Genomic DNA, 57,671 nt, shown 5'->3' on the forward strand with positions numbered 1-57,671 from the left:
GGATGCCACCCGGATTCACCGACGAGGGCGTGCGGGCGGCCCTGATGATCCGCCAACAGAGCCCGGACACCGCCGTGTTGCTGCTCTCCCAGTACGTGGAGGAGCGGTACGCCGCCGACCTCCTGGCCGCACAGAGCGGCGCGGGCATCGGCTACCTCCTCAAGCAGCGGGTCGCGGACGTGGAGGACTTCATCGACGCCCTGCGGCGCGTGGCTGCCGGCGGCACCGCCCTCGACCCGCAGGTCGTCGCCCAGCTCCTGCTGCGCCGCGGCGGCGGCCCGGACCCCCTCGAACGCCTCACTCCGCGCGAGCGCGAAGTGCTGGCGCTGATGGCGGAGGGCCGCTCCAACGCCGGGATCGCCGCCGAACTCGTCGTGAGCGAGAGCGCGGTGGCCAAGCACATCAACAGCATCTTCGCCAAGCTCGACCTGCCCCAGGCCGAGGGGGACCACCGCCGGGTCCTCGCGGTCCTGCGTTTCCTGGACGGCACGCCGTGACGCCGCCCGCCGCGCATGCCGCGCCGGCACCGGCCGCCCCGGCCCGGCCGGTGCAGCGGGCGGCGTGGATCACCGCGGCCGTCCTGAGCGCGCTCCTCGTCGTGGCGCCGGTCGGCTGGCAGGCGTGGTCGTACACGACCTCCCAGACCCGCACCGTCAACGGCGGCAGCGACGGCCGCCCCGTCACGGCGCTGGAGATCGTGGGTGGCGCCGCGAACGTGATCGTCACCCCGCGGGCCGACCACGAGGTCGGCTACCGCGCCGAGTTGAGCTGGTCGCTGAAGGCACCCGCCATCGAGGAGAGCTGGCTCGGCGACACCCTGAGGGTGACCCCGCACTGCCCCGGCGCGGGCAACTGGCTGATCGCGGGGGCCGGCTGCTCGGTCCGGCTGTGGGTCACCGTGCCCGTCGACGTCCCGGTGAGGGTGACGGCCGGATCGGGGCAGGTGTACCTCAGCGGCCTCGGCGGCGCCGTAGACGCGGACATCGGCTCCGGCCGCATCAACCTCACGGCGGTACGCGGGCCCCTGCGGGCCAAGGTGGGCTCGGGCAGCCTGGTGGCCACCGGCCTCACCGCCACCGACGCCGACATCCGCGTCGGCTCCGGCCGGGCCGCCGCGACCTTCCTCACCCCGCCGGACCACGTGACCGCCCGGGCCGACTCGGGCCGCGTGGCCCTCGTCGTCCCCGAGGCCACCCGGTTCCGCGTCACCTGCGAGACGAGCGGCGGCCGCTGCGAGTTCCCGCCGACCCTCCACGACGCGTCCTCCCCCCGCACCCTGGACATGCGGTCGGCCTTCGGCCGCGCCAACGCCTCCTACCCGGAGGGCTTCTAGGCGCGCCGGGCCGGGCGTCAGCGTTCCGACAGTTCCGACGGCGCCTCCTGGACCAGCCAGCCGTTGCCGTCCGGGTCCTCGAAGGTGAGGAAGGAGTTCCAGGTGTCGCCCTTGCCGTCCTCCCAGCCCTTCGGGCCGAGGTGGCGGACCGGGGAGGCGTCCACGCCCCGGGACACCAGCTCCTCGCGGGCCGCCTCGATGTCCGTGACGCAGAGCTGGAGTCCGTGCAGGGTGCCGGGGGGAGTCCGCTTCGCGCCCGGGGCCGGGGGCATGCCGTGTTCCAGGGCGATCGAACACCGCGAGCCGGGCGGGGTCAGCTGGATGATGCGGACGCCCGGGGCGACCTCGTCGTCCAGGTCGACGGCGAAGCCCACCTTGTCGGCGTAGAACTCCTTCGACCGGTCCAGGTCGGTGACGGGGACCAGAACGACTTCGAGCGTCCAGTTCACGGCAGGTCTCCTAGGCAACGAGAAACGCGAAACGCCAGGGCAGGCAGGTCCACGGTCGCCCAGGAGGGGCCGCCGCGCACGCCGAAACGCCCGTCGGAAGGGGCGCGGCGAAAAAACAATTGGCCCCGCCGCGAGGGATCTTGTTACGGTGGATCCGTTCCCGCCGATCGGCCGGAGGACGTCGGTACGTGCATGACCAGGAGGTGAGTTCATTGATGACTGTCGTTGCGCAGGGCGCTGCCCGCACTCACAAGACCATCAATGTCATCTCCGTGGTCTCCGGCTGACCTCACCTCACGCCTTTCCGCGCGTCGCCGCCGAGCGAGCGCGCGTGCCGCCGGGACCACCCTGTGAAGGGTTCCCCTTGTCTCACACCTCTGCTTTCCCGCAGGCCCCGCTCTCGCACGCCCTCACCCCTTACGGCTGGGACGACGCGTGGGCGGCCGAGTTCATCCCGTACGCCGAGCAGGGCCTCGTGCCCGGCCGGGTCGTACGCGTCGACCGCGGTCAGTGCGACGTCATGACCGCCGACGGCACCGTCCGCGCCGACACCGCCTTCGTCACCCCGCACGACCCGCTCCGGGTCATCTGCACCGGCGACTGGGCGGCCGTGGAGGCGTCCGGAAACCCGCGGTACGTGAAGGCGTACCTGCCGCGCCGGACCGCCTTCGTACGGTCGACCTCCTCGCAGCGGTCCGAGGGACAGATCCTCGCCGCCAACGTCGACCACGCGATCATCGCCGTCTCCCTCGCCGTCGAGCTGGACCTGGGGCGCATCGAGCGTTTCCTGGCGCTGGCGTGGGAGTCCGGGGCGCAGCCGCTGGTCGTCCTCACCAAGGCCGACCTGGTGCCGGACCCGGTGACCCTGGGCCACCTGGTCCAGGACGTGGAGACCACCGCCCCCGGGGTTCAGGTCCTCACCGTCTCCTCCCTCACCGGGGAGGGCACGGACATCCTCGCCGCCGTCGTCGGGGGCGGTACGAGCGTGCTGCTCGGCATCTCGGGCGCCGGGAAGTCCACGCTGGCCAACACGCTGCTCGGGGTCGACGTCATGGAGGTCCAGGAGGCCCGCGAGGTCGACGGCAAGGGCCGCCACACCACGACGACCCGCAACCTGCTCGCCCTGCCGGGCGGCGGCGTCCTTATCGACACCCCCGGGCTGCGGGGCGTGGGGCTGTGGGACGCCGAGGCCGGGGTCGGCCAGGTGTTCTCGGAGATCGAGGAGTACGCGGAGCAGTGCCGCTTCCACGACTGCGCGCACGTGGCGGAGCCGGGGTGCGCGGTGCTCGGCGCCGTGGAGTCGGGGGCGCTCCCGGAGCGCCGGCTGGAGAGCTACCGCAAGCTGCTGCGGGAGAACCAGCGGATCGTGGCGAAGACGGATGCGAGGCTCCGGTCGGAGATCCGGCGCGACTGGCGTCTCAAGTCGGCGGAGGGCCGCGCCAATTACGCCGCGAAGCGCAACGGCCGCGCCTGACCCGAAGCCCCTGCCCCCGGGGCCCGCCCCCGGCCCCCCGCGCCTCAAGCGCCGGCGGGGCTGGATGCGGCTCCGCCGTCCCGCGGGTGCGGCGCCGTTGCGGGGGCTCCGCCCCCGGGCCCCCGCGCCTCAAGCGCCGGCGGGGCTGGTTTGCCTCCGGCGGCGCCTCAAACGCCGGCGGGGTTGGATTTGGCTGATGCCGCCCGCTGGGTGCTTCAGCGCATCCAACCCCGCTGGCACAGCCAGTCCCCTCCGGCACCCCTCCAGTCCCTCTGGCGTATCCACCGGCGCCGGGACATACAGCCCCTCCGGCGTTTGAGGAGCGGGGTCCGGGGCGGAGCCCCAGCAGCGGCGCCGCACCCGGCACCTTCGGCCTCGCCGGCGGCGGGGTCCGGGGCGGGGGCCGGGTCAGATGCCCGACGCGACCGAGCCGAGCCACGCCCCCACCACCAGCAGGCACGCGAGCAGCTCCACCAGCACGCTCGTCCCCACCGCCCGCATCACCGCCCGTACCGAGGCCCACGCCTCGCCGTGCGTCCCCAGCCGGAGCCGCTCGCACAGGTAGATGCCGCCCATGAACCCCGGGACCGCCCCCACCACCGGGACCAGTACGAAGCCCAGCACCGCCCCGGCGCCCGCGAACACCGCCATCCGGCGGGTGACCCCCACCCCCCGCAGCCGCCGGGGCGGCAGCTGCCACTTCACCACCTGCACCACCAGCAGCAGAGCCGTCGCCGCGACGAGCAGGGACCACGCCGGCGCGGACCGCTCGTGCAGCGCCCACCACATCAGACCCGCCCACACCAGCCAGGTGCCCGGCACACCCGGGACCAGCACCCCGACCACCCCGAGCAGCAGCACCAGCCCCACCAGGAGCAGCTGAGGCAGATCCATCTGCATCTGTTCAGCCTGACCGACCAGGGCTTATCGGGCCACCCAGCCCCGCTCGTACGCGTGCCAGCCCAGCTGGAGCCGCGTCGTGACCCCGGACAGCTCCATCAGCCCCTTCACCCGCCGCTGCACCGTCCGCAACCCCAGCTCCAGGTGCTTCGCCACGCTCGCGTCCGTCATCCCCGCCAGCAACAGCGTCAGGATCTCCAGGTCCGTGGCGTCGGGGCCGCCGTCGGACTCCTCCGGCGCGCCGGTCGCACCCAGCCGCAGCGGCAGCGACTCCCGCCACACCGCCTCGAACAGGCCCATCAGGGATTCCAGCAGCCCCGAGGCGTGCACCACCAGCGCCGCGGGCTCCGCGCCGCGCTTCGTCAGCGGGACCATCGCCAGGGTCCGGTCCGCGATCACCAGCTTCGTCGGGACCTCGCCCGTCACCCGCACCCGTTCCCCCCGGGCCAGCGCCGTCGACGCCTCCCGGATGCCGCTCTGCCCGGCCAGCACCTCCCGCTCGATCACCACCCGGTAGTCGACGCCCCGCACCGAGGCCCGGTCCTCCGCCTCGTTGTCCGTGCCCGTCACCACCTGCGGGCGGCCGGTGACCAGCGCGCACACCTCCTCCGCCGCGCCCAGCTGGAGCTGGTGGAAGCGGTGCGCCACCGCACTCGCGCCCGTCACCACCTCCACCAGGTCGTGCACGGCCGGCTCGGCGGCCTCCGCCCGGTACTCCTCGGCCAGCAGCGCCGCCGCCAGCTCGGCCTGCTCCAGCTCGTGCCGCTGCTGCGTGAGCAGGGCGCCCAGGGCGACCCCGGGCGGCGCCGCCACCCAGCGCCCCGGCCGCGCCGACGACTGGGCCGCCAGCCCCTGCCGCTCCAGGTGCCGCAGCGCCCGCTCCGTCTGCGGCACCGGCAGCGTCAGCCGGTGCGCGAGATCGGGCACTTCCGCCGCCCCCAGCGCCACCAGAGCCCGGTAGGCCGACTCCTGGCCCTCGTCCAGGCCTATCGCACCCAGCAACGCGTCCCCCCACCCTTGTCGCAGCGCCTGGCGGGAAGCGGCCACGGCGCAAACCCGCCGCCGACATCATCGCCGCACCCCCCGCCTCTCTGCCAGGGTGACGCCACCGCAGCACCAACATCCGCCGGCCAGAGGCCATTTACGCGGCGGCTTTGCCGCGCAATGCCGTAATTGGTCTCAATCAGCCGGAATTCACCTGGGGAGAGCGATGCGCCCGATATCGCGTACGGCAGTGGGAGCGGCCACCGCGGCCGTCCTGGCCGTGACCGCCGTGGGCCCGTCCACGGCACAGCCGAGCGGCGGAGCGCCGGACAGGAGACCCGTCGTCGGGAGCGGGGCCGCCGGACAGCAGCCCGCCGCGCCCGTCACCGTGACCCTGGTCACCGGAGACCGGATCCTCGTCTCCACCGACGCCGCCGGCCGCACCGCCGCCACCGCCATGCCGCGTCCGGACGGCTCGCAGCCGATCGTGCAGACCCGCCAGAACGGCAAGGACCTCTACGTCTACCCCGAAAGCGCCGTCAAGGCGCTCGCCGCGGGCCGGGCCGACCACGAACTCTTCAACGTCACCGGTCTCATCCGTCAGGGCTACGACGACGCCCACACCAGGAAGCTCCCCCTGATCGCGGTCTACGACGGCTCCGTCAACGTGGCGCGCAGCGCCCCGCCCGCACCCCGCGGCGCCGCCCGCACCCTCGTCCTCGGCTCCATCGGCGGCGTCGCGCTCGCCGCCGACAAGGAGCAGGCAGCCGCCTTCTGGGCCGAGGTCACCGCCGACGCGTCCGCCGCGGACGCCCGCGCGCGCTCCGTCTCCGGCGGGCTGAAGAAGCTGTGGCTGGACGGCAAGGTCCGGGCGAACCTGGAGCGCTCCACCAAGCAGGTGAACGCCACCGCCGCCTGGGCCGCGGGCTACGACGGCAAGGGCACCAAGGTCGCCGTCCTCGACACCGGCACCGACCTGGAACACCCCGACCTCAAGGGCCGCGTCGCCCGGTCGAAGAACTTCACCGACTCCGACACCGACACAGACCGGCAGGGCCACGGCACCCACACCATCTCCACCGTCGGCGGCTCCGGAGCCGAGAGCGGCGGCGCCAAGAAGGGCGTCGCCCCCGGCGCCGAGCTGCTCAGCGGCAAGGTCCTCGACGACCAGGGCTACGGCCTCGACTCGTGGATCATCGCCGGCATGGAGTGGGCCGTCGAAAGCAAGGCCGACGTGGTCTCCATGAGCCTCGGCGACCCCTCCCAGACCGCCTGCGACGACCCCCTCGCCACGGCCGCCGAACGGCTCTCGCAGCAGGGCCCCCTCTTCGTGATCGCCGCCGGCAACTCCGGCCCCGGCAACAACACCGTCTCCTCGCCCGGTTGCGCGCCGAGCGTGCTGACCGTCGGCGCCGTCGACCGCGACGACAGGACGGCCGCCTTCTCCAGCCGCGGCCCGGCCGGACTCCGGCACACCCTCAAGCCCGAGATCGCCGCCCCCGGCGTCGGCATCTCCGCGGCCGCCATGGGCGGCCGCGGGGTCTACGCCTACCAGTCCATGTCCGGCACCTCGATGGCCACCCCGCACGTCGCGGGCGCCGCCGCCATCGTCAGGCAGCGTCACCCCGACTGGACCGCGCAGCAGGTCAAGGCCGCCCTCGTCGGATCCGCCGACACGGCCGTCCCCGGGGACGTACGGGAGACCGGCGGCGGCCGCCTCGACGTGAAGGCCGCCGTCGACACCACCGTCACCGGCGCCCCCGCCGTGCAGGGCGGCGCGTACAACTGGCCGCAGGACCGCAGCGACCGCACGAGCGTCGACGTCCCGTACACCAACACCGGCGGCAAGCCCGTCACCCTGAACCTCGCCGTCGAGAAGGTCACCGGCAACGACGGCTCCGCCGTCCGCAGCCAGGTCGCCCGCCTCGACAGCCGCACGGTCACCGTCCCGGCCGGCGCCACCGTCAAGGTGCCGCTCGCCCTCGACCCGGCGGCGAAGCTGGAGCGCTCCCAGTACGGGGACGTCACCGGCCGCGTCGTCGCCACCGCCGCCGGCGTGCGCGTCTCCACCCCCTTCTCCCTCTACGTCGAGCCCGAGACGGTGACCCTGCGCGTCAAGCTCCTCGACCGCGCGGGCCGCCCGGCCGCCGGACCGTCCTCCCTGGACGTGATCGGCACCGACGACGCCACCGGCGAGCGCCGCTTCAACGACGGCTCCGCCGACCAGGTCTACCGGGTCCGCCCGGGCGCGTACTTCCTCTCCGCCTTCGTCGGCACCCCCGACGCCGGGGCGGGCGAGGGCGGGCTGATCGACTCCCTCACCTACCTCGGCCGCCCCCAGGTCGAGTTGAAGAAGGACACGACCGTCGTGCTCGACGCCCGCAAGGCCGGGCGCCTGGCCATCGAGGCCGACAAGCCGGTCGAGTCCCGCAACACCACCCTCGGCTTCGCCCGCAGCTGGGGCGACGCCTGGCTGCACGCGGGCACCGCCATGGGCGGCCGCACGATCCGCGGCTTCTACGCCTCGGTCGAAGGCCGCGCCGCGGACGGCGACTTCGAGTTCGGCAGCTACTGGCGGGCGGCCGCGCCGCTGGTCTCCGAGCTGAAGGCCGCCGGCGGTCCCGTCCTGCACCCGATCACCGCCTCCACCGGCAGCGACAACCTCGACGGAACCGGCACCGCGCCGCTCGTCGACGCGGGCACCGGCACCCCCGAGGAGCTCGCCACCGCCGGCGCCAAGGACGCGATCGTGCTGGTCAAGGCCGCGGACGCAGCCCTGTACGAGGTGGCGCAGAACGCGCGGGCGGCCGGAGCCAAGGCCGTGCTCGCCTACCGCGACGCCCCCGGCCGCTGGGTCGCCTTCACCGGCTACGCGGGCGGTGCGCTGCCCGCCCTGTCCATCGAGGCCGCCGAGGGGCAGGCCCTGCTGGCCAAGCTGAAGGCGGGCGAGGTCACGCTGTCCTGGAAGGGCACGGCGAAGAGCCCGTACGTCTACTCCCTCGCCTTCCCCGAGAAGGGGCAGCTCCAGGCGGGCCACACCTACCGGGTGCGCGACCGCGACCTCGGCCAGGTCGAGTCCACCTACAACTCCATGGGCGTGGCCGCCGACTTCATCGACCTGGCCGGCGCCTACCGGCCGATCGGCAGCGCCGTGTTCTTCGGCGGCATCGAGACCGTCGCGGCGCCCGGCAGGCGGACCGAGTACTACTCGGCCGGGGACACGGCCTGGGACCAGCTGCTCTCCAGCAGCTTCCCGTGGGGCGAGTTCATGGCCGGCGCGCAGCGCACCTACACCAAGGGCCAGAAGACCAGGGAGGCCTGGTACGACGGGATCACCGGCCCCGTCGCCCCGCGGGACGCGTCGGGCAGGGAGACCCTCGCCGCGGAGCGCCAGGGCAACCTGATCGGCTTCGCCCCCGCCATGTGGGGCGACAGCGCCCACGCCGCGCAGCCGGGCTCCTTCGGTGACGTCGGCGGCCTCGTCCTCAAGCGGAACGGGGAGGTCGTCGGGGAGAGCTGGTACCCGTTCGGGGTCTTCGAGGTCCCGGCCGGGGAAGGCCGCTACGAACTGACCCAGAGCATCGAGAAGATCGGCCCGCCCGCCCGGGTCTGGCAGCGCTCCGGCGCCGTCAGCACGACGTGGGGCTTCACCTCGAAGCTCGACGCCTCCGCGTACTCGCAGGGCCTGCCGATCCTCTTCCCGAGGTACGCGGCCCCGCTGGACGGCCTCAAGACGGTTCCGGCGGCCGACGGCCAGAGCATCGGGCTGAGCGTCACCGGGCACGCCGGTTACGCGCCGGGCGCGCTGAAGTCGGCGAAGCTCTCCTACTCCTACGACGGGGAGAACTGGACGGAGGCGAAAATGAGCGAGCGCGGCGGCAGGTGGACCGCTGTCGTGGACCACGCCGGTGCCTCCGGCAAGCCGGTGTCGCTGAAGGTCGAACTGACCGACGCGAACGGCGCCCAGGTCACCCAGACGGTCGCGCGGGCGTACGACGTTCGCTAGTCCGTACGGGAAGGGCGGACGGGGTCCACCGGGCGGCGGCCCGGTGGGCCCTTTTCGTGCATTCGACGTTTTCCGGCCGGGCCGGAGGCCCAGAATGAGGGCATGAGTCAGCAGGGCGCGGGCGCGGACGACTGGTGGCAGAAGCTCTACGAGGACCCGGACGCGGGCCCGGAACCCGACCCGGGGGACACCCTGGACAACCGGTTCCGCTCGGCGTCGGTCCTGACCACGGACCCACCCGCCGACCCACCACCCCCCGCCGTCCCACCCCCGGCCCGCCCGCCGGGGCCCGCCGAGGTGCGCGGCTCGGCCGTGCCCGGGCCGTACGGGCCAGGCCCGGCAGAGGCCCGGGGGGCCGCCCCGCCGGAGCCCCCGCAGGACGCCGCCCGTCCGCCGGGGCCCGCCGAGGTGCGCGGCTCGGCCGTGCCCGGGCCGTACGCGGCGGGGCCGGAGGAGGCGCGGGACCCCGTCGTGCCGCCGCCTCCACCGCCGCCGCACGCCGCCGTCCCACCGCAGGCTCCGGCGCCGCCGGTGCCGCCCGTGCCCCCGCCCGCGCCGCCGGGGCCGGTTCCGCACCAGGGGCCGGCGGTGCCGGCGCCGCCGCCGGCCCCGCCGTGGGGGGACGTTCCGGCCGGGCTGGTGCCGGGGCCGCGGACGGCTCCGGATCCGGGGCCCGCCGTACCGCCACCGCCACCGCCACCGCGGGATCCGCGGGCCGGGGGTGCCACCGGGTACGCGCTCGGGGACGTGGACGTGCCTCCGGCGGAGCCCGCCGGGCGGTGGGAGGCGCCGCACGAGGAGGACCTGACCCGGCAGCTGCCGCCCCCGCCCCCACCGCCGGCCCCCGTACCGCAGCCGGCGCCCGCGGAGCGGCGGCCCGAGGTGAGCCACCTCGGCGACCGGGCACCGACCTACGCCGCCGAGCCCGGCGCGCTGCCCGCCGCCGACCCGGCCGCCCTGGACGGGCTGACCCCCGACACCGTCCTGGAGGGCGCCCGCTACGGCACCTACACCCTGCGCGCCGCCTCCCTGCGCGGGGACTCCGCCCGCTTCCGCGGCGAGACCCGCCGGGACTTCCTGCTCACGGCCCGCTTCGGCAGCGGCGAGGGAGCCCTCGTCCTGGTGGCCCTCGCCGGCGGCGACCGGGCCGCCCCCGGGGCCGCCGCGGCCGCCGCCGAGCTCTGCCGCACCGTGGCGGCCGCCGTCGGCCGCAGCCAGGAGCGGCTGGCCGACGACATCCTGGCCGGGCGCCGCGACGCCCTGCGCTCCGGGCTCCAGCGCCTCACCGACCGCGGCTACGGCCGGCTGCGGGCCCGCGCCGCCGAGCTCGGCCTCGCCGAGGAGGCGTACACCGCAGGACTGCGCGGGCTGCTGCTCCCCGTGGACCCGCGGTGCCGCACCCGCGTGAGCTTCGGCTCGGGCGCGGGCGGCCTCTTCCGGCTCCGCGACGGCCACTGGCAGGACCTGGAGCCCGCCCGGACGGCAACCGCGGCAGAGCCCGCACCGCCCGAGACGGCCGAGCCGCCCGCCGAGGGCAACGGCTTCCGGTTCCGCGCCTCGGTGGCCCGCCCCGGCGACACCCTGCTGCTCTGTTCCGGCGGCCTCGCGGACCCGATGCGCGAGGAGGGCCTGCTCCCGGCCGAGCTCGCCGCCCGCTGGTCGCAGGCCGAACCGCCCGGCCTGGCAGCCTTCCTCGCGGACACCCAGCTCCGCCTCAAGGGCTACGCCGACGACCGGACGGCCGCCGCGGTCTGGGAGGGCCGGGAGGCGTAACCGCGCGGAACGTGCATGGATGGGAGGCGCACCCGGCAGAGCCGAACCGGAAAGGGCGCCCCCTTCATGGCCAAGCAGAACGTGGCGGAGCAGTTCGTGGACATCCTCGTGCGCGCGGGCGTGCGGCGGATGTACGGAGTCGTCGGCGACAGCCTGAACCCGATCGTCGACGCCATCCGCCGAACGGGTGAGATCGAATGGATCCAGGTCCGCCACGAGGAGACGGCGGCCTTCGCCGCCGGCGCCGAGGCCCAGATCACCGGCCGCCTCGCCGCCTGCGCCGGCTCCTGCGGCCCCGGGAACCTGCACCTGATCAACGGCCTCTACGACGCCCAGCGCTCCATGGCCCCCGTCCTCGCCCTCGCCTCGCACATCCCCTCCAGCGAGATCGGCCTCGGCTACTTCCAGGAGACCCACCCCGACCAGCTGTTCCGCGAGTGCAGCCACTACAGCGAGCTGATCTCCAACCCCCGCCAGATGCCCCGCCTGCTCCAGACCGCCGTCCAGCACGCCATCGGCCGCAGCGGCGTCAGCGTGGTCGCCCTGCCCGGGGACATCGCCTCGCTGCCCGCCCCGGAGAAGGCCGTCGAGCACGCCCTCGTCACCGCCCGGCCGACCGTGCGCCCCGGCGACGGGGAGATCGAGAAGCTGGTCCGGCTCGTCGACGAGGCGGACAAGGTCACCCTCTTCTGCGGCAGCGGCACCGCCGGTGCGCACGCCGAGGTGATGGAGTTCGCCGGCCGGGTCAAGGCGCCCGTCGGGCACGCCCTGCGCGGCAAGGAGTGGATCCAGTACGAGAACCCGTACGACGTCGGCATGAGCGGACTGCTGGGCTACGGAGCCGCCTACGAGGCCACCCACGAGTGCGACCTGCTGATCCTGCTCGGCACGGACTTCCCCTACAACGCCTTCCTCCCCGACGACGTGAAGATCGTCCAGGTGGACATCCGACCCGAACACCTCGGCCGCCGCTCGCAGTTGGACCTCGCCGTCTGGGGAGACGTACGGGAGACGCTTCGCGCCCTGAACACGCGCGTGAAGGCCAAGTCCGACCGCCGCTTCCTGGACCGGATGCTGAAGAAGCACGCGGACGCACTGGAGGGGGTGGTCAAGGCCTACACGCGCAAGGTGGAGAAGCACACGCCGATCCACCCCGAGTACGTGGCGTCGGTGCTCGACGAACTGGCCGACGACGACGCGGTGTTCACCGTCGACACGGGGATGTGCAATGTGTGGGCGGCGCGCTACCTTTCCCCGAACGGCAAGCGGCGCATCATCGGCTCCTTCAGTCACGGCTCGATGGCCAACGCCCTCCCGCAGGCCATCGGCGCACAGTTCACCGACCGGAACCGTCAAGTGGTGTCGATGTCGGGCGACGGCGGTTTCTCGATGCTGATGGGAGATTTCCTCACCCTGGTGCAGTACGACCTGCCCGTCAAAGTGGTCCTCTTCAACAACTCATCCCTCGGAATGGTCGAGTTGGAGATGCTGGTTTCCGGCCTGCCCTCCTACGGGACGGCCAACAAGAACCCGGACTTCGCCGCGATCGCCCGCGCGGCGGGCGCCTACGGGGTCCGCGTGGAGAAGCCCAAGCAGCTCACAGGGGCTTTGAAGGACGCTTTCCGGCACAAGGGGCCCGCTCTGGTGGACGTGGTCACCGACCCCAACGCGCTGTCGATTCCACCGAGGATCAGTGCCGAGATGGTGACCGGTTTCGCACTTTCCGCCAGCAAGATCGTGCTTGACGGCGGAGTGGGCCGGATGATCCAGATGGCTCGATCCAACCTCCGCAACGTACCGAGGCCGTAAGCCCGCAGGAGTGCGGAACGGCCCGGAGGGCATGCATCCCGTAGACCAGTTCGAGAGTCGTGGACGCGGGGGAGGTACATCGCCGTGCGGGTGGGGGCGAAGACGGGGAAGCCGTGGAGGAGAGGGAGGCCGGTGCCGCGTGAGCCATCGGCCGGGGACACGCTGGAGATCACGCGGAGCGTACGCCGGGCGGATCTCAAGGCGGTGGGTGAAATCCGCAGGGCGCTGCGGGAGTTGATGCGCCACCGGTGCAAACCGGACGCCACCGAGGTGGCGGAGCTGCTGATCACCGAACTCGTCACCAACGCCCTCGTCCACACCGAGCAGGGCGCGGAGGTGTCCGCCAGCATCGACGCCACCCGGTTACGGGTCGAGGTCCGCGACTTCGCCGCCCGCCTGCCCCGGCCGTACGTACCGACCGCCGACGACGGTACGCACGGCAGGGGACTGGTGCTGGTGCAGACGCTCGCCGACGACTGGGGCGTGGACGCGTGCGCGCCCGGCCGCGGCAAGGTGGTCTGGTTCGAGCTGGACGGAGGGCCCGCCTGAGCAGGCGGGCCCTCCGGGGTGCGCGGGGCGGGGGACCGGTCAGCCGAACTGCTGCTCCAGGTCCTTCAGCTTGCGCTCCAGCGAGTCGAGCCGCGGGATGGTCTGGGTGTCGTCCTCGGCGGTGAGGTCCACCGTCCGGGGCCCGGTCACCTCAGCGGACCCGGTGCGGGTCACGGCCTGCAGGGAGGGCCTTCTGCGCGGTGGCAGCTGTCCCGATTCCGGTATGGCCGGCTCCGCGCCGACCGGCGCGGAGCCCGCTCCCTGCGTGAGCTCGGGGAGGTCGACCTGGCGGGCGCGGGCCCGCCCGAACGCGCGGTGCTGGCGGCCCAGCGCCTTGATGTGCGCGCGGTCCAGGCGGTGCTGCTCCCGCCTGCGGTGCCGGTCGTTCTCCTTCTCCTTCTTGTCCTCGCGCACCTCGTCCACGGCCTCGTCGAGGGTGCGCACCCCCTCCAGCAGCATGAGGGACCAGGCGCCGAAGGTCTCCCGGGGGGCCCGCATCCAGCGGACCATCCGGATCTGCGGCAACGGCCGCGGGATCAGGCCCTGTTCGCGCAGTGCCGCCCGGCGGGTCTGCTTGAGGGCGCGGTCGAAGAGGACGGCCGCCGAGAGGGACATCCCCGCGAAGAACTGCGGGGCCCCGTCGTGGCCCATGCCGCGCGGCGCGTGCACCCAGTTGAACCAGGCGGCCGCCCCCGCGAACAGCCAGACCAGCATGCGCGAGCCGAGGGCCGCGTCGCCGTGGCTGGCCTCGCGCACGGCGAGCACCGAGCAGAACATGGCGGCGCCGTCGAGGCCGAAGGGGACCAGGTACTCCCAGCCCCCGGAGAGGTTGAGGTTCTGCCGGCCGAAGCCGACCAGTCCGTGGAAGGAGAGCGCGGCGGCCACCGCCGCGCAGCAGAAGAGCAGGACGTAGGAGGCGGTCCCGTAGACGGCCTCCTTGCGCCGCCGGCGCTCCTCGCTGCGCTCCCAGCTGTCGTCGGCCGCGGCCTTCTCGCTCTCGCGCCTGCCCCGGGCCAGTACCGCAACTGCCGCAAGTACGCCCAGGATCAACAGGCTGCCGGGCAGCAGCCAGTCCAGCGATATGTCGGTCAGTCTCATGCGGATGTCCTTGCCTCGCGTCTGGCGGCTGTGCGGCTTTCCGGGCGCCATAGTGGCCCAGCCGGTCGGCCGTACACGCGGGTTTCGGGGCAAGTGGACGCCATCGGGGGGCGGGGCCCGCCGGATAGGGTGTTGTGGCTCGAACTGACGCCCGCACGAACGGGGTTGGGTTCGATTACTGCCACCCCTGGGGGTGGGTTCAGTCGGCGGCGGCCGCCGTGAGCCGGGCGACGCGGTCCGCGTCGCAGGTGCGGGGGCAGGTGACGCAGGTGTCCTCGGGCCGGACCGTGTAGAAGAGGCAGCAGGCGGCCCGGTCCCGGGTGGGCAGCTCCGTGCCGTCGGGGCCGGAGAGGGTACGGAATCCGGCGCCGCCGGTGTACGGGGCGGTCGAGCCGGGCAGCAGCGCCTCCAGCCCGGCCATGGCCCGCTGCTCCTCCCCGAGCAGGTGTCCGGCGTACCAGAGGCTCTCGACCACCTCGTCGGTCACCATGCCCCACAGGGCGCGGCGGCCGCGCCGCATCCGCGGGCCGAAGCCCTCCAGTACGGGGCCGAGGTGCTCGGCCACCGCAGCCCGCACCTCCTCGCGCAGCGCCTCCTCGTCGGGCACGACCCGGGCCCCGGGGAGGGCGGCCGCCGGGTCGTCCGGCAGGCAGGCGAATTCCGCGACGTGGACGGTCATCCGGCCCAGCGTCCGGTGGAAGGCCACGCCGGCGGCAGGGAGCCGGGGGACGCGCCGGTGCAGGAACCACGGCAGGGTGATCAGCAGGCAGGCCGGCCAGGCGTACCGGTGCAGCCCGAAGCTCGCCACCACGTCGGGGCGGGCCCGGCGCCCGTAGTCCCTGAGCACCTGGGCGTCGTCCCAGGCGAGGAAGGCCTCCAGGGCGGCCCCGCCCGCCGCGAGCTCGTCCGCGCCGACCCACCCCGCACCGCGAGGGGAGGGTTCGTGCGCGGCCCGCTCGGTGACCCGCAGCCCGCCGTACACCTCGGCCAGGCGGGCGTACGCCTCCGCCACCGGAGAGCCGGCCGGGGCGGGGGAGGGGGAGGGGGCCGTGGAGCCAGGGAAGGCCGTGACGGTCATGCGGGACCACCGAATCACACGATCGTTAACAGGTTAGCCTTACCTTACCCGATCTCGGTCAGGCCGTATCCTCAGGTCAGGCCGAGACCCCGTAGGAGGACCGAGTGCACGACACGGCCCGAGCGGGGATTCCGGAACCGCGGAAGGTGCTGCGCCATTCGGTGCGCGGGCAGGTGCTCGACGCGCTGCGCGCCGCGCTGGTCGAGGGGGAGCTGGTGCCGGGGGAGATCTACTCGGGCCCGGCCCTGGGGGAGCGCTTCGGGGTCTCCGCGACGCCGGTGCGCGAGGCGATGCAGCAGCTGGCCCTGGAGGGGGCGGTGGAATGCCTGCCGAACCGGGGCTTCCGGGTGCTGTCGCGCACGCCGCGCGAGCTGGCCGAGCTGGCGGAGGTACGGGCCCTGCTGGAGGTCCCCGTGATGCTGAGGCTGGCCCGGGCGGTGCCGGCGGCCGCGTGGGAGGCGCTGCGGCCGGCGGCGGCCGCCACGGCCGAGGCGGCGGCGGAGGGCGACCTGCCGGGCTATGCGGAGGCCGACCGGGCCTTCCACCGGGAGGTCCTCGCCCTGGCGGGCAACGCGCAGCTCGTGACGGTGGCCGAGGAACTCCACCGGCGGGCGCAGTGGCCCCTCCCGGGCGCCCCGCGCATCCGCCGGGCCGACCTGGTCGCCGACGCGGCGGAACACTCGGCCCTCCTGGAAGCCCTGATCGCGGGCGACCTCCCGGTGGTCGAATCCCTGGTCCGCGAACACTTCGCGGGCGCCCCCGCCTAGCCGCCGCCGCTGGGCTCCGCCGCCCCGCCCCCGCCCGAGCACGCCCGTGCCGGCACAGGCGCGGGGCTCCGCCCCGTACCCCGCGCCTCAAGCGCCGGCGAGGCTGGATTTGCCCCGCCCGAGTGCACCCGCGCGGGCACAGGCGCGGGGCTCCGCCCCGTACCCCGCTCCTCAAACGCCGGAGGGGCTGGATTTGCCCCGCGCGAGTGCGCTTGTGCGGGCACGCGCACGGGGCTTCGCCTCGCGCCTCGGGGGCAATCTCAGCCCCTCCGGCGTTTGAGGAGCGGGGTCTGGGGCGGAGCCCCAGCGGCGGCGGCGCCGCCGGTGTCCTCCGGCCCCGCCCGCGCAGCGGTTACGCGGGGGTCGGGGACAGCTGGTCCGCCAGCCAGGTGGGGATGCCCCCGAGGAGGTGGAAGAGGCGGCGGGCCTCCGCGCGTAGACGGGCGGCCTCGGGCTCCGGCTCGGCCTCCGCGAGCGCGGCCAGCGCCGGAGCCGTGCCGATCAGGAAACCCAGGTCCTCCCGGATGCGGAGGGACTCCGCGAAGCCCTTGCGGGCCTCCGCCACCTCCCCGTCCCGCAGGGCCAGCGCGGCCAGGTGCCGCCACGTGAACGACAGCAGCAGCGTGTCCCCGTGGGCCAGCGCCCCCTCATGGGCCCGGAGGTACGCCGGACGGGCCGACTGCGGGGCGTCCGTCAGGTGCTCGGCGACCAGGCCCCGGCGGAAGTCCAGCAGCGGGCGGGTCCGCGAGGAGGGGGACAGCAGGGCCGCCGCCCGGCCCAGCGCCGAGCGGGCCTCGTCGGCCCGGTCCCGGACCCCGAGCACGGTCGCCGCGTACGCCAGCTGCCCCCGCTCACACGCGGCCGCGCCCCGGTCGTCGTCGTCCTGCGCGACCGCCTCGGCGACCCGCAGCGCGTCCTCGGCCTCGGCCCAGCCCTGCCCGGTGAACAGGCACCGTTCGACCAGCAGCGCGGTCCGCTGCACGGCCGCCCCGGCCGGTGCGCTGCGGCCGGCGTGCGGTGTCAGCAGAGCCGCGGCGTCGGTCCAACAGCCGCGCGAGCGCAGCCGCCATATCGCCCGCTGGAGGGGGTCGTCTCCCCCGGTAGTTCCGGCACTCGACATGGCGGTATCCGCCACATTGCCCTCCCCAAAGCAACCAAGCAGCACGTCGTTGAGCCCTGGGGCGAAATGAGAGCACGGATCTGCGGCTTCGGCCAAGGGGTCGGGTGAACTCTTTCACAAAGTCCGGACCCTTCGTCAGGCACCCCCCTGGGCCGTCCCCGCCCCACCCGGGCGGATCTCCTCAGCTCATGCGCAGTGCCAGGAAGAAGTCGAGCTTGTCCTCCAGCCGGGAAAGGTCACGCGCCGTCAACTGCTCGATTCGCCCGACCCGGTAGCGCAGCGTGTTGACGTGCAGGTGGAGCCGCGTCGCACACCGGGTCCACGAACCGTCGCAGTCCAGGAAGGCCTCCAGCGTCGGGATGAGCTCCGCGCGGTGGCGCCGGTCGTAGTCCCGCAGCGGGTCCAGCAGCCGGGCCGTGAAGGCGCGGCGGACGTCGTCCGGGACGAACGGCAGCAGGAGCACGTGCGAGGCCAGCTCGTGGTGGCCCGCGGCGCACACCCGGCCCGGACGGGCCGCGGCGACCCGGCGGGCGTGCCGGGCCTCCTCCAGCGCCCCGCGCAGCCCCTCGGCGGAGTGCACGGCCGCGCTGACGCCCAGCGTGAGCCGGCCGTCGTCGGCCAGACCGGCCTGGAGGGGGTCCCGTACGGCCGCGAGCAGCGCGTCGGCGTGCAGGGCCGAGTCGGGGCCCTTCTCCTCCCCGCCCTCACCGGTCGGCGAGGGCAGCGGTACGAGGGCGATGGCCTCGTCCCCGGCGTGCGCGACGGCGATCCGGTCCGAGGGCTCCGGCCCCGACACGGATGGGTCGACGAGGATCTCCTCCAGCAGCGACTGGGCCACCGGGCCGCCGGGGATGTCCCCGCCGTCCCAGTCCACCCGCGCCACGACGACCTGCCAGTGCGGCGCCGTGCCCAGCCCGGGCAGCAGCACCGGCGCCGCCACCCGCAGGCGGGCGGCGATCTCGGCCGGCGGTGCACCCGTCTGGACCAGTTCCAGGACTTCCTGTGCCAGGCGCCGGCGCACCGTGCGGGCCGCGTCGCGCCGGTCCCGCTCGACGGCGATCAGCTGGGTGACGCCCTGGAGCAGGTCCAGGCGCTCGGCGGGCCAGTCGCCCGCGTCCGCCTCCACCGCCAGCAGCCAGTCCGACAGCACGCTCTCGCGCACGTCACGGGCGGCGGGGCCGGCCGCGCCGCGGCCGTGTCCCCTGATCGGGAAGAGCGAGTAGGTAATACCCTGGATGGAGATCCGGTGCGGTCCCCTGCGGCCCGTCCGGACCGCCGCGAGGTGCTCGCTCGCCAGTGCTGCGCACACGCCCGGCGCCAGCGGCTCGCCCGCCCCGGCGATCTGTCGGCCCGTGGGGGACAGCACCCAGGCCCGGAGATCGAGGTCGGTGGTGAGCAGATCCAGCACCACGTCGGGACCGCCGCCGGCAGGCCCCGAGGTCATCAGACGGCGGTGTCGGTCCACGACGGCCGCGAGGTCCCCGGCGCGCTCTCCCGAGACCTGCCGAACCACGTACTCCGTGATCGTGGCGAATGCAACGTCTTCGTTCACAGCGAACAGCGGCAGACGATTGCGGATACAGGCCGAGACCAGATCATCGGGGATGTCCCCGAGCTCCGCCTCGCCGGCCGCGAGGCCCGCCACGCCCGCGCTCGCGAGGATTCGTACGAACGGCTCTGAGTCGGCTGAATTTCTTCGCCAGGCCAGGCCAGTGAGGACGAGCTCGCCCCCGGTGAGGTATCGGCTGGGATCCCTCAGGTCGGTTGTCATGACCCCGCGGACCGTCCGGTCGAGTTCTTCCTCGCCGCCCAGCAGCCGCAGCCCCAGCGCCTCGGTTTCCAGCAGTGCGCGCAGCCGCATGATGTCGCCGCCGATCTGTCTCGAATGTTGCCGTTGGAAATCGGGCAGGTCGTCGCATCCTGCCTTTCATACGAATCTACAAGACGAGGGAGGTCGTCAGCCAACTCCTTCATGGTTTCGGTGACTGCACCCGGGGGACGCGGGGCTTGTGTACTGGCTCCACACCGCGTTAACAGCACGTGAACGACCAGTCGAGGGCCTCAAGGCCTCCTGGCTTGAAGTGAACGACCCGATTAAGAAGAAGAGAGCCGCACATGGACTTCCTTCGCCCCGCCAGCTGGGAGGAGGCGCTCGCCGCTAAGGCCGAGTTCCCCACAGCTGTGCCGATTGCGGGTGGCACCGACATCATGGTCGAGATCAACTTCGACCACCGCCGTCCGGAGTACCTCCTTGACCTCAACCGCATCGAGCTGCTGCGGGAGTGGGAGGTAGGCGAGGAGGTCACCAAGCTCGGCGCCTCCGTCCCGTACACCCAGATCATGGAGAACCTGCGCGGCACGCTGCCGGGTCTCGCGCTCGCCTCGCACACGGTCGCGTCCCCGCAGATCCGCAACCGCGGCGGTGTCGGCGGCAACCTCGGTTGCGCCTCGCCGGCCGGTGACTCCCACCCCGCCCTGCTCGCCGCCGACTGCCACGTCGAGGTCGAGTCGGTACGCGGCTCGCGTCTGATCCCGATCGACGAGTTCTACACCGGCGTCAAGCGCAACGCGCTCGCCGCCGACGAGCTCATCAAGACGGTGCACATCAAGAACGCCACGGGCCCGCAGCAGTACTCCAAGGTCGGCACCCGCAACGCGATGGTCATCGCGGTCTGCGGCTTCGGCCTGGCGCTGCACACCGACACCCGCACCGTGCGTACGGGTATCGCCTCGGCCGCCCCGACCCCGATCCGGGCCAAGGCCGCCGAGGAGTTCCTGAACGCCGCGCTCGAAGAGGGCGGTTTCTGGGACAACGGCAAGGTCATCACCCCGTCGATCGCCAAGCAGTTCGGTGAGCTCGCCTCCGCCGCGTGCAACCCGATCGACGACGTCCGTGGCACGGCGAAGTACCGCCGTCACGCGGTCGGCATCCTTGCTCGCCGCCAGCTCGTCTGGACCTGGGAGCAGTACCGCGGCACGAACGGCCGCTCGCTTGAAGGGGCTGCGTAATCATGCGCGTCAATTTCACTGTCAACGGTCGTCCGCAGGAAGCCGACGACGTCTGGGAGGGCGAGTCCCTTCTCTACGTGCTGCGTGAGCGCCTGGGCCTGCCCGGCTCCAAGAACGCCTGCGAGCAGGGCGAGTGCGGTTCCTGCACCGTCCGCCTCGACGGCGTGCCGGTCTGTTCCTGTCTGGTAGCGGCCGGTCAGGTCGAGGGTCGCGACGTCGTGACCGTCGAGGGCCTGGCCGACTTCGCCAAGCAGCGCGACGAGCACGGCCACGGCGGTGCCTGCGGCACCGGCGGCGGCTGCGGCAGCAAGGGCGTCTCCACCGACGAGGCGAAGCAGTGGGCCGCCAAGCCCGGCGACTCGCAGACCGGTGAGGGCATCGAGCTCTCCAACATCCAGCAGGCGTTCATCGACGCCGGCGCCGTCCAGTGCGGTTTCTGCACCCCGGGTCTGCTGGTCCAGGCCGACGCGCTCCTGGAGCAGAACTCCGACCCGTCCGACCAGGACATCCGTGAGGCCCTGTCCGGCAACCTCTGCCGCTGCACGGGCTACGAGAAGATCCTCGACGCGGTCCGCCTCGCGGCCGCCCGTCAGGGAGAGGCGGTCTGACCATGGCGCAGAACACCCGCACCGTCGGCGCGCCGACGGACGTCACCCAGAAGCACAACAAGGGTGGCATCGGCGAGTCCACGCTCCGCCCGGACGGCACCCTCAAGGTCACCGGTGAGTTCGCGTACTCCTCGGACATGTGGCACGAGGACATGCTGTGGGGCCAGACCCTGCGCAGCACCGTCGCCCACGCCGAGATCGTCTCCATCGACATCTCCGAGGCGCTGGCCATGCCGGGCGTCTACTCGGTCCTGACGTACGACGACCTGCCGGCCGAGATGAAGAACTACGGCCTCGAGATCCAGGACACCCCGGTTCTCGCCAACGGCCGGGTACGTCACCACGGTGAGCCGGTCGCCCTCGTGGCCGCCGACCACCCGGAGACCGCCCGCCGCGCGGCCGCCAAGATCAAGATCGACTACAAGGAGCTGCCGCTCGTCACGGACGAGGCCTCCGCCCTCGCCGCCGACGCGCCGCTGATCCACGAGGGCCGCGACGACCACCACTCCGGTCACGTCCCGCACCCGAACATCGTGCACCGCCAGCCGATCATCCGCGGCAACGTGGAAGAGGCCCGCAAGCGCGCCGACGTGATCGTCGAGGGCGAGTACACCTTCGGCATGCAGGACCAGGCCTTCCTCGGCCCGGAGTCCGGCCTGGCCGTGCCGTCCGAGGACGGCGGTGTCGACCTCTACGTCGCCACCCAGTGGCTGCACTCGGACCTCAAGCAGATCGCCCCCGTCCTCGGCCTGCCCGAGGAGAAGGTGCGCATGACGCTCTCCGGCGTCGGCGGTGCCTTCGGTGGTCGCGAGGACATCTCGATGCAGATCCACGCGTGCCTCCTGGCCCTGGCCACGAACAAGCCGGTCAAGATCGTCTACAACCGGTTCGAGTCCTTCTTCGGCCACGTGCACCGCCACCCGGCGAAGCTCTGGTACGAGCACGGCGCCACCAAGGACGGCAAGATCACGCACATGAAGTGCAAGATCGTGCTCGACGGCGGTGCCTACGCCTCGGCCTCCCCGGCCGTCGTCGGCAACGCGTCCTCCCTCTCCGTCGGCCCGTACGTCATCGACGACGTCGACATCGAGGCGATCGCGCTCTACACGAACAACCCGCCCTGCGGCGCGATGCGCGGCTTCGGCGCCGTCCAGGCCTGCTTCGCGTACGAGGCCCAGATGGACAAGCTCGCGGCGAAGCTGGGCATGGACCCGGTCGAGTTCCGCCAGCTGAACGCCATGGAGATGGGCACGATCATGCCCACCGGCCAGGTCGTGGACTCCCCGGCGCCCGTCGCCGAGCTGCTGCGCCGGGTCAAGGCCCGCCCGCTGCCGCCGGAGCGCCAGTGGGAGAGCGCCGGCGAGGGTGCGGACGTCCGCGCGCTGCCGGGTGGTCTCTCCAACACCACCCACGGTGAGGGCGTCGTCCGCGGCGTCGGCTACGCGGTCGGCATCAAGAACGTCGGCTTCTCCGAGGGCTTCGACGACTACTCCACCGCCCGCGTGCGCCTGGAGGTCATCAACGGCGAGCCCGTCGCCATGGTCCACACGGCCATGGCGGAGGTCGGCCAGGGCGGTGTCACCGTCCACGCGCAGATCGCCCGTACGGAGCTGGGTGTCACGCAGGTGACCATCCACCCGGCCGACACGCAGGTCGGCTCCGCCGGTTCCACGTCCGCCTCGCGGCAGACGTACATGACCGGTGGCGCCGTGAAGAACACCTGTGAGGCCGTCCGCGAGGCCCTGCTGGAGATCGGCCGCCGCAAGAACGGCTCGTACCACCCGGCCTGGGCCCACGCCGAGCTCCTCCTGGAGGGCGGCAAGGTCGTCACCGACGGCGGCGAGGTCCTCGCGGACATCGCCGACATCCTCGAGGGCGAGGCGATCGACCTCGAGCTCGAGTTCCGTCACCGTCCGACGGTCGCCTTCGACCTGAAGACCGGCCAGGGCGACGGCCACGTCCAGTACACCTTCGCCGCGCACCGCGCGGTCGTCGAGGTGGACACCGAGCTCGGCCTGGTCAAGGTCGTCGAGCTGGCGACCGCCCAGGACGTCGGCAAGGCGCTGAACATGCTCTCCGTGGTCGGCCAGATCCAGGGTGGTACCACCCAGGGTCTCGGCGTGGCGGTCATGGAGGAGATCATCGTGGACCCGAAGACCGCGAAGGTGCGCAACCCCTCCTTCACGGACTACCTGATCCCGACGATCCTCGACACCCCGACCATCCCGGTCGACGTCCTGGAGCTCGCCGACCCGAACGCGCCGTACGGCCTTCGCGGTCTGGGCGAGGCCCCGACCCTGTCGTCCACCCCGGCCGTCCTCGCGGCGATCCGGAACGCGACGGGCCTGGAGCTCAACAAGACGCCGATCCGTCCGGAAGCCCTCACCGGGACCCTCTAGGACGGCGTGGTCCGGGGGCCGCGAGGCCCCCGGACCCCCAAAGACTCTCCGGGCGGTGTGACATTCGGGAACGTCACACTTCCAGTCGCACCGCCCGGAGTACACGAAGTACCGCACCGCTCGCGGTCCTTTACCCGGCTGTAGTCGGCAATACCTGGCAGTACCCCTGCAAGAACCCCCGTAGTACCAGCGGTCACCCCCGCACTACCCGCAGTACACGCAGTGCACATTCGCGTCGCCTCGGGCCGTCACCCCGGGTCGTGCAGCCAACGCAGTTTCCCAAATCCCGCGTCTCCAATCTCCATGCGGGTGCCCCTTTGAACCTTGGGAGTTAGGCACCATGACCCAGTCGTCAGTGGAGCCCAAGACCACCGCGGAAGAGGCCGGCGACGGCACTCTCAACCCCGCTGGGCGTTCTTGGCTCGACCGGTACTTTCACATAACCCACAGAGGATCCAACGTCGGCAATGAAATTCGTGGCGGTGTCACGACGTTCATGGCCATGGCGTACATCCTCCTGCTCAACCCGCTGATCCTCTCCGGCAAGGACGTCGCCGGAAACACGATGGCTCCGGCGGCCCTGATCACGGCCACGGCCTTCGCCGCGGCCCTGACCACGCTCCTGATGGGCTTCATCGGCAAGGTGCCCCTGGTCCTCGCCGCCGGCCTGTCCGTCTCCGGCGTACTGGCCTCGCAGGTGGCCCCGCAGATGACCTGGCCGCAGGCCATGGGCATGTGCGTGATGTACGGCGTCGTGATCTGTCTCCTGGTCGTCACCGGCCTCCGAGAGATGATCATGAACGCGATCCCGCTCGCGCTCAAGCACGCGATCACCATGGGCATCGGCATGTTCGTCGCCCTGATCGGTCTCGTGAAGGCCGGCTTCGTCGGCAAGGGCCCCGAGTTCGGTCCGCCGGTCCAGCTCGGTTCGGTCGGCGAGCTCGCCGGCTGGCCCGTCCTGCTCTTCTGCGTCACCCTGCTGACGATCTTCATGCTGCAGGCCCGCAAGGTCCCCGGCGCCATCCTGATCGGCATCGTGGGCGGCACCGTCCTCGCGGCCATCCTGAACGCCGTCGCGGACATCGACCCGAAGGCCTGGAAGAACGGTCCGCCGGTCCTCGAGGGCTCCGCGGTCTCCATGCCCGACTTCTCGCTCTTCGGTGACGTCTCCTTCGGCGGCTGGGGCGACGTCGGTGTCATGACCGTCGGCATGATCGTCTTCACCCTGGTGCTCGCCGGCTTCTTCGACGCCATGGCCACCATCATCGGCGTCGGCACCGAGGCCAAGCTGGCCGACGAGCAGGGCCGCATGCCGGGTCTGTCGAAGGCCCTGTTCATCGACGGTGCCGGTGGCGCCATCGGTGGCATCGCGGGTGGCTCCGGCCAGACCGTCTTCGTTGAGTCCGCCACCGGCGTCGGTGAGGGTGCCCGCACAGGTCTCGCCTCCGTCGTCAGCGGTCTGCTCTTCGCCGCCTGCCTCTTCTTCACCCCGATCACGCAGATCGTCCCGGGTGAGGTCGCCTCCGCGGCCCTGGTCGTCATCGGCGCCATGATGATGCAGAACGCCCGCCACGTGGACTGGGCCGACACCGCGACCGCCATCCCGGTCTTCCTGACCGTGGTGATCATGCCCTTCACCTACTCGATCACCCCCGGTGTCGCCGCCGGTGTGCTCTCCTACGTGGCCATCAAGGTCGCGCAGGGCAAGGCCCGCGAGATCGGCGCCTTCATGTGGGTGCTGACCGGTGTCTTCCTGGTCTTCTTCGCCCTCCACCCCATCGAGGCGTGGCTCGGCGTGAAGTAACGGGACGGACCGTGTCACCCGTCTGACCCTCCACGCATCCGATACTGGAACCCGAACCCCTCCGAGGAGGCCGCAATGCTGGACATCGCCGAAGAACTGAACCGGTGGGTCGAGCAGGGACGAGACTTCGCCGTCGCCACGGTCGTGGCGGTCGGCGGGAGCGCGCCCAGGCAGCCCGGAGCCGCCCTCGCCGTCGACAGCGAGGGCACGGCGATCGGCTCGGTTTCCGGCGGATGCGTGGAGGGAGCGGTGTACGAGCTGTGCCGGCAGGCGCTCGAGGACGGCGAGACCGTCCAGGAGCGCTTCGGCTACAGCGACGACGACGCCTTCGCCGTGGGTCTGACCTGCGGCGGCATCATCGACATCCTCGTGACCCCGGTCCCCGTGGGCTCTCCCGTACGGGAGGTGTTCGCGGCCGGGCTGGCCGCCGCCGCCCGTGGGGAGGCGGCGGCGGTCGCCCGGATCGCCGAGGGCCCGGCCGAGCTGATGGGCCGCGCCGTGCTCGTCCGTACCGAAGGCGCCTTCGAGGGCGGCTTCGGCGGACACCCCGAGCTGGACCGCACCATCGCCGAAGAGGCCCGCGCCATGCTCGACGCCGGCAAGACCGGCGTGCTGGAGGTCGGCGCCGACGGCCGGCTCTGCGGAGAGCCGCTGAAGGTGCTGGTCGAGTCCAGCGTCCCGCCCCCGCGGATGATCGTCTTCGGTGCCATCGACTTCGCCTCCGCCCTGGTGCGGATCGGCAAGTTCCTCGGCTACCGCGTGACGGTCTGCGACGCGCGCCCCATCTTCGCGACGAAGACCCGCTTCCCCGAGGCGGACGAGATCGTCGTCGACTGGCCGCACCGCTACCTGGAGAGCACGGACGTGGACGGCCGGACCGTCCTGTGCGTGCTCACCCACGACGCCAAGTTCGACGTCCCGCTCCTCGAACTGGCCCTGAAACTTCCCGTCGCCTACGTCGGTGCCATGGGCTCCCGCCGCACCCACGAGGACCGCAACAAGCGGCTCCGCGAGGTCGGCGTGTCCGAGCTGGAACTGGCCCGGCTGCGCTCCCCGATCGGCCTGGACCTCGGCGCCCGCTCCCCCGAGGAGACCGCGCTGTCCATAGCCGCCGAGATCGTCGCCAACCGCCGCGGCGGCACCGGCGCCGCCCTGACCGGCGCGCACATCCCGATCCACCCGGACGTCTCGAACACGGTGGTCGGCCGGATCGGGTCCGTCGCTTGAAGGTCTGATCCAAGTACGTGAGCCAAGGGCGCACCCCGTAGGGGTTGCGCCCTTTTGGCGTTCCGCCTATTTTACCGGCCGGTAACAGGAGGCACCCTCTCCATCCCTTCCCCCACCGGAGTTGAACGGATGTCACGTACCCTCCGCACCTTGGGCGCGCTGGCCGCGGCCACCCTGCTGACCGCCGTCGCGCCGGCGGCGGCCGCGCCTTCCGCGCCCGGAGACGGGCTGCGCGAGGTGCTCTTCGTCGGGAACAACTGGGAGGGGACCGCCGACGTCCTCGCCTCCACCGGCGATCTCGCCAAGGTCGGCCGCGTCAACGTGATACCCGACAAGGAGGAACGCCTCCGGGAGATCTACCTCAACCCCGTCAGGCTCGGCTTCTTCCTGGGCATCCGCGCCACCGCGGGCGAGGGCCACGACCAGTTCGTCGACGACATGTACACCACCCCGGACGGCTCGGCCGTCGTCGCCTCCCGGCCCAGCTTCGCCGACGTCGTCTCCATCGACGTACGGTCGGGCAGGATCAACTGGCGCTTTCCCGTGGCCGGTTACCGCGCCGACCACATGGCCGTATCACCCGACGGCACCCGGGTCGCCGTCTCCGCCTCCACCGCCAACACCGTGCACGTCCTCGACATCGCCACCGGCCGGCAGCTCGGCTCGTTCGCCACCGGGGACAAGCCGCACGAGAACACCTTCACCCGCGACGGCCGCTTCCTGTGGAACAGCTCCATCGGGGACGTCACCTCCGCCCTCGACGCGCCCTGGCTGGACTGGACGAAGGGCGACCGGAAGATCACCGTCGTCGACGCGCAGACCTTCCGCACCGTACGGGTGATCGACATGCGGGAGCGGCTCGACGCCTTCGGCCGCAAGGACCTGTCCGACGCCGTGCGCCCCGTCGCCTTCAGCCCCGACGAGTCGAAGCTCTACTTCCAGGTGTCCTTCTTCAACGGCTTCCTGGAGTACGACGTGGCCTCCGACCGGATCACCCGCCTCAAGACCCTCCCCGAGAACCCGGCCACCAGCACCGACCGGACCAAGTGGGTCAACGACTCCCGCCACCACGGCATGTCCATGAGCCCGGACGGGGCCAAGCTCTGCATCGCGGGCACGATGGACGACTACGCGACCGTCGTGGACCGGGCCACCCTCACCGAGGGGCCGCTCGTGCCCGCCGACAAGCCGTACTGGGCCACCGTCGACGGCGACGGCACGGCCTGCGTGATCTCCGAGAGCGGCGCCGACCGGGTCACGGCCATCGACTTCGCCACCGGCGCCAAGCGGGTGTCCGTATCCGTCGGGGACCACCCGCAGCGGGTCCGGCTGGGGCACGTCCCGGCCGGCTGGACCGGCCCCACCCTCCGATAGGGCGGCCGGCGGGGGCGGGCGAGCGGTCCGCCCCCGCCGGACACCCGGATCAGGCGGGCAGCGAGATCCGTGTCGCCGACATGCCGAAGCCGGAGCTCCGGACGGCGGTGGACAGCGCGTCGGGCATCCGGTGCGGATCCTCCTCGCGGTAACGGGGCACCGTCCGGTGCCAGTTGAGGATCCCGGCGTGCCAGTCCTTCAGCTCGCCCACGTACGCGTCGAGCGCCGCGCGCCCGTCGGCGCCGAGCTTGCGGTCGTCGCAGAGCAGCGGCAGCTGGTTCGCGACGATGTGCTCGAACTCCTCGGTGCGCTGGGTCATCAGCGCGTGACAGATCCTCAGGGCCTCCGGATAGCCGACGTCGAAGAAGTTCCGGGTCACGAGGATGTAGTTGTGGACGTCGCCCTCGAACTCCACCTCCTTCTGGTAGGAGTGGATGTCGTTGAGGAGGCAGGCCGCGTCCGCGACCGCGTTCTCCAGCGAACGGACGGTCCCCGAGGCGTAGATGTCCTCGGCAATGCCCCGGCCCCCGTGCCCGATCCGGCACAGGAGCATGGTCAGGCGGGTGCCGAAGGTCAGGCGGCGCATCTCGGCGTAGTCCACCGGGTCCGGAATGCGGTTGTGGACCAGGTTGTCCACCTCCCACACCCAGCTCTCCAGCATCTCCACCAGCGCGTCCCGGAACGCGGTGCGGGTGTGCGCGGGCATGCCGGCGGTGGTGCGCACCCACAGGTCGGCGAGCGCGCGCTCCATCGCCGTCACCGGCGCCGCCTGGCCGGCGTGGTCGACGGGGGCCATGGAGACCAGGCGCGCCGTGGCGGCCTTGGCGGCCGCCGGGTTCCTGCCCCGGCCGAAGACCGCCGGGTAGTAGTCGTCCGCGTACGTTCCCCAGGCGAGCCAGGCGGCGGTGAGGAAGAGCGCCCCGGGCGAGGCGTCCGGGTCGACTCCGGCCGCGGCGAGCGCGAAGTCGAGGCCGCGCAGCTTCTCCTCGTTCCAGATCACCGAACCCGGGTCGCCCGGCTGCGGGTCCAGCAGACCCGTCCGCCGCGCCCACACCACCAGTTCCCGGCGTGCGTACGGCAGGTGGGGGTTGAGGGTGAGCGGATGCGGCATGTAGATGTCGGGGATGACGGAAGGGCCGGTGCGCTCGTACGGGACGTGGCTGAAGGAACGGCGGCGCAGCTCCATCGAGCGCCTGGTGAAGACGGAGCCCAGGTCGAGGGCGGCGGTGCCGAGCCCGCTCGGAAGGAAGGGCACGGTGACCGGGGTGGCGCTCCTGGCCTGCTCATTCATGTAGCGGCCGGAGACGGTGTGCCACTCGTGGCCGCCGGACTGCCAGTCCTGCAGGCCCTTGGTGTAGACGAGGACCGCCGCGATCTCCTCCGGCGTCATGGCGTGCTCGGCGAAGAGCTGCGGGAGCTCGGCCAGCGCGGTCTGCTCGAACTGCTGGAGGCGCGAGGTCAGGAGGTCGTTGGCGGCCTCGGCGGCCTCCTGGGTGGTGCAGCCGAGGAAGGTCTCCAGGACCAGGACGGCGTTGGAGAGCTCGCCCTCGTCCGTGACCTCGCGCTGGTAGGAGAAGATGTCGTTCCTGATGTGCACGGCGTCGGAGAAGGCGTCGCGCAGCACGCCCAGCTGGCGCGAGCGGGCCACCCGTGCGGGGACCTCGGCGCCGACGTACTCGATCAGGCCGGCCGACCAGGGGGCGCCGCCGACCTTCCGGCGCATCTCGATGTATTCGAGGGGGTTCGGCACCCGGCCGATGCCGATGTTGGCGAGCTCCCACATGGACTCGTCGAGGAGGTTCCTCGTGGACTCGGAGAACCGTTCCCGCCAGTCGGCGGACATCGCCGGGACGGTCCGCTCCCACAGGTCGGCGAGGCCCGCCTCCACCGGATTGACGGGCTCCGGGAATCCGTCGGCCAGGTCCATCGGCATGAAGGCGGCGAGCCGGTCGAGATAGGCCCGGGCGCCCTCGCGGTCCTGCGAGCGCTTGAACGTCTCCAGGAAGTGGTCGTCGAAGAAGAACACCCACACGTACCAGTCGGTGACCAGGGACAGCGCCTCGCCGTCGCAGTCGGGGTGGGTGTACGCGCACAGCAGCGCGTAGTCGTGCGAGTCGAGGTCGCTCTGCTCCCAGACCCCGGAGCCCTCCAGCATGCCGAGTGCGCGCGCCCACTGCACGGTGTGGACCCGCGCGTCCTCCAGGTGGGGGTTCAGTCGCGCCGGATAGGGCACGTAGAAGTCCGGCAGTTGGAACGGCTGCGTCACGGCGGGGCCGGCCTTTCGTCCTGGGTGCGGGGACCGGCTGCGACCGGCCCCCGCAAGATCAGCAGTGCCCTACCCCCGGAGCCCGCGGGATAAGGGGAAGTTCACCGCATCAGGTGACGGACGGGTCGTTCCGGGGCGCGCCGCCCTGCCGGGGGACGGGCGCCGGCGTCCGGGCGTCCTGCCCGTACTGCTCGGCCTGGAGCCGGAACATGGTCGCGTAGCGGCCGCCCCGGGCCAACAGTTCCTCGTGGCTGCCCTGTTCGACGAGCCGGCCCTCGTGCAGGACGTAGATGACGTCGGCGAAGCGCACCCCCGACATGCGGTGCGTGACGAGGACGACCGCCCGCCGTGGCCCGGCGAGGCCCCGGATGCTGTCGAACGCGGCGATCTCCGCCTCCGGATCGAGCGCCGAGGTGGGCTCGTCCACGACGATGACGCGGGCGTCGCGGAAGCGGGTGCGGGCCAGGCCGAACTTCTGCCACTGGCCGCCGGACAGCTCCGAGGCGCCCCTGAACACCCGGGCGAGCAGGGTCTCGTAGCCGTTCGGCAGCTTCTCGACGATCCGGTCGGCCCCGGAGTAGCGGGCGGCGGCGACCACTTCGGCCGCCTGGTCCACGGAGCGCTCCGGGCTCTCGGTGCCGGGCCGGCCGATGGAGATGTTGGTCCGGGCGGTCACCGGCCACCGCTCGAAGTCCTGGGTGAGGAGGGCGACCCGGTCGAAGACCTGCTCCCGGTCCGCCTCCCGCACCTCGACCCCGTCCCAGGTCAGCGATCCGGAGTCGGGCAGGTGCAGTCCGGCGAGGAGTTTGACGAGGGTGCTCTTCCCGGAACCGTTCTCGCCGACCAGCGCGACCACGCTGCCCGCCTCGATGGTCAGGGAGACCCCGGAGAGGGCCGGTTCGGCCCGGTCCGGATAGCTGAAGCACACGTCGTCGAGCCGCAGCGTGCCCAGCCGCGCCGGCAGCGGCAGCCCGCCGGCCGGGATCGCGCGGCGGGCGGCCGCGGCGACGAACCGCTCCAGGTCCCTGACGTACAGGGACTCCTCGTGCAGGGTGTTGGTGGTGCTCACCAGTGCCCCGAGGCTCGCCGAGCCGGTGCGCACCGCGATGACGGCCGTCCCGGCGACGGCCAGGTCCATCCGGCCGGAGACGATCAGCGCGCCCATCGCCCCGTACGTGACGAGGGCGGCGGCGCCGGAGAGCGCGGCGGCGAGCAGTTCGGTCGTGGCCTTGTCCTTGGCGAGGCGGGTGGCCTCGCCCTCGGCGTGCTCGGCCATGTTGCGGTAGTGGCCCAGCAGATAGCGGCCCACGCCGTGCACGCGGACCTCGGGGGCCGACGTACGGGAGATCAGCAGCTGGCCGATGAGCCGGGCGGCCCGTACGTGCTCCACCCAGGTGATCACGGACAGGTAGCGGCGCTGGGCCACCCGCATCGCGCCCCAGCCGCGCGGGGCGGCGATCAGCAGCAGCATGGGCAGCAACAGCGGATGCAGGACGGTCAGCACCCCGGCGGTCGCCACGAGCGAGATGACCCCGCCGAGGGTGGCCACACACGCCCCGACCGTCCGGCGGGCCGAGGGCGGCCCCCACTGGGCGCTGTCGAGCAGCCGCCGGAACTCCCCGTCCTCGATGGCTTCGAGCTCCACCTCCACGGCCGCCTTCAGGTACTGCTCGTACGCGGCCCGCTCCACCTTGGGCTCCAGCCGCCCGGCGGCCGCCGTGGACCGCGAGGCCAGTACGGCGCCCAGTACGGCGACCAGCGCCCCGGCGGCGAGGGCGGGCACGGCGTCGTGCAGCCGCTCGGCGGTGCTCCCCGCGCCGAGCAGCGTACGGAGCACCCCGCTCAGCACGAGCAGCCCGACGGCGGAGGTGACCCCCTGCCCGGCCTCGGCGACGGCGACGGTGAGCAGGGCGCGCCGGTCGGTCTCCCAGGCGAGGCGCAGGGTCCCGCCGACCATGCGGGGCATGGACCGCAGGGTGGCCAGGAGCCGGCTCTCCAGCCGGGCGTAGTCGTGGTTGGACCAGCCGGCGTCGTAGCGCAGGGGCCCGCCGAAGAGGCGCCGCTCGCTCTCGGAGACGGCGGGCTGAACGCTCTCGGGCCTGCGGAGGAGCCTCATGCGCGGCCACCTCCGCCCGCTTCCTGCTCGAACACCACATGAACGTGCACGGATCGCAAGTTTCCTCCCGAGGCGCAGCGGCTGCGAACTGACGCCGGAAGAACGTGGCTGCTCAGAGCGGCGTCACGGCCCGCCGGGAGCGAACGCCCGCACGCAGTTGCGAGCCGCCCCCGAACCCCAAGGGACGGCCGGTCCCAGCCCCGTGACCCGGCGTTCGAACCACCCGGGGGTGGTCATGCCCCCCTTCGAGGGATTGCGCGCCAGGGACACGCGGAGGCCCCGCCCGGGTGGACGAGGCCTCTGTTGTGGGCGCGGTGCGTGTGGGTTACGGGGCGGGTACCGGGAGAGGGGCTGTACCGAGGGTGGGGATGGTCCAGCGCTGGGCAGCGCTCGGGTTGCAGTCCCAGAGCCAGAGCTGGGTTTCGGGCGTGGTGTTCATGTTGCCCAGGTCCAGGCACCGGCCGGAGGCGGGGTGGTAGACGGACCCGTCAGCCCGGGGGTGGAACTGCTGGCCGGTTACGCCGGGGTTGCACGTGTGCAGCTCGATGAGGGTGCGGTTCTCGGTTCCGCCATTGGCGGCGTTGAGACACATGCCCTGGTTCTGGATGGTGCCGTCCCTGCGGATCTGGAACTGCTGGGCGGCGCCGCCGTTGCATGCGAAGATCTCGATCTTGTTCCCGTCGACCAGGTTGTTCCTGTAGTTGTCGACACAGTTGCCACCGGAGGCGGTCAGGCTGATGGGACCGGTGGCCTGGGGAGCGGTGCCGGCGGGCGCGTACGGGTAGACGGCCAGGTTGCTGATGCCGCCGGTGTAGCTGTCCCGGGGGCTTCCGCTGACCTGGTATCGGCCGAGGACGAACGGGCCGCTCGGCGCCGGGCTGGTGGAGGCCTGGTGCCGGCCGGAGCCGGCCAGGGTGCCGTTGACGTAGAGGCTCATCACGCCCGTGTCGGCGTTGTAGACGGCGGTGAGGCGGGTCCACGCGTCCGGGACGAGTCTGGCCTGTTCGTTGACCACGTCCGTGAAGTCGAACGGCCAGCCGTCGGCGTCGGCGTGGGCCAGAGCGAAGCGCCAGTAACCCGAGGCTTCGCCGTAGAGGATGAACGAGCTGTTCCGTGTGCCGTCCTGGGAGGCGACGATGCCGCCCGCGGCGCCGGGCTTGGCCCAGGTGCTGATGGTGAAGCTCTTGCGGCTGTCGATCACCGGAGCCGCGGTGGTGACCGTGGAGCCCGCCCCGCTGAAGGCCGCGTACGAGGTCGACCGGCCCGCGATGGTGTCGGCGGGGAAGGTGACGCCGGCCGTGGTCGCGGGGTAGTTGCCGACCGCTGCCGGGGTGGTGGTGCCGCTCTGTCCGGTCAGCTTCCACTGGGCTTTGGGCATGTTGAGGTTGCCCAGAGCGATGGCCGTCGTGTCGACGCCCGTGACGGACGGATACGGCGCGGCGGTGCCGACACCGTTGAAAGCGACGAGTTGCTGGTTGGCGTCGACGGCCCACAGGTCCGGAATGCCGTCGCCGCTCAGGTCACCGTCGGAGCCGACCCGCGGGTAGGCCTTCGGGTCGATCTTGCCCGAGACCAGGCCTGCGGCCGGGTTGGTGAAGCCGGTCAGGTCGGGGGCCTGTGCGGTGCCCTTCACCGAGAAGGCGTGGAGGCTGCCGTCGGCCTTGGAGCGGGCCCACAGGGTGGGGAAGTCGGTTCCCTGCGCCCGGCCGGGGGCTATGAGCTCGTATCCGTCCCACTTGGTGTCGTCGGCCGAGAGCAGGATGGCTTGCGGAGAGAAGGCGTTGGTGGTGCCCGCCGTGCCCAGCCACAGCCGTCCGCTCTCGATGAAAACGAGGGAGGTAAGGGGCAGGCTGTCGGGAGTGGCGCCGGAATCACCTGAGGTCGAGCCGAACGCCGCGATCTGGGTCACCTTGGCCCAGTCGGCGCCGTAGCCGTGGGCTGCGCAGTCGATCGTGGTGTTGGCCGGGGTGATGCAAGCGGTGGGCTTGCTGACGGCGCCGGGTGCCTGCCCGTCGAACCGGCCGGCGTTGTCGTTGGTGTAGAGGTAGAGGTTGGCCTTGCCGGGCTCGTGGGCGAAGAGATCGTCCACGGTCTTACGTCCGAAGCTGCCCCGGTGGCTGATCTGGATGCTGTTCCAGTTGCCGGTGTTGCCCGGGGCCGCCTTGATGTCGGCGTTGGGAGCACCGTACGGGTCCTCGCCGCCCGCGATCTTGCGAAGGTTGCCGGAGGTGTCCGGCAGCAGAACGTCAGGCTTCCGGTCGCCGTTGATGTCCCCGAAGACAGGCTTGCCCGCGTCGGGGTTGTTCGGCGCGTAGTAGCTGTAGACGAACGGCTGGGACATGTTGCCCGCGTTGTCCTGGGTCTGCAGGTACACGTAGTTGGTGCCCCAGTGCGGGGGCGTGACCTTGATGGTGGCCTTGCCGCCGGTCAGTTTGATGACACCGGCATCAGTGCACTTCCAGCCGGTGGCTGCGGCCTTGACGGGATCGGTGGTCCAGCGCGCGCAGGCCAGACCGGAGGTGCGGTTGCCGGTTGCCGGGGCCCGGTCGGCGCCGGTGAGGGTGAAGGTTCCCTCCTGGCCGGCGAGCTTCGGGTGCGCCCCGATGGTGCCGGATGCGGGGAAGTCCGTGGAGGTGACGGAGGCGGTCGGCGGCGTGCGGTCGACCCGGAAGAAGCAGTACTCGCTGTCGGCGCTGGTCAGGAAGCCGTCGGCGTCGCGGGAATGCCAGCCGTACTGGTGTCCGTCGATCAGCGGGCCGACGTCGACACTGACGGGGCCGCTGCTGCCGTTCCAGCCGCTTTCCGCGGAGAAGCCCTTTCCGCCGTCGTCGTCGTCCCAGACCTTGAACGCCGTCCACAACTGCAGTCCGGTGGCCGAGTACGTGTCGGTCGTGAGGATGACGTTGTTGTTGGAGCCGACCCAGCCCGGGTTGTCCCAGGGGTTGGTGGTTCCGGGAGTGCGGCACCCGGCGTAGGAGTTCGTGTCGGCGAATCCAGGGGTGGGGCTGGTGCGCGGAGCCGAGACGGTCGGCGTGATGTCGTACTCGACGACGATGCGCGGGCTGTTGTCGAACCGCTGACGGTAGTACTTGTTGTACTCGTCGTCGGGGGCGAGGCCCAGGGTGATGGTGGGCCACTGGTAGCGGACCGCTGTCTTCACGAGGTCCTTGACGTCGAAGGCGATGCCCCCGGAGCCCGACATGCTGATACCGGCGATCTTGGTGCAGCCGCCCATGTGCGAGTTCTTGTCGCAGGGCTGCCTGTTCCAACTGGTCGGGTTGCCGATGTAGCCGGTGGAGTACAAGCCCATCGGGGTGACCGTGCTCGGGCTCGACGAGGAGACCACGTTCGCCTCGAACCGCGCGCCGAGGATCTCCGTGTTGTAGAGGCGCGAGTCGACGCCGATCTGGAAGTAGGCGCGGGTCCTGCCGATGCCATCGCACGGAGGGTTGCCCACGTTGTAACCGCAGTAGCCGGTGGCAGGCATGTCCTGGCCGTATTGGGTCCCGTTGAACTCGTTGGTGTCCTCGTACGCTTCCTGGACCTGGGCCCAGGCCTGATTGGCATTGCTGACGTTCGGGGCCCAGCCCGGGTCGATGTACCACGGGCCGGTGCCCTGAGTGAGCAGGGTGCTGTCGGGGACGAGCTGGAGGCCCTGGGCGTCGACGCTCGTGGCGATCCGCTGGACCCCGGCACCTGCACCGGGGCCGTGGGCACTCGACGGTGTCGAGATGCCGTCGGCCGGAGCGGACTGTTTGGCCAAGGCGGCCGCCGACTTCGAGCCGGCACCGGAACCAGCCTGCCCGGGACGAGTCGAGTCCCACATGAGCGGGGTCGGGGCGGTGAACCGGGCGTTGCCCTGCGCGTCTGCCGCCTTGAGGTTGCCGGCGTCGTCAGCGCTCACGGTCAGACCGTTGGCCTCGACAGGGAACCGCAGCTTCTTGAGGGCGGGACTGGCCGCGGCCTCGGCGGTGCGGACGATCAGCACCTGGCGCCAGCCACCGGCGCGAGTGGCGGTCAGTTCGAGGTCCACGCCCGGCAGCACAGACGAGTAGAGGGCGCTGTCCCCGTTGAGGGCGGGCTTGGGCAGTGGGAAGGGCGCCTTGAGGGCGAGCTTCATGCCGTCTGCGGTCGTCATCGTCGCCATCGCACCGGTTCCACCGCCCGAGAAGCTGAGCGGAGAGGGGACGGCCGCGGGTGCCACGGTGCCGTCGGCCTCGACCCGCAGGGTTGCGTCGACTTTCTGCCAGAGTCCGGAGGCGTTCTTCACGCGCTCCGGTTCGAGGGCGGTCTCGGTGGTGAGCGTCCCGTCGGGGGTGGCGAAGGTCTGTGAACTGGCGGTCGTCAGATGGTCGATGAGGACCGGCTTGCCGCTGCTCTTGGCCTGGCCCCTCGCCGTGTCGATCGCCGACGCCTCCGCCGAGGGAGGCCGGGGCGCCGGGGTGGGCCAGGAAGTGTCGGCGGGGCCATGGCCGCGCGCTTCATCGGCGTAGGCGGGGAAACCGGTCAGCAGGCCGGACCCGAGGGCGAGTACGGCGGCGCCGACGAGCGGCAGGGTGAGTGTGCCGGGGGGCCGTCTTCTGCGGAAGCCCCCCGAGCTGGAACGGTGCGAAGGAAGTGCAGGCCTCATGGCGGAGGTCCTCGCTGTGAGCGGTCAATGTACACAAGTCAGAGGCACGGTTCCTTCCGATCTGCAAACTTGTCAACAGTTCGTCAGGTATTTGCCACGTCGCGCGCCTGATTCGCGGCATGTGGTTACACCTTGTCCGCAGCTGATTCGAGCCACCGGGGCGATTCTTAAAATCCCCTTACATATCGAACACGCGCTTCGTAGAGTGCCGCATGATCCGGACCCTCCTGGCCCGGGACGATTTCCTGTACCTGTTTCCTGTGGGGGGATCCAGTTGTCACATCGGAGTCGCTTCGCCATGCGCTCAAAACGTGGCAGAGCACGGGTCGCGGTAGCCGCAGCCCTCACCGTCCTAGTTTCCGGCCTGGGTCTCCCCGTGGTCCAGGCGGCGGACAAACCGCCGAAGGTGTGGGTGCCGCCGAACACCGCGCTGCCCGGCGTGAAACCGGTCAAGGGGGCGGACGCCAAGTCCACGGCCGAAAAGGTGCCTGCTGCCCGTGTCTGGAAGCCCGCCGATAAATCGAAAATTCCCGCGGGGGTGAATCGGGTCGAAGTCGGCTCCCGCCCCGCATCGAAGCCCACCGGTGGGTCCGGTTCCGTTCGGGCAGGCGACCTGCCTGTCTGGATCGCACCCGGGAATGACGCAAAGTCGACGGCTTTGCTGTCCGAGCTCGCCACCTCGCCCTCCGCCCCTGGCGCGGGCAGTCTCAGCGTCGAGGTGAAGGAGCAGGCCAAGGCCCGCGCCGCCGGAGTGAACGGGGCACTGATCGCGCTGACCGACCCAGTGGGCGTTGCCGCCACAGGCAAGGTCGAAGTCGGCCTGGACGTCTCGGCATGGGCGAAGGGCGCGGGTGCCAACTGGGCCGACCGTGCCCGGCTGGTGCAGCTGCCCGCATGTGCCCTGACGACTCCCGGCGCGGCCGGCTGTACCACCCGTATCCCGGTCACCTCGCACCGCGACGCCTCCGGGCGCCTGGTGGCGGAGGTGGCGGTGGCCAAGAGCCCGGCAGCTCCCAGCAGCCTCCTGAAGTCGCAGCCGGGCACGGCGTCCGAGCCCTCCTCGGCTCCGCAGGTACTGGCCGCCCAGGGCGTGGCCCTCGCGGTGGAGCCGGGACCGTCCGGCAACCTCGGTGACTACTCCGCGACACCGCTGCTGCCCTCCGCCTCGTGGCAGGCCGGCGCAAACGCGGCGAACTTCACCTACGGCTACACCGTCGAGGTCCCGTCCGCCATCGCGGGGGCGGCCCCGAGCGTCGTGCTCGGCTACGACTCCTCGTCGATCGACGGCCGTACCGCGTCCACGAACGCGCAGTCGGGCCTGATCGGCGAGGGCTGGGACTGGAGCCCCGGCTCGATCTCCCGCTCGTACAAGGGCTGCAAGGACGCGGGCATCAAGGACTCGGGTGACGAGTGCTGGGCCGGCGACATCCTCTCCCTGTCCATGGCCGGCCACGCGGGTCAGATCGTCCGCGACGACACGACGTGCCAGTACCGCCTCCAGGGTGAGGACGGTACGAAGATCGAGCGGCTGACCGGCCAGCGCAACTCGGCCTGGAAGGGCGAGGGCTTCAGGGTCACCACGACCGACGGCACCCAGTACTACTTCGGCTCGAACCGCCTGCCGGGCGGTGACGGCACCGACCCGGAGGCGAAGTCGGTCTCGACGGTCCCGGTGTACTTCAACAGCGGTCAGGACAAGTGCCTGGGCGCCGAGACCCCGGCCAACGGCACCTGGCAGCAGCTGGGCTGGCAGTGGAACCTCGACTACGTCGTGGACCCGCACCAGAACCTGGTCTCCTACCGCTACGACCAGGAGAACAACTACTACGGGCGCGGTGGCGGCCAGAACAACGGCACCGGTACCAACACCCAGTACCAGCGCGCCTCGTACCCGACCTGGATCGGCTACGGCCAGCGCCTCCCGGAGCAGATAGCCGCCAAGGGCGCCGCCAAGCCGGCCGCCCAGGTATTGCTGCGCCCCGCTGATCGCTGCCTCGAGGCGGGTACCGCCTGCGACCCGGACCAGCGCAAGAACAACGCCAAGGCCTGGGGCGACACCCCGGTCGACCAGGAGTGCCCGGCCACCGGCCAGTGCTTGAACCTGTCGCCCACCTACTTCTCCACCAAGCGTCTGACGAAGATCGATACCGAGGTCCTCAGCAGCACCGAGTACCGGCCCGTCGACTCCTACGCTCTGAACCACATCTGGGCCGACCCGGGCGACGGCACCTCGCCGACCCTGTGGCTCAACTCCGTCCAGCGCACCGGTACGAACGCGCGGACGGCGAAGACCGTACCGCCGGTCCTCTTCGCCCCGGTGCAGATGGCCAACCGCGTCGACGGCGTCGTCAAGCGCCCCGACGGCACCGAGGCCAGCACCTCCCGCTACAACCGCCCGCGCATCCAGACGATCACCACCGAGACCGGTGGCCGCATCAACGTGGTCTACAAGGCCCCCGAATGCTCGCGGGTCAAGGGCACCATGCCGTCCTCCGAGGACGGCAACACGATGGCCTGCATGCCGGTCAAGTGGTACCTGCCGGGCCAGTCCTACCCGGACCCGGTCAACGACTGGTTCAACAAGATCGTCGTCCAGTCGGTCACCCAGCAGGACATGGTCGCCGGCCAGATCAGCGTCGTCACCGACTACGAGTACGGCGGCGGCATCGCCTGGCACCGCAACGACTCCGAGTTCACCGACCCCAAGACCCGTACGTGGGACCAGTTCCGAGGCTACGCCACCGTCACCACCCGTACGGGCAACGGCAACGCGGCCGAGGCGCCGCGCACCAAGTCGGTGGCGACCTTCCTCCGCGGCATGGACGGCGACGTCCTCGCCAACGGCACCAAGCGGAGCGTAAGCGTCGCCGATGACCAGGGCGGCACCATCAAGGACGAATACGCCCTTTCCGGCTTCGTCCGCCAGACCCAGACGTACGACCGCGACGGCGGCACCGTCGTCGCCGACGAGGTCTCCACGCCCTGGCTCGGCCCTGTCACCGCCACCCGCGCCCAGTCCGGTGGCATGCCCGCCATCACCGCGCGGGCGATGAACACCAGCAAGGTCACCACGCGCGCCAAGCTCGCCAGCGGCGCCTGGCGCACCAGCGAGCGCACCTCCACGTACGACGACACCCTCTTCTCGCGTCCTGTACAGGTCGACGACAACAGCGACCTCGCGCGCGCGGACCAACGCCTGTGTACCTCCTTCGAGTACGCCGCCGGCCCCGGTGGCGCGCCCACGCAGCTCGCTTCGCGGACGCTGATCCTGACGGGAGCCTGCGGTCAGACGCCGACCGCTGCCAACACGGTCGGAGACACCCGCAGCTACTTCGACGGCAAGGCGCTCGGCCAGGCGGACACGAAGGCCGATCAGACCGGCACCGAGGTTCTGGAGAAGTACGACGCGGCCGGCAAGCCGGTCTACCGGCTCAACATCACGTCCACGTACGACGCGTACGGCCGCGTGACCAGCAGCACGAACAAGGTCCGCAAGGATGCCGCTCACCCCAACGGCGCGGTGACGAAGACCGAGTACAAGCCGGCAACCGGCCATCTCCCGACCGAGGTGATCCACACCAACCCGCTCGGCTGGAAGTCGTCCACCAACATCGACCACGGTCGCGCGCTGCCCACGATCACGAAGGATGAGAACGGTCGCACCGGGTACCGGAGCTATGACGCACTCGGACGGATTGTCGGCATCTGGCAGCCCGGCCAGAACCGCGAAACCGACCTTCCGGTCCGCAAGTTCTCGTACTCCATGAACGGCACGAACGCGCCGACCACCGTTCTGAGCCAGGCGCTCATGAACGACAACAAGTACATCAACAGCTACACGATTTACGATGGCCTCGGCCGCGTCCGCCAGACCCAGGCCCACACTCCTTCCGGAGTCACCGGTCGTCTGGTAACCGACGCGCTCTTCGACTCGCACGGCTGGCAGGTCAAGACCAGCGCGCCGTACTACAACGACGAGCAGGGTCCCGGTGGGGCACTGTTCCTGCCAAACGGCGGGGTCAACCCCGACAGCAAGATCCCTGCCCAGACCGTCTCCGTCTTCGACGGGCTCGGCCGCACCACCGCATCCGTATTCCAGTCCTACGGTGCCGAGCAGTGGCGGTCGAAGACGGAGTACCCGGGCGCGGATGAGGTCCGCACCATCCCGCCGGCCGGCGGCTACGCCACGGCGACCATCACCAACGGACTGACCTCGGTCCTGCGCCAGTACAAGTCCAACACTCCCACCGGCAACTACGACGAGACCACGTACGTCAGCAACACCCAAGGCAAGGAGCTGTCCCGGAAGGACTCCGCCGGCAACGAGTGGACCTTCGCCTACGACCTGCTCGGCCGCACGGTGAAGACCACCGACCCGGACTCCGGTATCGCCACCACCGTCTACGACGACAGCAAGAACCTCGTCACGACCTCCGACGCCCGCGGCAAGAGCGCCACGAGCGTCAGCGACCTCCTCGGACGTACGACCGCCACGTACGAGGGAGCGGTCGTCGACCCGGCCAAGCAGGTCGGATCCTTCACCTACGACACCAAGGTTCTCGGCAAACCCTCAACCACCACGCGCTTCGTGGGCGGTGCTTCGGGCAGTGCGTACACCTCCGAGATCACCGGGTACGACGTCGGTTACCGCCCTAGCGGCACCAAGGTCACCATCCCGGAGTCCGAGAAGGAACTGGCGGGCACCTACGAGACCACGAACACCTACGACACCTTCGGGCAGCTCAAGACCACGGCTCTTCCGGAGATCACCGAAGCGGGACTGACCGCCGAGACGCTCACCTACGGCGTCAACTCGGTAGGCAGCTTCACCTCACTCGACAGCACCATCGGATCGCAGATCACGCCATACGTGGTGGACATGCGCTACGACCCGTACGGTCGCGCCATCCGTACCACTGTCGGCGATACGGGCCGGCAGATCGTCTCCACCGTCGACTACGACCAGGCCACTGGCCGGCCGGTCCGCTCCACCCTGGACAAGCAGACCGCGGCGACGGCCAGCGTCGATGTCATCGACTACACCTACAACCGTGTGGGTCAGCTGACGTCGATCAACAACACGCAGGACGGCGCCGCCCGTGACCTGCAGTGCTTCACCACCGACTACCTCGGCCGCCTCACCCAGGCCTGGACCGACACGGGCGCCACCACGACGGCACCTCAGCCCAGCGTGCGCGGTATCGGCGGCTGCACCAACAGCACCGGCCCGAAGGTGGACGGCGCGGGCAAGCCGAGCGTGGGTGGTCCGGCGCCGTACTGGCAGCAGTACGAGTACGACAAGCTCGGCAACCGCACCAAGCTGGTGAAGAAGGACGTCACCGGCGCCACGGCCAAGGACACGACGGTCACCCAGACCTTCGGCTCCGGCCCGAACACCCCGTCCACCGACCCGAAGACGGGCGGCGGCACGGGCGGCCCGCACGCGCTGATGACCTCCACGGAGACCAGCAGCACGGGCACTAAGGCCACCACCTACACCTACGACGCCACGGGCAACACGGCGTCCATCACCAGCACCCCGGGCACCAAGACCCTGACCTGGAACGACCAGGGCAAGCTCGACAAGATCACTGGCACCGGCGAGAGTGCGGGTACCAGCTACCTCTACGACACCAGCGGCAACCAGCTCATCCGCCGTGACCCGGGCAAGACCACACTCAACCTCGGCATCGACCAGCTCACCCTGGACACTGCCACCGGCAAGGTCTCCAACATCCGCACCTACGGAGCCCCTGGCGGCCTGTCCATCACCCGCAGTACGGCGGCCGGCGTGTCCACGCTGTCCTACCAGTCCTCGGACCACCACGGCACCAACGGCGTCCAGTTCAACGCAGCCGACCTCGCCCAGGTCCGCCGCCCGACCGACCCCTTCGGCAACGAACGCGGCGCCCAGCCCGCCCCGGGCGCCTGGGAGGGTGACAAGGGCTTCGTGGGCGGCACGAAGGAGAAGGCCACGGGCTTCACCCTCCTGGGTGCCCGCGAATACGACCCCACCACCGGCCGCTTCATCAGCCCGGACCCCATCATCGACCCAGGCGATCCACAGCAGTGGAACGCATACGCCTACGCGAACAACACCCCACTCAACTCGTCCGACCCCAGCGGCCTCAAGAACAGCTGTGACAATCCAGAAGAATGTCAGAACAACAAGGATTCCGGTCACGGCGGTCCTAGAATTTACCCCACGCCCAACGCTGGCGATAACACCGGTGGGACAGGGCATACCAAGAAGGCGCTGGACGACGCCACCAACGACCTCAATCAGGCGAAGAAGCGGCGCGATGACCTGAAGCACGCCGTCATCGACCTGATCGGCGACCTCATCGGCTACAACGACGCCCGCGACTGCTTCACCAAGGGCGACGTCATGGCCTGCATCAACACGGCCCTGAACGCGGTCCCGTGGGGCAAGGTCCTCAAGGCCATCAAGGTCGGCATCAAAGCCTTCAAGATCTACAAGGAGATGAACAAGGCCTACGACGCCGTCAATGCCGCCGAGCGCAGAGCCGCCAAGGCGGTGGAAGCCTTTTCCAAGGCTAAGAAGGCCGAAGACGAAGCGGCCGCAGCGGCAGCACAAGCGCGTAAGGCAGCGGACGAGAAAGCAGCGACGGAGAAAGCCAGCGATTCCGCAAGCACCGAGAGCAAAGCAAGTAAGAGCGAAGCCGACGCTGAATCCAGCGGTGGAGGATCAGACTCACGCGCCGGCGACTCTGATGCGGGAGCGTCCTGCCCCGTCAAGACGAACAGCTTCCCCACGGGCACGCGCGTCCAGATGGCCGATGGCACGACCAAGGCCATCGAGGACGTCGAGGTAGGCGACAAGGTCCTGGCCACGGACCCCCAGACGGGCGAAACCGAATCCAAGACGGTCACGGCGACCATTACCACCCCCGACGACAAGGAATTCACCGACCTCACCCTGACAGACGACGCCAACCCTCGCGGCCCGCCTGTAGCCCTCACATCCACTTCTCACCACCCGCACTGGAGTGAGACCCGCCACCAGTGGCTCGACGCCGGCGACTTCACCCCGGGCGAGCAGCTCCGCCAGCCCAGTGGCACCACCCTCACCGTCCAGGCAAGCCGCAACTACCCCTTCGCAGTTACCACTCACAACCTCACGGTCGACGACTTCCACACGTACTATGTGCTCGCAGGCGCCACGCCGGTCCTGGTCCACAATTGTGGTGGTACCGCTACCGTGTTCTACGATCCCGATGTTCCGCCTACTGGACATGCCGTGATTCGAATTGACATGGCAGACGGTCGATCGCGGCTCACTGAGCAGTTTATCCACGGGCCTCCCACCAGGCAGGGGGGACTTAACGGCCGTGCGACCACGGGCGCGATCGCGATCGCTGATGATCTTGGGCCTAACACGAGGTCGCTCACTTTCGACCTCCCCGACGCAGAAGCTGCCTACAAGGCTCAGAGGGGGACCATAGGTGCGGACCTTAGCGGGTACGACGGGTTTGATAATAACTGCGTGACCTATTGTGTCGACATCCTGCGGGCTGGCGGGGTCAATCTCCCTGAAGGGCGTCGCGGGATGGCCGTGCTACGAGGAAGGATGAACAGAGGGTGAGTCAAGTGGGCGGCCCGTCGCAGTACACCAGAGTATTGGCGGAGATTATTGTCAGCCCGATCGTTGGTGGATTGCACCTTCGTCGAGTTGGTGAACTTCTCGTTGCGCGCGAAGAGCTTAACGAGCGATTCTTTGATCGAGGTAAGCGGAAATTTTCGGATTCCGAGTTCGACGAAATGATCGTTCGATCGTCAGAACTTGATGACGAATACGTCCGTGTGTGGCGATCTTGCCAAGAAGGAACTCGTGAATGGCGTCACTCTGAAGGATTGCCGTCGTTGGCTCTCGCGTTGAAGCAAGCCGCCGATTACTACCGTGGTGTTGCATCAGCCGCCTGATGCTGAACAAGAATGGAAATCGAGCGGCCCCACCATATTCTATTCTGGTGGGGCCGCTTGCGTGCGCTGGGGGCGCCTGACGGCAGTAGTTGACGCTGAGGTTGAAGGGGTGGGGTGACGGGGCTACGGGGGCTCCAGCGCGAGTCCAGTCTCGGCTATGAATCCGTCGAGGATCTCGGGTCGGCGTTGGATGCCCCGCAGGCGGTTCTTCACAAGTGGGGTGAGGTCGTCGATCGTGTGTGGTGCGAGATTGGCCAGGGACTTCTTCAAGTGGGCCCATACGCCATCGACGGGGTTGAGGTCCGGCGCGTAGGGCGGCAGCTTCACGATGGTCAGCCAGTCGCTGTTGCGTTCGCCGAACTCCCGCAAGGGCTTGGCGTGGTGGGTGCTGGCGTTGCCCACACCACGATCAGCGGGGCATCGCCGAGCTGCCGCCGGGCGGAGGCCAGCAGGTCCGCGAACTCGCGGGCCCGAAAGCCCTTCTTCTCACCGGTCCGGCCCCGGTACGTCTGGGTCCGGTAGATCAGCCGGGTCTCGCGGCCCGGTCTGACGCCGATCATCCCGGCCATCAGGACCCGGCCCGAACCCTTGCCCGTCACTCTGACCAGCGGTGTCCTGCCCCGCCGTGACCAGATCCGGCCCTTGCCGGGTTTCAGGTCCTGCCCGGCCTCGTCCTCGAAGACTATCCACGCGCCCAGGAGCTGGGTCGTCCTCTTACCCGTGACCATTGCTCCGTCCGCCACTGTGCTACGGCCTGTTCATCACGCTCGACGGCCCGGTGCACGGGGACCTGCGGTGACCAGCCGAGCCGGTGCAGCAGATATGACACCCCGCGCGGGGTGTACCGGTAGCCGAACAGGCGGTGGATCAGCTCTGCGACCCTCGCAAGGGTCCACCGCTGGTCCTCCCTCCAGCCGTGCGCCGTCGGGCCCACCTCCAGCTCGGCCTGCAACAGCTCCATCTGGACATCGCCCAGCCGGCACGGAAAGCCGCCGGCCCCCTCGGAGGTAAGGGCCGCGGTGCCGCCCTCGCGCCAGACGGCGTGCCAGGCGTACGCCGACTTCCGCGACACCCGTAACCTGTGGGCCACCTCCGGCGGTCGCACCCCCAGCTCGAACATCTCCGCGGCCTCGAAACGCACAGCCTCACGCTTCGCCCGCCCCGCAGCGGTCAGACCGCCGCCATCCGCGTACCTCATGGCGAGGATGTAGCACCGCTAACGCCCGCTGTCACCCCACCCTTTCAACCTCAGCGGAACGTCAGCGGACGGCTGGTGGCTCAGGTGCAACCCGAGGGTCGTCATCGGAGCGAGGCAGGGCATCGTTTTCCGGCGACCGCGCGCTCTTTCTCCTGGCGTTCACGGTGGATCGGCAATGATGGGACGCACCCCACCGGCAGGGGATGCGGCGTTCGGAGGCGCGGGTCTTGGCGGGAAGGCGGCTGAGGCCGCTGGTTCGGGGGCGGGCAGATGCTGGCGTCCTGAGGTGAGGATGTCTTCCCAGCAGAGGCTGAGGAGTTCGCCTTTGCCGAGTCCGGTGCGTAGAGCGAGTTCGTATAGCGCCTGCAGTTTGTCGGTGCAGGCCGCGGTGAGGAACTGGACGGCCTTGGCCGCAGTGAGGGGCTGGAAGCGCCGGGCCTGGCTGCGGGACGGCTTTGACATTCCGCGCGACGTTGTGGGTCAACTCGTCTTCACGGACGCCAGGTTCGAGGGCGGACTTGAGGGCCGAGTGCACGTGAGTAACTGCCGAGGGAGCCAACAGCTTTCGGCAGCCCTCGCCGATGGCACAGCATGGCTTCCGTTCGGCGTCCAGGCCTTGGGTGCAGCACCAGCGGGCGGAGCGCCGGTGGGTCGGCCGTGGGCCGGGCCGTACGGCGGGGCCGGTGAGCGGGGCGAACACCCTGGGATGTGGCGCCTTCGTCCTCGATGTTCTTGCCACCGCGCAGGAGGGCAGCGATGAGCTGGAAGGTGTCCTGGCCGTAGAGAACGGCGCAGGAGGGACAGCGGTTGTGCGGCGGTTGCCGCAGTGGATCAGCAGGTGTCCGGCGGGCAGCTTCGTCCCGGCCGCGTTCGTATCCGTGTCGAGCCGGGCATGGCGGAGGCCGCCTCCCCCGGGTGGGGGAGGCGGCCGCGGGGGGGGGGGGGGGGGTGGGGTGGGGGCGGGGGCGGGGGCGGGGGGGCCGGGGTGGGTGGGGTTATGGGTTGGGGACGGGGAGGGGGGCGGTGGCGAGGGTGGGGATGGTCCAGCGCTGGGCCGGGGAGGAGTTGCAGTCGTAGAGCCAGAGCTGGACGCCGTTGGTGGTGTTGCCGTGGTCCAGGTCCACGCAGCGGCCGGAGACCGGGTTGTAGAGGCTGCCGTCGGCGCGGGGCAGGAACTGCTGCGCCGGGTGGTCGTGGCAGGTGACGGCCTGGATCAGGGTGCTGTTGGCGGTGCCGGCGTCCTTGGCGTCCATGCACTTGCCCTGGATGCGGACGGTGCCGTCGCCGCGGACCTCGAACTTCTGGGCGAGGCCGCCGCCGATCTCGTTGCAGTCCCAGATCTGGACCTTGGTGCCGTCGGGGCCGAGGTCGGCGCAGTTCGTACCCGTGGGGGCGTACGAGATCTTGCCGGAGGTGCCGGAGGCCGCGGGGGATGCGGCGTACGGGTAGACGGCGACGTTGCTGATGCCGCCGGTGAAGGGGGAGTTCGCGTAGGCCCCGGAGAGCTTGAACCGGCCCAGCTGGAAGGGTCCCACGGGCGCCGGGCTGGTGGACGCCTTGTGGTGGCCGGTGGCGGCGAGGGCGCCGTTGACGTACAGGCGCATCAGCCCGGTCGTCTGGTCGTAGACGGCGGTCAGACGCGTCCAGGTGTCCAGGGCGAGGGTGGCGGCGCTGTTGGTCTCGTTGGTCTCGTCGTACGGCCAGGAGCCGCTGTCACCGTTGGCCAGGGCGAACTGCCAGACCTTCTTGTTGTGGTTGGGGAACACGAGCAGCGAGCTGTGGTTGTTCAGGTCCTGGCTGATGATGGCGCCGCCGCCTGCCTTGGCCTTGACCCAGGTGCTGATGGTGAAGCTGTTGCGCGTGTCGATCACCGGGGCGGCCGTGGTGATCGACGAGCCGGTGCCGTTGAAGGAGGCGTAGGCCGAGTCGCGCCCGCCGATCTTCTCGGTGGGCCAGGTGATGCCGGCCGCGGTGGCGGGGAAGTTGCCGACCGCGCTGGGGGTGGTCGCGCCGGTCTGGCCGGTCAGCTTCCACTGGGCCTTGGGCATGTTGAGGTTGCCCAGGGTGATGGTCGCGGTGTCGAAGCCGGTGACGGTCGGGTTCGCGCCCGCCGTGCCGGTCCCGTTGAAGGCGACGAGCTGCTGGTTGGCGTCGACGGCCCACAGGTCGGGGAGGCCGTCGCCATTCAGGTCGCCGTTCGAGCCGGCGCGCGGGTAGGCGGCCGGGTCGATGCGGCCGGTCAGCGGACCCGCGGCGGGGTCGGTGAAGCCGGTCAGGTCCGGGTCGTCGGCCGTGCCCTTCACCGAGAAGGCGTGGAGGCTCCCGTCGGTCTTGGAGCGGGCCCACAGGGTCGGGAAGGCGGTGCCCTGGGCCCGGCCCGGGGCGATCAGCTCGTAGCCGTCCCAGCGCTGGTCGTTGGCGGAGAGCAGGATCGCCTTGGCCGCCAGCTGGTTCGTGGAGCCGGCGACGCCGAGCCACAGGCGCCCGTTCTCGACGAACAGGAGGGACGTGCGCGGGAGCGCCCCGTCGCCGTCCGGCGTGTCGCCGTTGGGGGAGCCGAAGGCCGCGATCTGCGAGACGTTCGCCCAGTTGGTGCCGTACCCGTGCGCGGCGCAGTCGATGGTGGTGCCCGCCGGGTTGGTGCAGCCGGACGGCTTGGTGATCGTGGCCGCCGCCTGGGTGTCGAACAGCCCGGCGCCGTTGTTCGTGTAGAGGTGGAGGCTGGTGTTGCCCGGCTGGTGGGCGATCAGGTCGTCGACGTCCTTGAAGCCGAGGCTGCCGCGGTGCGTGATCTGGATGCCGTTCCAGCCGTTGTTGCCGGGAGCGGGCTTGATGCGTGCGTTGGGCGCCGCGGCCGGGTCGGTGCCGCCGCCGATCTGGCGGAGGCTGCCCGCCGTGTCGGGCAGGAGGACGTCGGCCTTCTTGTCGCCGTCGGCGTCGCCGAAGATCGGGGCCGGGCTGTTGGGGTTGGACGGGGCGTAGTAGCTGTACGCGACGGGCTGCGAGAGGTTGCCCGCGACGTCCTGGGTCTGGAGGTACACGAAGTTGGTGCCCCAGCGCTGCGGGGTGACCTTGATGGTGGCCGCGCCGCCCACGAGCTTGGTGACGCCCGGGTCGGTGTCGGTGCACTTCCAGTTGGTGGCCGCGGCCTTGACCGGGTCGGTGGTCCACCGGGCGCAGGCCATGCCGGAGCTGCGGCCGCCGGCGGCCGGGGCCGGGTCGGTGCCGGTGAGGGTGAAGAGGCCCTCCTGGCCGACGAGCTTGGGGTGGCCGCCGATCGTGCCGGACTCGGGGAAGTCGGTGGAGCTGACGGCCGCGGTCGGCGGGGTCCGGTCGACGCGGAAGAAGCACCAGTCGCTGTCGCCGCTGGTGAGCGTCTCGTCGGTGGTGCGCGAGGTCCAGCCGTACTGGTGGCCCTCGTTCAGCCGGCCGATGTCGACGGTGGCCGGCCCGTAGCTGCCGTTCCAGTTGGTCGAGGCGTAGTAGGTCTTGCCGCCGTCGTCGTCGTCCCAGTACTGGAACGTGGTCATGAGCTGGCGGTTGGTGGCCGAGTACGTGTTGCTGGTCAGCGTGATGTTGGTGTTCGCGCCGACCCAGCCCGGGTTGTCCCACGGGTGGGCGGTTCCCGGCGTGAAGCAGTCGGCGTAGGAGGCGGTGTCGGCGAAGCCCGGGGTGGGAGACGTACGGGGCCACCAGATGGTGGGCTTGATGTCGTACGTGATCTTGATGTGCGGGGTGTTGGAGAACCGCTGCCGGTAGTACATGTTGCCTTCGTCGTCGGGCGCGAGGCCGAACGTGAAGTTGCCCCACTTGTCCCGGGCGGCGGCCTCCATCTGACCCTTGACGTCGAAGGAGATCTCGCCGGACCCCTTCATCCAGGTGATGCCGATCTTGGAGCATCCCGCCATGGTGGAACCGGTGCCGCAGGGCTGGCGGTTCCAGCTGGTGGGGCTCGAGATCGGGGGGGTCCAGTACAGGCCCATCGGGGTCGAGGTGGTGGGGCTGGAGGAGGCGACGACGGTCGCGTACAGCCGGGCGTCGAGGACCACCGCGCCGTGGATGACGGAGTTGATCCCGACCTGGAAGTAGGCGCGCTCCTTGCCCTTGCGCGTGCAGGTCGAGTAGCCGCAGTAGCCGGTGGCGGGCTTGTCCTGGCCGTCGGCGGTGCCGTTGTACTCGTTGGTGTCCGGGTACGCCTCCTGGACCTGGGACCAGGCCTGGGTGCCGTTGTCGACGTCAGGGTTCCAGCCCGGGTCGATGTACCAGGGGCCGGTGCCCTTGCCGAGGACGGCGGTGTCCGGGACGAGCTGGATGGTCTTGGAGTCGGTCGTCGTGCCGATGGCGGCGACGGCCGCGGCCTGGCCGGGGCCGTCCGCGCTGGAGACCGGCGGCTGCTCCGCGGCGGGCGCCGCGGCGGCCGGGGCTTCGGCGGCGGGCGCTTCGGCGCCGTCCGCCGCCGCGAGGCTGCGTGCCGTACCGGACTTCGCGGCCGGGGCCTGCTCGGCCGCTGCCGGGGTGGTCGCCGAGTCCCACATGAGGGGCGTGGGGGCGGTGAAGCGGGTCTTGCCCCGGTCGTCGGTGGCCTTGAGGTTGCCGGCCTTGTCCGCGGTGACGGTGAGTCCGTCGGCTTCGACGGCGAGCTGGAGCTTCTTGACGGCCGGGTCGGCCGCGGCCTGCGCGGTGCGGACGACGAGGACCTGGCGCCAGCCGCCCGCGGGGGTGGCGGTCAGCCGGAGGTCGACATCGGGCAGGACGCCCTTGTACAGGGCGCTGTCGCCGCCCAGCTGCGGCTTCGGCAGCGGGAAGGGGGCCTTGAGGGACAGCTTCCTGCCGTCGGCGGTGGTCATGGTGGCCATCGGGCCGGTGCCGCCGCCGGAGAAGCTCAGCTTCGAGGCGGAGGCGGTGGGCGTGACGGTGCCGTCCGCGTTGGTACGGAGGGTCGCGTCGAGGCCGCGCCACTTGCCGTCCGCTCCCTTGACCCGCTGGGCGACGGGGGCGGTGTCGGTGGTGAACGTGCCGTCCGGGTTGGCGACGGTCATCGCGTTGCCGGTCGTCAGCTCGTCGACGGCGACCTGCTTCTTCGTCTTCTTCGCCTGGGACTTGGCGTTCTCGAGGGCCTTGGCCGTCGCGCCCGGGGCCCCCGGGTTGCCCTTGGCGGTGGGCCAGGCGGTGTTCGCCGGGCCGTGGCCGCGGCCGGACGCGTCGTCCGCGAGGGCCGGCTGTCCGGTGAGGAGGCCGGCTCCGAGGGCGAGTGCGACGGCACCGGCGACGGGGAGTGCCGCGACACGGGAGGCCCGTCGTCGGCGGGGGCCGGAGCCCGGCCCCGGTATCCAGGATGGAAGTAGTGACGGCCTCACGGTGGCGGGTCCTCGCTGTGACGGTGGGAAGTGAAACGACGTAAGTCAGGCGCACATTCTCTTCACTTGCGCAATGTGTCAATAAAACGAGAGCTCGTGATGCCCCATTTGCCACGGGTGGGTGCAGCATGTCCGGCGAGTGATGTTGGTCATGTAAGGATCTTTTAAGAAAACTCTGTACGTGGCGCAAAACCGATCTCTACAGTGCGTTCGATTCGGGCTCAGACCGTCCGTTCGTCATGCCATTTTTTGCACATGTGGGGGATTTCGTTGTTTCGTCGGGCTGGTTACTTCGAGCGCTCGCGCGCGGGACGGTCGCGCGTAGCGGTCGTCTCCGTGCTCGCGGTGCTCCTGTCGGGCCTGGGGCTTCCCCTGGCCGAGGCGGCTGACAAGCCGCCCAAGGTGTGGGTGCCACCGAACACACCCCTGTCCCAGACCAAGCCGGTCAAGGGCTCCAGCGCGAAGCCGTCGGCAAAGCGGACCGACTCCGGCCGGAAGTGGGCACCGGAAGCGAAGGGCAAGCTTCCGGCCGGAACCGCATCCGTTGACCTGCACAATCCGGCCGCGACCCGAACGGCCGCCGGGCCGGGGTCCGTTCAGGCCGGAGCTTTGCCCGTATGGGTCGCACCAGGGAAGACTGCGAAGCCTTCCGCGGGCACCGCTCCGGGTGCCGCGGCGCAGAACGCGCCCGGCACCCAGGGCGGCGGCGCCCTCACCGTCGAGGTGAAGGACGCGGACCGCACCAGGGCCGCCGGCGTCAACGGCGCCCTCGTCGCCCTCACGGACCCGGCCGGCAGCGCCCCGTCGGGCACGGTGAAGGTCGGCCTCGACGTCTCCGCCTGGGCCACCTCGGCCGGCGCCAACTGGGCGGACCGCGCCCGGGTGGTCCAGCTGCCGACCTGCGCCCTGACCACCCCGGGCGCCAAGGGCTGTACGACGCGTACCCCCGTGGCCTCGCACCGGGACTCCACCTCCGGACTCCTCGTCGCCGAGGTCGAGGCCCCGAAGAGCGCCGCCGCGGCCCCCGCGGGCTCATCCCTGCTGAAGTCCGCGCCGCAGACGGCGCCGCAGTCCGAGCAGCAGTCCGCGACGCAGGCCGCCCCCGCGAGCGCCCCGCAGATGCTCGCCCCCCAGGGCGTGGCCCTGGCCGTGGAGGCCGGCCCGTCGGGCGGGAGCGGTGACTTCTCCGCGACCCCGCTGCTCCCGTCGGCCTCCTGGCAGGCCGGCTCCAACGCCGCGAACTTCACCTACGGCTACACCGTCGAGGTCCCGTCCTCCATCGCGGGCGCGGGCCCGGACGTGGCCCTGGGCTACGACTCCTCCGCCATCGACGGCCGTACGGCCTCGACGAACAGCCAGGCCGGCATGTTCGGCGAGGGCTGGGAGTGGAGCCCCGGCTCGATCTCCCGCTCGTACAAGGGCTGCGGGGACGCGGGCATCAAGGACTCGGGTGACGAGTGCTGGGGCGGCGACATCCTCTCCCTCTCGCTCGCGGGTCACGCGGGTCAGATCGTGCGCGACGACACGACGTGCCAGTACCACCTCCAGGGTGAGGACGGTACGAAGATCGAGCGGCTGACCGGCCAGCGCAACTCGGCCTGGAAGGGCGAGGGCTTCAGGGTCACCACGACCGACGGCACCCAGTACTACTTCGGCTCGAACCGCCTGCCGGGCGGTGACGGCACCGACCCGGAGGCGAAGTCGGTCTCGACGGTCCCGGTGTACTTCAACAGCGGGCAGGACAGGTGCCTGGGCGCCGAGACCCCGGCCAACGGCACCTGGCAGCAGCTGGGCTGGCAGTGGAACCTCGACTACGTCGTGGACCCGCACCAGAACCTGGTCTCCTACCGCTACGAGCAGGAGAACAACTACTACGGGCGCGGTGGCGGCCAGAACAACGGCACCGGCACCAACACCCAGTACCAGCGCGCCTCGTACCCGACCTGGATCGGCTACGGCCAGCGCCTCCCGGAGCAGATAGCCGCCAAGGGCGCCGCCAAGCCGGCCGCCCAGATCGTGCTCAAGAACGCCGAGCGCTGCGTCGTCATCGGGACGGTCACCTGCACCGACCCGGCCCAGCGCACCAAGGCCAACGCCAAGTCCTGGCCCGACACCCCCGTCGACCAGGAGTGCCCGGCCACCGGCCAGTGCCTGAACCTCTCGCCGACCTACTTCACGACGAAGAAGTTCACCCAGCTCTACAGCGAGGTGTGGACCGGCACCGCCTGGCGCAAGGTCGACTCCTACGCCTTCAAGCAGTCCTTCCAGGACCCGGGCGACGGCACGTCCCCGACCCTGTGGCTCGACTCGATCCAGCGCACCGGCTCCAACGGCAAGACGGCGCAGACCCTCCCCGAGGTGACGTTCCAGCCGCTGCAGATCGCCAACCGCGTCGACGGCGTCGTCAAGCGCCCGGACGGCACCGAGGCCTCGGCCCCGGCCTACAACCGCCCGCGCATCCAGACGATCACCACCGAGACCGGTGGCCGCATCAACGTGGTCTACAAGGCCGCCGAGTGCTCGCGCGTCAGGGGCACCATGCCGTCCTCCGAGGACGGCAACACGATGGCCTGCATGCCGGTCAAGTGGTACCTGCCCGGCCAGTCCTACCCGGACCCGGTCAACGACTGGTTCAACAAGATCGTCGTCCAGACGGTCACCCAGCAGGACATGGTCGCCGGCCAGGTCACCACGGTCACCGACTACGAGTACGGCGGCGGCATCGCCTGGCACCGCAACGACTCCGAGGCCGCCGACCCCAAGACCCGTACGTGGGACCAGTTCCGCGGCTACGCCACGGTCACCACGCGCACGGGCAACGGCAACGCGGCGGACGGTGCGCGCAGCAAGTCCGTGGCCACGTACCTGCGGGGCATGGACGGCGACGTCCTGGCCAACGGCAGCAAGCGCAGCGTGAACGTCCTGGACGCGCAGGGCGGCAGCATCAAGGACGAGGACGTCCTGTCCGGCTTCGTCCGCCAGGTCGAGACCTACGACCGCGACGGCGGCACCGTCGTCGGCGACGAGGTCTCCACCCCGTGGCTCGGCGCCGTCACCGCCACCCGCGCGCAGTCCGGCGGCATGCCGGCCATCACGGCGCGGGCGATGAACACGGGCAAGGTCACGACCCGCGACAAGCTCGCCGGCGGCGCCTGGCGCACCAGTGAGCGCACGTCGACGTACGACGCCACGCTCCTCTCCCGCCCGCTCCAGGTGGACGATGTCAGTGACATCTCGAAGCCGAACGAACGCCTCTGCACCACGTTCGAATACGCGACCGGTCCGGGCGGTGCCCTGACCGAGCTGGCCTCCCGCACCCTGGTCCTCTCCAGTGCGTGCGGCCAGACGCCGACCGCCGCGAACACGGTGGGCGACACCCGCTCGTACTTCGACGGCAAGCCCCTCGGCCAGACGGGCGCCACCGCCGACCAGACGGGCATCGAGGTCCTGGAGAAGTACGACGGCACCGGCAAGCCGGTCTACCGCCTGAACTCCACCTCCACCTACGACGGCTACGGCCGCGTCACCAGCAACACCAACAAGGTCCGCACGGACGCCGCCCACCCCGGCGGCGCGGTCACCTCGACCGAGTACAAGCCGGCCACCGGCGTACTGCCGTCCGAGGTCGTCCACACCAACCCGCTGGGCTGGAAGTCCTCGACCACCCTCGACATCGGCCGCTCCCTGCCGCTGATCACGAAGGACGAGAACAGCCACGTCGGCGAGCGCGAGTACGACGCCCTCGGCCGGATCACCGCGATCTGGCAGCCGGGTCAGGAACGGGCCAACTCCTTCCTCCCGGTCCGCAAGTTCTCGTACGCCATGAACGGCACCAACGCCCCGTCGACCGCCCTGAGCCAGGCGCTCATGAAGGACGGCCAGACCTACACCTCCAGCTACACCATCTACGACGGCCTCGGCCGCGTCCGCCAGACGCAGGCCACCCCGGGGTCGGGCGTGACGGGCCGTCTCATCACGGACGCCCTGTTCGACGCGCACGGCCGCCAGGTCAAGACCAGCGCGCCGTACTACAACGACGAGCAGGACCCCTCCGCGGCCCTGTTCCTGCCGAACGGCGGCGTCAACCCGGACAGCAAGATCCCGGCCCAGCAGGTCTCCGTCTTCGACGGCATGGACCGTGTGACCGACTCGGTGTTCCAGTCCTTCGGCGTCGAACAGTGGCGCTCGAAGACCGAGTACCCGGGCGCCGACGAGGTCCGCACGATCCCGCCGGCCGGTGGCTTCGCCACGGCGACCATCACCAAGGGCCTGACCTCGGTCCTGCGCCAGTACAAGAGCAACACCCCGACGGGTGCCTACGACGAGACCACGTACGTCGGCAACATCCAGGGCCAGGAGTTGTCCCGGAAGGACTCCGCCGGCAACGAGTGGACCTCCACCTACGACCTCCTCGGCCGCAGGGTGACCACCACGGACCCGGACTCGGGCACCGTGACCAACGTCTACGACGAGAGCAAGAACCTGGTCACGGTCACCGACGCCCGCGGCAAGAGCGTGACCACCGTGAGCGACCTCCTCGGTCGCACCACCGCCACGTACGAAGGCACGGCCGTCAACCCGGCCAAGCAGGTCGGCGCCTTCACCTACGACGCCAAGGCACTCGGAAAGCCCGACACCAGTACCCGCTACGTCGGCGGCAGCACCGGTGCCGCGTACATCACCGAGGTCACCGGCTACGACGGCGGCTACCGGCCGCTCGGTGCGAAGACCACCATCCCGGCCGGGGAGGGCAAGCTCCAGGGAATCTACGAGACGACCAACACGTACAGCCCGTACGGACAGCTGGAGACCAGCACGCTTCCGGCTGTCCCGGCAGCAGGACTCAAGGCCGAGACGCTCACCTACAATGTCGACAACGCGGGCAACATGCTGGCGTTGGACGGCCTGATCGGCACCAGCCTCAGCCCGTACGTCGTGGACGTGCGCTACGACGTCTTCGGCCGGGCCATCCGCGGGACCGTCGGCAAGAGCGGCAAGCAGGTCGTGTCCACGATCGACTACGACGCGGGCACCGATCGTCCCGTCCGCAGCACACTGGACAAGCAGACGGCCGCCACGGCGAGCGTCGACGTCGTCGACTACACCTACGACAAGGCCGGCAGACTCACCTCCGTCGGGAACACGCAGGACGGCGCCGCCCGCGACCTGCAGTGCTTCACCTACGACTACCTGGGTCGCATGACGCAGGCGTGGACGGACAGCGGCACCACGAGCACGGCTCCCCAGCCCAGCGTCCGCGGTATCGGCGGCTGCACCAACAGCACCGGGCCCAGGCTCGACGGTACGGGCAAGCCGAGCGTGGGTGGTCCGGCTCCGTACTGGCAGCAGTACGAGTACGACAAGCTCGGCAACCGCACCAAGCTGGTGAAGAAGGACGTCACCGGGGCCACGGCCAAGGACACGACGGTCACCCAGACCTTCGGGGCGGGCCCCAACACCCCGTCCTCCGACCCGAAGACGGGCGGCGGCACGGGCGGTCCGCACGCGCTGATGACCTCTACGGAGACCAGCAGCACGGGCACCAAGGTCACCTCGTACACGTATGACGCCGCAGGTAACACGGCGTCCATCACCAGCACCCCGGGCACCAAGAGCCTCACCTGGAACGACCAGGGCAAGCTCGACAAGATCACCGGTACCGGTCAGAGCGCAGGTACCACCTACCTCTACGACACCGGCGGCAACCAGCTCATCCGCCGCGACCCGGGTTCGACCATGTTGAGCCTCGGCAGCGACCAGATCACCCTGGAAACGGCCACGGGCAAGGTCACCAACGTCCGTACGTACGGGGCCCCCGGCGGTCTCGCTGTCACTCGGACGACGACCGGCGGCATCTCGACCCTGGCCTACCAGGCGTCGGACCACCACGGCACCAATGGGGTGCAGTTCAACGCGTCCGACCTCGCCCAGGTCCGGCGTCCGACCGACCCGTTCGGCAATGAGCGCGGTACCCAGCCGGCGCCCGGCGCCTGGGCGGGCGACAAGGGCTTCGTCGGCGGAACCAAGGAGAAGGCCACAGGCCTCACCCTCTTGGGCGCCCGCGAATACGACCCCGCGACGGGGCGCTTCATCAGTCCTGACCCCATCATCGATGCCGACAACCCTCAGCAGTGGAACGCCTACGGATACTCCGGCAACGATCCAATCAACAAGATGGACCCGACCGGACTGAGGTACCCGTGCGAGCCGGGCGAGTGCGGCGGCAGCAGCTGGGTCTCCACGCCCCCGAGGTCCACGCCGACGGTGCCCACGCCCAAGCCCAGCGGTGGCGGCGGCGGAGGTGGCGGCGGCAGGAAGGACCTGGACGACGCCAACGCCGAGGTGACCAAGGCCAAGAAGCACCGTGAGGAGCTCGTCCACAGCGTCGTCGACCTCGTC

The 57,671-nt window shown here is 70.9% G+C and carries 30 protein-coding genes (2 of these 30 cut by a window edge); 17 read left to right on the forward strand and 13 right to left on the reverse strand.

Features of this window, described 5'->3' with window-relative positions:
- Positions 1–497, forward strand: partial view of a response regulator gene (locus tag ACFTXQ_RS15205; protein ID WP_382640630.1) — the 3' portion only. 160 nt of this gene lie to the left of the window's left edge; 497 of the gene's 657 nt are visible here — the last part of the coding sequence; its start codon lies beyond the left edge, outside the window; the stop codon is at positions 495–497.
- On the forward strand, positions 494–1,333 hold the full coding sequence (locus ACFTXQ_RS15210; RefSeq protein WP_382640632.1) for a hypothetical protein: 840 nt from the start codon (positions 494–496) through the stop codon (positions 1,331–1,333). Before ACFTXQ_RS15205 ends, ACFTXQ_RS15210 begins: the two co-directional genes overlap by 4 nt.
- A 17-nt stretch (positions 1,334–1,350) precedes the next feature.
- Here the strand turns inward: ACFTXQ_RS15210 and ACFTXQ_RS15215 are convergent, their stop codons facing one another.
- Entirely contained in the window at positions 1,351–1,782 is a 432-nt protein-coding gene (locus ACFTXQ_RS15215) for a VOC family protein (protein ID WP_382640635.1), read from the reverse strand.
- Between the two features lie 364 nt (positions 1,783–2,146).
- Between ACFTXQ_RS15215 and rsgA the strand changes: the two genes are divergently transcribed.
- The gene (rsgA, locus tag ACFTXQ_RS15220) at positions 2,147–3,256 is read left to right on the forward strand and encodes a ribosome small subunit-dependent GTPase A (protein ID WP_382640638.1); all 1,110 of its coding nucleotides are present in this window, start codon (positions 2,147–2,149) and stop codon (positions 3,254–3,256) included.
- A gap of 408 nt (positions 3,257–3,664) precedes the next feature.
- Here the strand turns inward: rsgA and ACFTXQ_RS15225 are convergent, their stop codons facing one another.
- On the reverse strand, positions 3,665–4,150 hold the full coding sequence (locus ACFTXQ_RS15225; RefSeq protein ID WP_382640745.1) for a DUF456 domain-containing protein: 486 nt from the start codon (positions 4,148–4,150) through the stop codon (positions 3,665–3,667).
- Between the two features lie 30 nt (positions 4,151–4,180).
- Entirely contained in the window at positions 4,181–5,158 is a 978-nt protein-coding gene (locus ACFTXQ_RS15230) for a helix-turn-helix domain-containing protein (RefSeq protein ID WP_382640748.1), read from the reverse strand.
- A 208-nt stretch (positions 5,159–5,366) separates the two neighbouring features.
- On the opposite strand from ACFTXQ_RS15230, the gene ACFTXQ_RS15235 reads away from it, so the two are divergent.
- The 4 genes from ACFTXQ_RS15235 (at position 5,367) to ACFTXQ_RS15250 (ending at position 13,277) form a co-directional block, all read left to right on the forward strand.
- The gene (locus tag ACFTXQ_RS15235) at positions 5,367–9,146 is read left to right on the forward strand and encodes a S8 family serine peptidase (RefSeq protein WP_382640641.1); all 3,780 of its coding nucleotides are present in this window, start codon (positions 5,367–5,369) and stop codon (positions 9,144–9,146) included.
- A gap of 102 nt (positions 9,147–9,248) precedes the next feature.
- Entirely contained in the window at positions 9,249–10,919 is a 1,671-nt protein-coding gene (locus ACFTXQ_RS15240) for a protein phosphatase 2C domain-containing protein (protein WP_382640644.1), read from the forward strand.
- Between the two features lie 66 nt (positions 10,920–10,985).
- Positions 10,986–12,728 carry a pyruvate dehydrogenase gene (locus tag ACFTXQ_RS15245; RefSeq protein ID WP_382640646.1) on the forward strand — a complete coding sequence of 581 codons (1,743 nt, stop codon included), beginning with the start codon at positions 10,986–10,988 and terminating at the stop codon, positions 12,726–12,728.
- 132 nt (positions 12,729–12,860) lie between these two features.
- Entirely contained in the window at positions 12,861–13,277 is a 417-nt protein-coding gene (locus ACFTXQ_RS15250) for an ATP-binding protein (protein WP_382640649.1), read from the forward strand.
- 39 nt (positions 13,278–13,316) lie between these two features.
- On the opposite strand, the gene ACFTXQ_RS15255 is transcribed toward ACFTXQ_RS15250, so the two are convergent.
- Both ACFTXQ_RS15255 and ACFTXQ_RS15260 read right to left on the reverse strand, forming a co-directional pair.
- Positions 13,317–14,375, reverse strand: a complete 1,059-nt coding sequence (locus ACFTXQ_RS15255; RefSeq protein WP_382640653.1) for a DUF2637 domain-containing protein — start codon at positions 14,373–14,375, stop codon at positions 13,317–13,319.
- Positions 14,376–14,574: 199 nt separating this feature from the next.
- Entirely contained in the window at positions 14,575–15,453 is an 879-nt protein-coding gene (locus tag ACFTXQ_RS15260; RefSeq protein WP_382640656.1) for a (2Fe-2S)-binding protein, read from the reverse strand.
- A 104-nt stretch (positions 15,454–15,557) separates the two neighbouring features.
- On the opposite strand from ACFTXQ_RS15260, the gene ACFTXQ_RS15265 reads away from it, so the two are divergent.
- Positions 15,558–16,220, forward strand: a complete 663-nt coding sequence (locus tag ACFTXQ_RS15265) for a GntR family transcriptional regulator (protein ID WP_382640659.1) — start codon at positions 15,558–15,560, stop codon at positions 16,218–16,220.
- Positions 16,221–16,572: 352 nt separating this feature from the next.
- On the opposite strand, the gene ACFTXQ_RS15270 is transcribed toward ACFTXQ_RS15265, so the two are convergent.
- Both ACFTXQ_RS15270 and ACFTXQ_RS15275 read right to left on the reverse strand, forming a co-directional pair.
- Positions 16,573–17,340 (reverse strand): hypothetical protein, encoded by a 768-nt coding sequence (locus ACFTXQ_RS15270; RefSeq protein ID WP_382640751.1) that lies wholly within the window; start codon positions 17,338–17,340, stop codon positions 16,573–16,575.
- 181 nt (positions 17,341–17,521) lie between these two features.
- Positions 17,522–19,201 (reverse strand): PucR family transcriptional regulator, encoded by a 1,680-nt coding sequence (locus ACFTXQ_RS15275; RefSeq protein WP_382640662.1) that lies wholly within the window; start codon positions 19,199–19,201, stop codon positions 17,522–17,524.
- Between the two features lie 254 nt (positions 19,202–19,455).
- Between ACFTXQ_RS15275 and ACFTXQ_RS15280 the strand changes: the two genes are divergently transcribed.
- The 6 genes from ACFTXQ_RS15280 (at position 19,456) to ACFTXQ_RS15305 (ending at position 27,761) form a co-directional block, all read left to right on the forward strand.
- Positions 19,456–20,349: an FAD binding domain-containing protein gene (locus ACFTXQ_RS15280; RefSeq protein ID WP_382640664.1), complete on the forward strand. Its 894-nt coding sequence runs from the start codon at positions 19,456–19,458 to the stop codon at positions 20,347–20,349.
- A gap of 2 nt (positions 20,350–20,351) precedes the next feature.
- On the forward strand, positions 20,352–20,957 hold the full coding sequence (locus ACFTXQ_RS15285) for a (2Fe-2S)-binding protein (RefSeq protein WP_382640666.1): 606 nt from the start codon (positions 20,352–20,354) through the stop codon (positions 20,955–20,957).
- Positions 20,958–20,959: 2 nt separating this feature from the next.
- Positions 20,960–23,356 carry a xanthine dehydrogenase subunit D gene (gene pucD / locus ACFTXQ_RS15290; RefSeq protein WP_382640669.1) on the forward strand — a complete coding sequence of 799 codons (2,397 nt, stop codon included), beginning with the start codon at positions 20,960–20,962 and terminating at the stop codon, positions 23,354–23,356.
- A gap of 340 nt (positions 23,357–23,696) precedes the next feature.
- Positions 23,697–25,160: an NCS2 family permease gene (locus ACFTXQ_RS15295; protein ID WP_382640672.1), complete on the forward strand. Its 1,464-nt coding sequence runs from the start codon at positions 23,697–23,699 to the stop codon at positions 25,158–25,160.
- Positions 25,161–25,235: 75 nt separating this feature from the next.
- On the forward strand, positions 25,236–26,387 hold the full coding sequence (locus ACFTXQ_RS15300) for an XdhC family protein (protein WP_382640674.1): 1,152 nt from the start codon (positions 25,236–25,238) through the stop codon (positions 26,385–26,387).
- Positions 26,388–26,516: 129 nt separating this feature from the next.
- Positions 26,517–27,761, forward strand: a complete 1,245-nt coding sequence (locus tag ACFTXQ_RS15305; protein ID WP_382640677.1) for a YncE family protein — start codon at positions 26,517–26,519, stop codon at positions 27,759–27,761.
- 49 nt (positions 27,762–27,810) lie between these two features.
- Here the strand turns inward: ACFTXQ_RS15305 and ACFTXQ_RS15310 are convergent, their stop codons facing one another.
- From ACFTXQ_RS15310 to ACFTXQ_RS15320, 3 genes are all read right to left on the reverse strand, one after another.
- A complete protein-coding gene (locus tag ACFTXQ_RS15310; RefSeq protein WP_382640680.1) occupies positions 27,811–30,027 on the reverse strand; it encodes a germacradienol/geosmin synthase in 2,217 nt (738 codons plus the stop codon).
- Between the two features lie 109 nt (positions 30,028–30,136).
- Positions 30,137–32,143, reverse strand: a complete 2,007-nt coding sequence (locus ACFTXQ_RS15315) for an ABC transporter ATP-binding protein (RefSeq protein ID WP_382640683.1) — start codon at positions 32,141–32,143, stop codon at positions 30,137–30,139.
- Between the two features lie 325 nt (positions 32,144–32,468).
- Positions 32,469–36,773 carry a ricin-type beta-trefoil lectin domain protein gene (locus ACFTXQ_RS15320; protein ID WP_382640686.1) on the reverse strand — a complete coding sequence of 1,435 codons (4,305 nt, stop codon included), beginning with the start codon at positions 36,771–36,773 and terminating at the stop codon, positions 32,469–32,471.
- A gap of 658 nt (positions 36,774–37,431) precedes the next feature.
- On the opposite strand from ACFTXQ_RS15320, the gene ACFTXQ_RS15325 reads away from it, so the two are divergent.
- Positions 37,432–44,379, forward strand: a complete 6,948-nt coding sequence (locus tag ACFTXQ_RS15325; RefSeq protein WP_382640688.1) for a polymorphic toxin-type HINT domain-containing protein — start codon at positions 37,432–37,434, stop codon at positions 44,377–44,379.
- Positions 44,376–44,717, forward strand: a complete 342-nt coding sequence (locus tag ACFTXQ_RS15330; protein WP_382640691.1) for a hypothetical protein — start codon at positions 44,376–44,378, stop codon at positions 44,715–44,717. Before ACFTXQ_RS15325 ends, ACFTXQ_RS15330 begins: the two co-directional genes overlap by 4 nt.
- 123 nt (positions 44,718–44,840) lie before the next feature.
- On the opposite strand, the gene ACFTXQ_RS15335 is transcribed toward ACFTXQ_RS15330, so the two are convergent.
- The 3 genes from ACFTXQ_RS15335 to ACFTXQ_RS15345 all read right to left on the reverse strand — a co-directional run bounded on the left by ACFTXQ_RS15335 (position 44,841) and on the right by ACFTXQ_RS15345 (position 51,272).
- On the reverse strand, positions 44,841–45,119 hold the full coding sequence (locus ACFTXQ_RS15335; RefSeq protein WP_382640694.1) for a transposase: 279 nt from the start codon (positions 45,117–45,119) through the stop codon (positions 44,841–44,843).
- Positions 45,120–45,399: 280 nt separating this feature from the next.
- Positions 45,400–45,915: a transposase gene (locus ACFTXQ_RS15340; protein ID WP_382640696.1), complete on the reverse strand. Its 516-nt coding sequence runs from the start codon at positions 45,913–45,915 to the stop codon at positions 45,400–45,402.
- 995 nt (positions 45,916–46,910) lie between these two features.
- Positions 46,911–51,272 (reverse strand): LamG-like jellyroll fold domain-containing protein, encoded by a 4,362-nt coding sequence (locus ACFTXQ_RS15345; RefSeq protein ID WP_382640697.1) that lies wholly within the window; start codon positions 51,270–51,272, stop codon positions 46,911–46,913.
- Between the two features lie 609 nt (positions 51,273–51,881).
- On the opposite strand from ACFTXQ_RS15345, the gene ACFTXQ_RS15350 reads away from it, so the two are divergent.
- Positions 51,882–57,671: the 5' portion of a polymorphic toxin-type HINT domain-containing protein gene (locus ACFTXQ_RS15350; RefSeq protein WP_382640699.1), read on the forward strand. Its footprint extends 1,248 nt past the window's final position; the window shows 5,790 of its 7,038 coding nt (coding positions 1–5,790); its start codon is at positions 51,882–51,884; its stop codon lies off the right edge, out of view.

It is taken from the genome of Streptomyces sp. NPDC057010 (assembly GCF_042673805.1).
In the GTDB taxonomy this organism is placed as follows: domain Bacteria; phylum Actinomycetota; class Actinomycetes; order Streptomycetales; family Streptomycetaceae; genus Streptomyces.

Excerpts from the sequence above, each read along its gene's own strand:
- ACFTXQ_RS15225 (WP_382640745.1), bottom strand. The coding sequence starts at position 4,150 with ATGGATCTGCCTCAGCTGCTCCTGGTGGGGCTGGTGCTGCTGCTCGGG.
- ACFTXQ_RS15235 (WP_382640641.1), top strand. The coding sequence starts at position 5,367 with ATGCGCCCGATATCGCGTACGGCAGTGGGAGCGGCCACCGCGGCCGTC.
- ACFTXQ_RS15240 (WP_382640644.1), top strand. The coding sequence starts at position 9,249 with ATGAGTCAGCAGGGCGCGGGCGCGGACGACTGGTGGCAGAAGCTCTAC.
- ACFTXQ_RS15245 (WP_382640646.1), top strand. The coding sequence starts at position 10,986 with ATGGCCAAGCAGAACGTGGCGGAGCAGTTCGTGGACATCCTCGTGCGC.
- ACFTXQ_RS15255 (WP_382640653.1), bottom strand. The coding sequence starts at position 14,375 with ATGAGACTGACCGACATATCGCTGGACTGGCTGCTGCCCGGCAGCCTG.
- ACFTXQ_RS15260 (WP_382640656.1), bottom strand. The coding sequence starts at position 15,453 with ATGACCGTCACGGCCTTCCCTGGCTCCACGGCCCCCTCCCCCTCCCCC.
- ACFTXQ_RS15270 (WP_382640751.1), bottom strand. The coding sequence starts at position 17,340 with ATGTCGAGTGCCGGAACTACCGGGGGAGACGACCCCCTCCAGCGGGCG.
- ACFTXQ_RS15275 (WP_382640662.1), bottom strand. The coding sequence starts at position 19,201 with ATGCGGCTGCGCGCACTGCTGGAAACCGAGGCGCTGGGGCTGCGGCTG.
- ACFTXQ_RS15280 (WP_382640664.1), top strand. The coding sequence starts at position 19,456 with ATGGACTTCCTTCGCCCCGCCAGCTGGGAGGAGGCGCTCGCCGCTAAG.
- ACFTXQ_RS15285 (WP_382640666.1), top strand. The coding sequence starts at position 20,352 with ATGCGCGTCAATTTCACTGTCAACGGTCGTCCGCAGGAAGCCGACGAC.
- pucD (WP_382640669.1), top strand. The coding sequence starts at position 20,960 with ATGGCGCAGAACACCCGCACCGTCGGCGCGCCGACGGACGTCACCCAG.
- ACFTXQ_RS15295 (WP_382640672.1), top strand. The coding sequence starts at position 23,697 with ATGACCCAGTCGTCAGTGGAGCCCAAGACCACCGCGGAAGAGGCCGGC.
- ACFTXQ_RS15300 (WP_382640674.1), top strand. The coding sequence starts at position 25,236 with ATGCTGGACATCGCCGAAGAACTGAACCGGTGGGTCGAGCAGGGACGA.
- ACFTXQ_RS15305 (WP_382640677.1), top strand. The coding sequence starts at position 26,517 with ATGTCACGTACCCTCCGCACCTTGGGCGCGCTGGCCGCGGCCACCCTG.
- ACFTXQ_RS15315 (WP_382640683.1), bottom strand. The coding sequence starts at position 32,143 with ATGAGGCTCCTCCGCAGGCCCGAGAGCGTTCAGCCCGCCGTCTCCGAG.
- ACFTXQ_RS15320 (WP_382640686.1), bottom strand. The coding sequence starts at position 36,773 with ATGAGGCCTGCACTTCCTTCGCACCGTTCCAGCTCGGGGGGCTTCCGC.
- ACFTXQ_RS15340 (WP_382640696.1), bottom strand. The coding sequence starts at position 45,915 with ATGAGGTACGCGGATGGCGGCGGTCTGACCGCTGCGGGGCGGGCGAAG.